The following is a 55842-nucleotide window of genomic DNA, read 5'->3' as shown; positions in this document are numbered from 1 at the left end:
CATCACCTTGTTCGAGGCGATCGAGAACCGCGACCCGACCGCCCTGATCGGGCTGCCGTTGATCGCGCTGAGCCAGCTGCTGCGCCAAGCCGGCTACACCCTGCCCTGAGCCTCAGCGCAGCTGCAGCGCCTGCAGGCAGCCCGCATCGAGGTCGCCGGTCGCCCAGCCGACCCAGCGCCCGGCCAAGGGCATCGCCAAGCCCACCGGCCGTCCCGCACACTGCAGGACCAGCCGCGGCGCCCTGCTCTGCGCAGCGAAGTCGATGCGCCACGCCGTGCCACCGAGCGTGTTGCGCACGGCCACCAGGGACACATCGCGGATCGGGACGGCCGTTGACGCCGTTCGCTGTCCCTGCAGATAGAGGGTTTCCGGCCAGGCGAACATCGCGCTGCCGTGCGCACGCAGGCTGGGCAGCGCGGCCTGCACTTCGGCGGGCACGCTCTCGCCATGGGTCTGGTCCGGATCGACCACGCCGGCCGCCGCGGCCGTGGCGGTCATGTTGGCCACGCGCTGCATGCTGGCGCCCAGGTAGGCCATCCATGCCGTACTCGGCAGGGCCGCCACGGCCAGCAGCAGCGCCGCCCAAGCCATCACGCGGGGACGGCGCGGGCCAACGCGCACGAGCGTCCACAACAGCAGGCCGGACCAGAACAGCCACGACCAGGGCACATAGCGCGGCGCGGCCAACTGGGCGGGGAAGTCGGCGAAATAGGACCAGCGGCTGAGGGCGACCAGGCCCCCCACGGCGAGGCCGAACCAGGCCATCGCCAGCGCGACGGATTCCCCTGCCCCGGCGCTGCGCCCGCGCTGCCCGCTGCGCCAGGTCATGCCGAGCAGGCCGACCACGCCGGCCGCGCCGATCAGCAGATGCGGCCAGCGCGAGGTCATCACCGGTCCGAACAGCGACTGGTATGCGCTGGCCACGGCATGCACCGCGCTGCGCACCGGCGCGAACGGCAGCTGCTGGGCGGCCGCCGGATCCAGTGCCGGCCACGCCAGATAGATGAAGGGCGTGGCTAGCCAGCGCAGCAGCACGTCCAGTTGTGCCAACGGCATCAGGCCCATCTGCGAGGGCATGCCCGTGCGGCCCATGCCCAGGTGCAGGCCGACCGCCACGAGCAGCCCGGCGATCAAGGGCAGCCAGTGCGACACCGGTGCACGACGCACCGCCAGCACCGCGGCCAGCCCGACGAACACCGCCACGCCACTGCCGAAGGAGAACGTCGCCGCCACGCCACACACGGCGGCCAGCACCGCACCGCGGCGATCCCCACGCAGCAGCAGGGCGACACCGGCCATCAGCGCGACGGTGATCAGGTAGGCATGCACGGACTCGTTGCCATGGGTCAGCACACGCTGGCTGCCCAGCCAGAAGATTGACAACACGCCGACCAGGGTGGCAGCCGCGCGCACCGACGGCGCCAGCGCATCGGCCTTGAGGATGCGGGCCAGCAGCCACACCGTCACCAGCGCCAACGCCATGCCGGTGCCGATCTGCAGCCATTGATTGCCGTGCAGCCAGCACAGCTCGGCGTAGCGCACCAGGTTCGGCAGGATTTCGCGGTGACCGTTGTCCGACACCAGCACGTTGGACGGCCATGGCATTTCCAGCAGCTTCTGGGTGAAGCGCCACGGATCGGCGTACAGCACGCGCGGCGAGAGCCAGGCCGTGGCCGCGAGGCCCACCCCGACGACGGCCGCGACCGCGCACCACAGCAGGCGCGTCAGCACGGGCGACACCTCCGCGGCAGGCGGGCGGACAGCAGACAAGGGGGCAGATTCCTGCGACGCAGTGCGCATGAGGGTGTCATCCATGGAAGAGCACGTGCGCTCAGCGCGCGGGGACGGTGAAGGCCTGTTCCTGCCATTGCTCCACGCTGCCGTCCTTGCCGTGCAGCGTCATGCCCAGCCAATGGCGGCCGGGCGCGAGGTGGTCGGTCTTCAGCGTGGCATCGAAGGCCACGTTGGGGTGCTGCGGATCCGTGGAAATCTTCCAGGCGCCGGTGATGTCATACGCGCGCCCATAGACCGCATCGCCAACCGGCGTGCCATCGATCAGCAGCTCGACCCGCTCGATGCCCACGCCATCCTTGAACGCCCAGCCCCGCACCTCGAGCGTATCGCCGACCGCGGCGCCGGGCTGCGGCGCATCCACCCAGGCCATCGCCGGGGTCACGCACGGCCCTTCGGCGCGCTCGGTCGGCAGCCTGAAAAGCAGGAAGCGCTGATAGCCGTGATCGTTGCTGACCACGCGCGGCGGCGGCAGCGGCCCCACCTGCTCGCAGACCGCGTGGTAACGCTCCAGCAGATCGCGATAGCGTTGATCGCTGGGCGAGAGCACCAGCAGCATCGGCGTATCGCGCTGGCCGTCGTGCAGCAACCCCCACAGGCCGAGCTGTGCGCTGCGGCCATGCTTGTCGTTCAACGGATGGCGCAGCACCTCGATCGAGGGATCGCGCAGCTGGAAGCCAAGTTCCGCGCCGACCTTGAAGTTGCCGGCCAGCACGCGCGTACCGGGCGGCATGCGTTTCAGTTCTTCGCGTACCGCGCCGGCCAGCGGTTCCCAGCCGGCGAAGTTGCGCGGGTAATACTTGTAGCCCGCCAGCTGCTCGCGCACGCTCGGAATGGAGACCATCAGGTAGTAGCCGAAGGCCAGGGCGAGCCCCGCACCGGCCAACCACCAGCCGGTGCGGCGCAGCCAGCGCGGCCAGCCGTTGAGCACCACCGGCACCGCGATCAGCAGCGCGAGGTAACCCGGCAGCGGCCAGTGGAAACTGATGCGCTCCACATCGGTGAAGAAGCCCAGGGCGAAGATGGACAGTGTCGATACCGCGCCGATCAGGCCGAAGTACCGCCACTGCGCACGCGCGCCACCGCCCGAGCGGGTACCGGCCAGGGCCACCTTCCACATCGCGATGCACAGGATCGGGGTGACCAGCATCGGCTGGATCACCAGAAACCACAGCCCGCTCCATTCGAACGCCCACGGGTGGCGCTCGACCACCTGGAATTTCAGGCCCGCATCATGGTTGTCGGCATTCCACGACAACAGCGGCAACCACGCCAGCACGCCCACCGCCAGTGCGACCCAGACGCGCGGATCGCGCAGTATGCGCCGGCCCTGCGGCAGCACCAGCAGCGCGATGAAGCCGACCACGATCACACCGATGAAGCGGTAATGGCTGAGCGCGCCGATCGCCAGGCCGGCGGCCAGCTTCACTGCCGCCGCCGCGTCGACACTGCGCAGCAGGCGCGCGCCGGCATCCAGGCACAGCACCGCGGCCAGCGCCATCGGCACATCCGGCACGGCCAGCATGCCCAGCGTCGCCGACAGCGGCATCAACAGCGTCAGGCTGCCGGCCTGCCAGCCGGCCACCGCACCAAACCAGCGCGTGGCGATGCGCGAGACCAGCCATGGCAGCCACGCACCGATCGCCAGGAACGGCAGGCGCAGCGCGAGCACATGGTTGCCGCCCACTTCCACGCCCAGGCGCGCCAGCCATGCGGTCAGCCCGGGCAGGTCCGAATAGGCCGCGGCCAGGTGCTGGCCTTCCTGCCAGTAGAAGGCTTCGTCCACGAACAAGGGCAGACGTGCGGCCACCACCAATTTGACGGCGGTGACCAGCGTCCACAACAACAGGAATATGGTGCGTGCGCGTTGTTCGCCCTGCATTGCTCTATAGAATCAGTGGAATCATCGAATCGAGACGGACATGGATCATTCGCCCCCCGTGCCAGCCATGCTAACCGATGTACTGCGACAGTCCCTTCGCGCCGCCCAGGATCAGGTCAACGGGCTGGTGCTGGGAAAGGCGCAGGAGGTGCGGCTGGCCTTCGTGGCGCTGCTCTCCGGCGGCCATCTGCTGATCGAGGACCTGCCCGGGCTGGGCAAGACCACCCTCGCCCATGCCATGGCCTCCAGCCTCGGGCTGGGCTTCCAGCGGGTGCAGTTCACCTCCGACCTGCTGCCTGCCGATGTGCTCGGCGTCTCGGTGTACGACGCCGGCAGCCGCCAGTTCCAGTTCCACCCCGGCCCGGTCTTCACCCATGTGCTGCTGGCCGACGAGATCAACCGCGCGCCACCGCGCACCCAGAGCGCGCTGCTGGAAGCGATGGCCGAGCAGCAGGTGACCCTGGATGGCGTCACCCATCCGCTGCCGGATCCGTTCTTCGTCATCGCCACCCAGAACCCGGTCGACCTGTCCGGCACCTTCCCGCTGCCGGACTCCCAGCTGGACCGCTTCCTGCTGCGGCTGGCGCTGGGCTACCCCAATCCGGAATCCGAGCGCGAGCTGCTGCGCGGCACCGATCGCCGCCATCTGATCGCGCAGGCCACCGCGCGCCTGAGCGAGATCGAGGTGCGCACGCTGCGCGAGGCGGTCGGCCAGGTCCATGCCAGCGAAGCCCTGATCACCTACGTGCAGGCCCTGCTCGCGCGCAGCCGCCAGCACGCCGGGGTGCGCGTCGGCCTGTCGCCACGCGCCGGCCTGGCGTTGCTGCGCGCGGCGAAGGCACATGCGCTGCTGCTGGGCCGCGCGCACGCGGTGCCCGAAGACGTGCAGACACTGTTCGTCGCGGTGGCCGGGCATCGCCTGGTGCCGGAGGCCGAAGCCGGCAACGGGCCCGCACTGGCCCGCGCCATCCTCCAGACCGTGCAGGTCGACTGAGATGCGCCGCGGCTGGGGAGCCCGCTGGCAGCAACTGCAACACCTGGCGCGGCCGCGCCGACCGGAGCACCTGCCGTGCCGGTTCGACCGGCGCCGCATCTACGTGCTGCCGACGCGCTTCGGCCTGTTCGTCGCCGCGCTGCTGTCGGCGATGCTGATCGGCGCACTGAACTACAACAACAACCCGGCCCTGCTGCTGGCGCTGCTGCTGGCCACCGTCAGCATCGCCAGTGCGATCAGCGCGCACCTGCAGCTGTCCGGCCTGCAGGTGGATGCGGTCTCGGCCGAACCGGTGACGGCGGGCGCGCCGTTGCGGCTGCGCATCAGCCTGTCCCGCGCCGATACCCGCGCCCGTCGCGGACTGCAGGTGGAGCACGCCGGCGTCAGCGCGTTCGGGCATCTGGTCGACAGCGATCAGATCGAAGTCGATCTCGACCTGCCCACCCACCAGCGCGGCTGGTTCGACCTGGCGCGGATCCGCCTCGCCACCACCCAACCGCTCGGCCTGGTGCGGGCGTGGTCGTGGGTGTGGCCGGAGACGCCGCTGCTGGTCTATGCCGCACCGGAATCGCACGCCCCCGCACTGCCGGAAAGCGGCGGCGATCCGCTGCATACCCGCGTGCACGCCAGCGGCGACGAGCTGCATCAGCTGCGCCCCTATCGCGCCGGCGACCCCACCCGCAGCATCGCGTGGAAGCACTCGGCGCGGCGCGACACCCTGCTGGTGCGCGAGTACGAAAAACCGGTCGGGGTGGAGATCGTGCTGGACTGGTGGCGCCTGGCGCCGCTGGGCACCGAAGCACGGATCGCGCGGATGGCGCGCTGGGTCGACCTGGCCGAACGCGAAGGCCGCCGCTACACGCTCAAGCTGCCTGGCCAACCGGTGCTCGGCCCCGGCAACGGCAGCGCCCATCACCATCTGTGCCAGCGCGCGTTGGCGCTGTTGCCCCATGACTGACACGCCGGCCGCCCTGCTGAGCCCCGGGGCGCGCGCCTGGACGCTGGCCAGCGCGGCGCTGGGCCTGCTGCCGCTGCTGCTGCAGCTGCCCACCGTGCTGGCCGCCGTCATCGCCGGCGTCGCCCTGCTCACCGCCGCCGCCTCACGCCAGCGCCTGCTGCCGGGCGCGCTGCGCCTGCTGCTGGTGCTGGGCATGCTCGCGGCCATCTACTGGCAGATGGGCCCGCGCCCCGGCCGCGACACCGGCTGCGCGCTGCTGGCCGCCATGCTCGCGCTGAAATCCAGCGAGCTGCGCAGCCTGCGCGATGCCCGCAGCCTTGTCGGCTTCGGCCTGTTCGGCCCGTTCGCCGCGTTCCTGCTCGACCAAGGGCCGCTGACCATGGCGCTGGCGGTACTGGCTGGCCTGGTCGCCCTGCTCGCGCTGCAGCGGCTGGCCCATGTGGAGGGCCAGGCACCGCCGGCGCCGCTCAAGCGCCAACTGCGCGGCATCGGCCGGCTGGTCCTGCTCGGCCTGCCGCTGGCGCTGGCCGGCTTCTGGCTGTTCCCGCGGTTGAGTGAACCGCTGTGGGGCATCCCGGACCGCGCGGTCGGCAAGCCCGGGCTGTCGGACACGATGGAGCCCGGACAGTGGCTGGACCTGATGGCCGACGACACCCCGGCGCTGCGCGTGCAGTTCTTCGGTGCGATCCCGGTGCCGCAGCAGCGGTACTGGCGCGGCCCGGTACTGACCCGTTTCGATGGCCAGCGCTGGGAACAGGACACGCGACAGAGCGAACGCGCCCCCGCCGCAGTAACCCATGCCGCCACGCAGTGGGAGTACCAGATCGATTACGAGCCGACCGACCGCCGCCAGCTGGTCGCGCTGGACCTGCCGCTGCAGGCGCCGCCCGGCAGCGAACTGGATGCCAACCACAGCCTGCGCAGTCGCGCGCCGCTGAACGCATTGACCCGCTGGCGGCTGACCTCCGCGCCGGCCGTGGCCTATACCGAAGCGTTGACGCCGTACGAGCGCCGGCTGGCGCTGCAGCTGCCCGCCGGCGTGAACCCGCGCACGGCCGTGCTGGCCCGCCAATGGCGACAGGAGGCCGGCAGCAACGATGCGGTGATCGTGCAGCGCGCGCTCGACTGGGTCCGGGCGAGCTTCGTCTACACCCTGGATACGGCCGAGCCGGGCCGCGATGGCGTGGACGAATTCCTGTTCGACCAGCAGGCCGGTTTCTGCCAGCACTTCAGCTCTTCCTTCGTCGTGTTGATGCGCAATGCCGGCATCCCCGCGCGGGTGGTGACCGGCTTCGCTGGCGGCATGCGCAATCCCTACGGCAACTACTGGGTGCTGCGCCGGATGGACGCGCACGCCTGGGCCGAAGTGTGGCTGCCCGGCCGTGGCTGGGTGCGAGTCGACCCGACCGCCGCCGTGGCGCCCGAGCGCGTCTACGACACGCTCGAAGACCGGCTGGCCGCCGGCGCGGCCGGCGCCGTGTTCGACAGCCGCTGGCTGCAGATCGGACAGATGGGCGATTGGCTGCGCCGGGGCTGGAACGACCTGGTCCTGTCCTTCGATGCCAACCGCCAGCAGCAGCTTCTTGAACCGTTTGGTTTCAAACGGCTGGATCCGGGCCAACTGGTCGGAATTTTCATCGTCTTCGCGCTGGCCGCGCTAGGCTGGATGGCATGGCTGCTGGCCCGCGGCGAACGCGAGCGCGACCCGCTGTTGCGGGCCTGGCATCGGCTGGGACGCCGTTACGCACGCTATGGGCTGTCCCGCGCCAGCGCCGAACCCGCTGGCGAGTGGGCGCGCCGGGTGGACCGGCAGCGACCCGATCCTGCGCTGTTGTCGCTCAGCGCGCGTTTCGTCCAGGCGCGCTACGCTGGCGCTGACGTCGACCTCACTTCATTATTGCGCGACCTGCGCAGGCATCGCCCGACCTCCGGAGCATCCCCATGAAGATTCAAATCCTGCTTCCCCTTGCTGCCTCTCTGGCACTGGCTGCCTGCGCCACCGCGCCGAAGCCGTTGCAGGGGCAGTTCAGTATGGTCAGCCCGCGCGACGCGGTTCCCACCCAGCAGGTGGGCACTCCGGTACGGTGGGGTGGTCGCATCATCGAAACCAATCCGGGCCAGGGCCAGACCTGCTTCCAGATGATCTCGCGCCCGCTCAACGGCAGCGGCCGCCCGAGCACCACCTCGGCCGACGCCAGTGACGGCCGCTTCATCGCCTGCCGCGCCGGCTTCTACGATCCGGCGGTGTTCGAGCCGGGCCGCGACGTGACCTTCATCGGCAAGATCGGCGGCTACGAGAACACCCGTATCGGCGAGTACGACTACCGCCTGCCGAAGCTGGACGCCGACGTGATCTATCTGTGGCCGGAACAGCGCCAGGTCGATGTGGTGCCCGCCTACCCGTACGGCCCGTGGGGCCCGGGCTGGGGTCCGGGCTGGGGCTACCGCGGCTGGGGCTGGTGGTAACACGCTGACGCAGAAACGCCGCCCTCGGGCGGCGTTTTTGTTTGCGCCTGGCCGGCTCAGCCGTTCGGCGTACCGAAGTGACCCAACTGCGCGCCGGCCAGCAGGTGCAGGTGGATATGGAACACGGTCTGCCCGGCATGCTCGCGGCAGTTCATGACGATGCGGTAGCCGTCCTGTGCGAAACCTTCGCGGCGCGCGTACTCGGCGGCGGCCATGGCCAGCTTGCCGATCAGGTGCGCCTGGTCCGGCCGCACATCATCCAGGGTCGGGATCGCCTCGTGCTTCGGAATGAACAACACGTGCACCGGCGCCTGCGGCGCGATGTCCTTGAAGCCGAGCACCTCCTCGTCTTCGTAGACGATGGTGGCCGGAATTTCGCGGCGGATGATCTTGCCGAACAGGGTGTCGTGGCTCATGAGGGCACCTCGTGGAACAGGGCCTTGGAGAGTAGCGCGGATGCGCGTCCGGTTTCGATCATTGCCGCGCGCTGCGCGGCGTCACTCCTGGACTTCGGTCCGCGTGCCGAACGCGTGCGACAGCGTGCCGCGATCCACGTATTCCAGCTCGCCGCCCAGCGGCAGGCCCTGCGCCAGGCGGCTCGGCCGCACCTTGTAGCCGCGCGCCATCTGCGCGAGGTAATGCGCGGTGGCTTCGCCTTCCACGGTGGCGCTCGTGGCGATGATCAACTCGTTGACCTCGCCCTGCTTCAGGCGCGCCTCCAGCTGATCCAGGCCCAGTTCGCGCGGGCCGATGCCGTCCAGCGGCGACAGCCGCCCCTGCAGCACGAAGTACACCCCGCGATAGCCGGTGGCCGTTTCGATAGCCAGGCGATCGGCTGGCGATTCCACCGCACACAGCTGCTGGCGCTCGCGGCTGCCGTTGGCGCAGACCGCACAGATGTCGGTCTCGCTGAAATCCCGGCACTGTTCGCAATGCCCGATCCGTTCGATCGCCTTGGCCAACACCTCGGCCAGCTTCTGGCCGCCCTCGCGCTCGCGTTCGAGCACGTGGTACGCCATGCGCTGGGCGGTCTTCTGGCCCACGCCCGGCAACACGCGGAAGGCCTCGATCAATTGTTCGAGCAGGGGCAGGCTCATGGCGGATCGCTCATCTCAGAAACAAGCGCGCGAAGCCCGAAGGCTTCGCGGCGCGGTCACCACGGTCGCGCCAGGCGGGCACCCGGCGCAGGCGGTGGGTCAGAACGGCAGCTTCATGCCCGGGGGCAGCTGCATGCCGGCGGTCGCCGAACCCATGCGGTTCTTCGACTCGGCATCGATCTTGTTGGAAGCATCGTTGAACGCCGCCGCCACCAGGTCTTCGGTCATTTCCGCATCGGCCAGCACCGACGGATCGATCCGCACCTTGCGGCATTCTTTGGTGCCGGTCAGGGTCACGCTGACCATGCCGCCGCCGGCACTGCCGGTCACTTCCAGCTTGGCGAGGTCTTCCTGGGCCTTCTGCAGGTTTTCCTGCATCTTCTGGGCCTGCTGCATCAGTTGGGCGATATTGCCGCGCATGGGTCTTTACTCTTCAAAAGGACGAATGGAATCGGCGACGACCCGGGCACCGTGTTGCTGGACCAGCAACTGCACCGACGGATCGGCCATGAAAGCGGCTTCCGCCGCCGTTTGGCGTTCGCCACGCTGGCGGTCAGCGCGCTGATGCAGGGTCTCGGCACCGGCCGCGCCGGTATCGATCACCAGGCGCGGGGCCTGCCCCAAGGGGCCGGTCAACGCCGCGATCAGCGCCGCCTGCGAGCGGTCCGAACTCAAGTACTCAAATCCGGGCGAAATCGCCAGTTTCAAGACGCCGTACTGGTAGCTGATGAACGCCGAGTGCGCGGCCAGCTGCTTGGACGGTCCATTGAGCTGGCTGCCGGCCACCAGTTCCAGCCACGCATCGGCGGTCAGGTCGCCCTGTGCCTCCGAGGGCGCGGTCTCCGGCGCCGAGGGTGCGATGGCGATGCCCTCCGGGCGGGCCACCGGGGCGGGGGCTTCCCGTACAGGCGCGGGAGCAGCAGGTGCCACGGTCCGCTCGGGCGGCGCTTCCCACGGGGCGACCATGGCCGCATCCGGGGTGGCCATTTCCGCGGCCAGCGCTTCGTCGCGATCAGCCGCGTCGCTTTCACGGTGCCACGGCGGCAGGTCGTCGTCGGCCGAGGGGGCCGAGACGGCAGGCTTGGCCGGTTTCACCGGTTCGGCGGCTGCCGGCGCCGGGGCAGGCTTCCTGGGTGCCGGCGCCATGGGCGCCTCGGGCGCCGCGGCAACGACGGGGGCCACCGCGGCCGCCTGAGCGACGGGGGCACTGGCCCTGGTCGACGCTGCGGCCGGAGCGGCGCTCGCTGACGCAGCGGCCATGCCGGTGCCCTGGCCGCTGGCCTGGCCACCACTGTTCACTTCGGTGCCGGTGCCCGGATCGCGGGGCACCGGCGGTACGGCGGCGGCCGGACGGAACGCCAGCATGCGCAGCACGGCCATCTCGAACCCGGCACGCGGGCTCGGGGCCAGGTGCAGGTCACGGCGACCGCCCAGGGCCATCTGATACCAGAGCTGGACCACTTCCGGGCGCAGGCGCTGGGCGAAGGCCTCGGCATCGATCCCCTCGCCCGCCGTCGCGGCGCCCGGCACCAGCTGCTGCACCTGGATCCGGTGCAGGGCTTCGGCCAGGGCGTCGAGCACCCCGCTCCAGTCCGGCGAGAACTCGGCCAGCAGGGCCACGGTCTGCAGCAGGCGCGGGCCATCACCATCGGCCAGCGCATCCAGCATCGCCGCGACCTGGGTGCGGTCGACCGTGCCCAGCATCGCGCGCACCACATCCTCGCGCAGCGCGCCGCCGGCATAGGCAATCGCCTGGTCCAGCAGCGACAGGCCGTCACGCAGGCTGCCATCGGCCGCCTTGGCCAGCTGCACGATCGCGGTCGGGTCGGACTCGATCTCCTCGGCGGCCAGGATCTTCGTCATCTGGCCCTGGATCTGGTCCTCGTCCAACCGCTTCAGGTTGAACTGCAGGCAGCGCGAAAGCACCGTCACCGGCAGCTTCTGCGGGTCGGTGGTGGCCAGCAGGAACTTCACATGCTCCGGCGGCTCTTCCAGCGTCTTCAGCAGCGCATTGAACGCCGCCTTGGACAGCATGTGCACTTCGTCGATCAGGTAGACCTTGTACTTGCCGCGGGAGGGCATGTACTGGGCGTTCTCGATCACCTCGCGGACATCGTCCACACCGGTATTGGACGCGGCATCGATCTCGAGCAGATCGATGTAGCGGCCGGAGTCGATATCCAGGCAGGCCGGACACTGACCGCACGGATCGGCGCTGGTGCCCTGCTCGCAGTTCAGCGACTTGGCGAAAATACGGGCAATGGTGGTCTTGCCGACCCCGCGGGTGCCGGTAAACAGGAACGCATGGTGCACCCGGCCGCTGTCCAGCGCATTGCTGAGCGCACGGACCACGTGTTCCTGGCCCACCAGCTCGGCAAAACGCTTCGGACGCCACTTGCGGGCAAGGACGAGATAGGACATCAGGCCACCGTCTTCATCGGGACGACCATTGTGCCACGCCTGTCCAGCCCCCCTGCCCTCTGTGACGAACCGCTTGTGCGATTCCAATTCCCCCGCTAGAATCTGCGCCCCTGCAGCGGGTTATCGCAGCAGGTCCGGAGAGGTGTCCGAGCGGTTGAAGGAGCACGCCTGGAAAGTGTGTAAGCGTCTAAACCGCGCTTCGGGGGTTCGAATCCCCCTCTCTCCGCCAGACAAACGTAAAAGGCCGCCCTTCGGGGCGGCCTTTTGCGTTTCTCACGTTCGTCATTCATCCGGCTCCGGTAGCAGCGCGCGAAACCATGGAGAGGGGGATGAGAACCCCCGACCGGGGGTTCGACGGATTCGCCGGGAGCGAATCCGGACAGCCGAACGGCTGGCCCTGGAGCGCGTCAGCGCGGAAGGGCTGGGTGCATGGATGCACCCAGCAATCCCAATGAAGTGGCCAGCCTGCATCCGAAGCCGACCACCCCAACGCGGAGCATGCCAAAGTCGTCCCCATGCCCACCCTCCGCCCCTACACCCCAACAGACGCCCCCGCCTGCCTCGCACTGTTCGACTCCAACGTGCCGCGTTACTTCGCCCCACACGAACGCCAGGACTTCGCCACCTACCTGCTCCACCCGGAGCGCACCCACGATTACCTCGTGATCGACCACAACGGCCAGCTCGTCGCCTGCGGTGGCCTCGCCCTCGACAACGAACACACCGCCGCCTTCTGCTGGGGCATGGTCGACCGCACCCGGCATCGCCAAGGCCTCGGCACGCAGCTCTCCCACGCACGCTTGGCCCACGCAGAAACGCTCGGCGCCCAGCGGGTAACGCTCAGCACCAGCCAGCACACGCAGGACTTCTACGCCGGCCTCGGCTTCGTCGTCACCCACATTACTCCCGATGGGCATGGCCCCGGGCTGGATGCGGTGGAGATGGTGCTCGAACTGGCGCCGCACTGAGCGGCGCCAGCGATTCGATCGGGTCAGCCGTGCGCCAGCCACGCATGGCGTGGCTCTACCCTTGAAGCCGCAGCCTGCGCTTCAACGCCTCAACTGCTCGACAGCTTCATCAACACCAGCCCGCTCACGATCAACACCGCCGCGGCAATCCGCATCGCGCTGACCTGCTCGCCGAGGAAGGTAATGCCGATCACGAACGCGCCGACCGCGCCGATGCCGGTCCAGATCGTGTACGCAGTGCCGAGCGGCAACGTGCGCATCGCCAGCGACAGCAGCCAGAAGCTGGCGATCATGGTAACGAGGGTGATGATCGAGGGGGTGAGCTTGCTGAACCCCTCGGACTGCTTCATCGAGAACGCCCAGACGATTTCCAGTACACCAGCTGCCAACAGATAGATCCAGGCCATGCGGCCCTCCTTGATGGGGGCCAGGCCGTCCTGGTCAGTGGGTCCCGAAATGGGGGAGGCCGTTCCTCCTGTGCCGCGTATTTTAGCAACCCGCCCGCGCAGTGGCCGCTGCCTGCGGCAACGGGCTACACGGGATTCAGGCTGGGCAGTCTGGCACTGCGTGCCGCGCATGCGCTAGAATACGCGACTGCACTGCCGGACCAGTTCCTGCGCTGCAGCTTCCGCCTGCGGTTGGCTGATCCTTGATCGCCCGGCAGCCGGAACGTCTCTATGGTGGCCCCGTCGGCCCCTCGCGACGCTAGGTCGAAAATCCCGCCAGGGCCGGAAGGCAGCAACGGTATCGATCGACGCGGGCGCCGAGGTCAGCCGGCGGGGCCGCCACCTTTTTGGCCCCCCCTGTTCTCCTTCGCGATGCTGCCGGTCAAGGCGCCGCGGGCGTGCCCTGGTGGAACACCATCCGCCACGCCTCGCCACGCAGCCGCCACAGCGAACTGCGCAGCACCTCGCGCTGGCGCTCGCCCTCGATCACATACCAGCTGCGGTAGCGCACCTGTGCCAAGGTCGGGGCCAGCAGGACGACGGCGTAATCGCTGGACACAATCTCCACCTGCGCGCGCTCACGCGGAATCTCGGCCAGCGCGGCAGCACGGTCGAAACAGGTGCCCGAGCTGCCGATCTCGCGGAAGTCGTCATCCAACAGCGCCGCCAGCTGCCCGACATCACCGCGAACCGCTGGCGCATGCAACGCGCGTTCGAGCGCCTGCAGATGGGCGGCCAGCGCGTCATCCATGCTCAGGGAGGATCCTGCGCCAGCACGTGCATGGCGGTTGGAGTCGCCAGCGCCACACGTTCACCGGGCAGCGCCACGCGGTGGCCACGCTGGCGCAATGCCTCGCCGTCGGCCTCGCTGGCGTAGTGATAGAGCATCATCCGCGCCTGCAGCTCGGCCGTGTACTCACGCTCCAGGTCATCCACGCCGGTGTGCGACGGGTTGCCGTGCAGGCCGCAGTCGTGCGCGATCAGCTCGTTGTCGTCGGCGTAGCGCGCCAGCATTTCCGGAATCGGACGGGTATCCCCGCTCCAGGTGACCGCCCCCTTCAGGCGCAGGCCATAGGCGGTTTCCGGCCAGTGATGGCGCACCGGGAACACCTCCAGGCGCACGCCGTCATGCCAGAACGCGTCGCCGACGACGATCAGCTGGAAGGCATCCCAGAAATTCGCACCGCCCTCGGCCAGCACGTTCGGGTAATCGGCCACGCGCTTGTGCAGCAACGGCACCACGCTCGCCGGCACGTAGACGCGGATGCGCCCACGGCGCTGCGGCGAGAAGTACGCATCCACGAACAGGCGCTCGAAACCGGCGACATGGTCCAGGTGCACATGGGTGACGAACACGGCCTGCGGCACATGGCCGTAGTGCGCCTGGAAGGCGGTCAGCCCTTCCCCGCCGCAGTCGATGGTGAGCCACGGGCGGCCATCGCGCTCGATCACCGCCATCGGTGAACCCAGCTGCACGGCCGACGCATTGCCGACCCCCATGAAACGCAATGCCCAGTCCATCAGTAACCCCGGTTCCAGGCCAGATCGTAGGCGCGGCGCAGCCGTGCGTAGTCCTTCTCGACGTCGTCATGGCTGCGCTCACCACGCAGTTTGATCAGCGAACGCAGCAGCCGCTTGAGATTGCGCTCGCGCCAGCGGGTGGCGGGGATGCGCAGCACGCCACGATCGAAATCGATCAACCAGCCGTGGCCGTTGGCATCGAACAGAATGTTGTGGGCGTTGAGATCGGCATGATCCAGCCCCACGCGATGAAAGCGCGCGATCAGCCGGCCGGTCTCTTCCCAGGGGGCCCCGCGCCCGGCGACCAGCGCGCGGTCGGCCAGCGAGCGCACGCCCTCCAGCCGCTCCATCAGGATCGCCGCTTTGTAGCGCAGACCTTCGCGCATGTAGAACGCGGCGATCGGTCGGGGCACCGGCAGCTTCTGCGCGTGCAGGGCACGCATCAGCCGGAATTCGGCAAAACTGCGGGTGCGGTTGGCGCCGCGCCAGATGTAGTGGTCCCGGCTCAGCTTGGCCGCCAGGCCGCCGCGCAGGTACTGGCGCAGCACGGCGTGGCCGAAGGGCGCATCGACGAACCAGGCGCCGCCCCGGCCGCCATCACCGACCGGCCGCGCCCGCTCGCCCCAGTGCGCCGGCGAGAACAGGCTCATCTCGGCTTGCCGCAGGGCTTCGCGGTCGAACAGAATGGCACCGATACCGCGTCCATCGCGGCAGGGCGTCAGCGCTTCAGTGGCGTCGAATGCGACCATTCCTTCGAGTCTAACAACACCATGGCACCAACGTCCTCTTCCTTGTGTCTTTTGCGTTTGTCCGCGCTGGGGGACGTGACCCATGTGGTGCCGCTGGTGCGCACGCTGCAGCAGGCCGATCCCGGGGTGTCGCTGCACTGGATCATCGACAAGGCCGGCCACAAGCTGCTCGACGGGCTGCCTGGCGTGACCTTCCACAGCTACGACAAGAAGACCGGCCTGCCGGGCATGCGGGCCCTGCGCGACAGCCTTCCCGCCGGGCGTTTCGATGCGCTGCTGCAGATGCAGGTCGCCTTCCGCGCCAACGTGCTCTCGGCCTTCGTACCCGCCAAACGCCGCATCGGCTACGACAGATCGCGCTCCAAGGACCTTCACGGGCTTTTCATCAATGAGCGCATTCCCGACCGCCCGGGCATCCACGTGCTCGACGCGATCGGCAGCTTCTGCGAGCCGCTGGGCCTGAAACAGACCGAGGTCAGCTGGGATCTGGCCGTGCCGCCGGCGGCGTTCGAGTGGGCCAACGCCCAGTGGGCCGACGACGGCCGCCCGGTGCTGATGATCTCGCCCTGCTCCAGCCACGTACGCCGCAACTGGTATGCCGACCGCTATGCGGCCGTGGCCAACCACGCCACCTCACGCGGCTGGCGCGTAGTGCTGTGCGGCGGGCGCAGCGACCTCGAACGCGGCATGGCCGATGCCATCCAGGCACAGCTCACCACGCCGGCGCTGGATCTGGTCGGCAAGGACACGCTCAAGCAATTGCCCGCCCTGTTGGCGCGCGCCGCGCTGGTGATGACGCCCGATTCGGGCCCGATGCATATCGCCAACGCGATGGGCACCAAGGTGCTCGGCCTGCATGCGGCCAGCAACCCGCACCGCAGCGGCCCCTACTCCGACCGCCGCTACTGCGTGGACCGCTACGACGATGCCGCGCGCCGATTCCTGGGCAAGCCGGCCAGCGAACTGAAGTGGGGCGCGAAGGTCGAGTTCGACGACGTGATGCAGCTGATCACGGTCGAGGACGGCATTGCCGCCTTCGAGCGGTATGTCGCCGATTACACGCCGCGCGGCGCGTAATCCTTGTACGACTTCTCTTCCACGTAGAGCGAGCCCAGCGCCAGGTTGATGTCCTTCTTGATGCGGGCGCGCTCATCGTTCTGCTGGTAGACGCTGCGGGCCAGTTCGACGAAGTGGTCGTCGAAGGCCTGCGCCTTGTCCTGCAGGCGGATGTTGTCTTCGATGTCCCACAGGCGCTCGTTGACGGCCTTGAGCTCGGCACGCAGGCGCGCGATGTCCTTGACCCCGGCCGGGTGCGCCATCCAGGTCTTTTCCAGCGCGCTCAGCTCGGTGCGGATGTTGGCCAGCTTGGCCTCGTCGCTGATGCGCTCGGACTTGATCTGCAGGATCGAGATCTTGTCGAGCAGTTCACCGAAGGACACGGGGACGAGGATTTCAGCGGTCATGGTGGGGATCCGTTACGTGAGGTGGGCAGTTTAGCGGAGCGCATGTTGGACGGGTGTGGGGCGGGGGTGTTGCCCTCCGGCAGAGCCACGCCATGCGTGGCTGCGCAGTGGTCGGCGGAAGGCAGCCACGCTGGGCGTGGCTCTACCGTGATGGCGTCGTGTGGCCTGCGGGGTGGCCGCTTCATTGCCGGGATTGCTGGGCCCATCCATGGGCCCAGCCCTTCCGCGCTGCGCGCTCCAGGGCCAGACGTTCGTCTGTCCGGATCTGCTCCTGCAGATCCGTCGAACCCCCGTCGGGGGTTCTCATCCGCCCATCAGGCAGATAAAAAGAAAAGGGCTGCCCGATGGGCAGCCCTTTTCTTTTTATCTGGCGGAGAGGGGGGGATTCGAACCCCCGAGGCGCTATAAACGCCTGCCTGATTTCGAGTCAGGTACATTCAACCGCTCTGCCACCTCTCCAGATGGTCCCGGCGAACCGGGACGCGAATGATACGGGCAGGAGGCGCTGGCGACAAGTCATTGCGGGCAAAGAAGTGAATTTCTTCTGTATGGATGCCTTGCCGGATGTCCGGCGGGCCGCGATCATGCCGTTATCCCTCGCAATCCTCACCGGCCCGCGCCTTCCCATGATCGAATTCGGACACCTGACCCACCCCGGCCTGCGCCGTGACCTCAATGAGGATACGTATTACGGCGATGGCGAACTGGCGCTGTGGCTGGTCGCCGATGGCATGGGCGGGCACGCCTGTGGTGAGGTGGCCAGTGCGCTGGCGCGCGAGACCATCGTGCGCGAGATCCGCCGCGGCGCGACGCTGGCGCATGCGATCCGGATCGCCGATGAGGAGATCATCCGCACCTCGCGCCGCCGCAACGACAGCCTGCCGATGGGGACCACCGTGGTGGCGGCCCGGGTACAGGGCAATCGGTACGAGGTGGCGTGGGTCGGTGACAGCCGCGCGTATCTGTGGCGCGACGGCACGCTGGCCCAGCTCAGCCAGGATCACAGCGTGGTCCAGGAACTGGTCGCACAGGGCAATCTGACCGCCGAGCAGGCCCGCGCGCATCCGCACCGCAATGTGGTGACCCAGGCGCTCGGCGTGACCGATCCGGCGCACCTGAATGTGGCGACCACCACCGGTGAGCTGCGCCCGGGCATGCAGCTGCTGCTGTGCAGCGACGGGCTGACCGAAGAGGTCGAGGACAAGGGCATCGCCCGCACCCTCGCCTTCGACGATGCCAGTGCACAGGAATGCGTGGATACCCTGGTCGCCGCCGCGCTGGATGGCGGCGGCTCGGACAACATCACGGTGATTCTGGTGCGGTGCCACTGATACAACCGTCCCGACCAACGGTCGGGACCTACCGCCGGGGTTGTTGCGTCAGGCGCTGACCGCTTCTACCGCTTCGGGTTCACCATCCCAGATCGCGCGGCCGGCCTTTTTGCGCAGCTTGGCCAGACGCGCTTCGTGCGCTTCCAGCTCCGAGGCCGTGGCGACCACGCGCGGGCGTGGCAGCAGACGCGAGGTGTCGAAGGTCTGCGCGTGGGCGCTGCCGGGCTTGTGGTCGTCGGCCGAGCCGAAGCCGATTTCTTCCTGGCCCGAGGTCAGCGCGATGTACACATCGCCCAGGATCTGGGCATCGAGCAGGCCGCCGTGCAGCTGGCGGTGCGCGTTGTCCACGCCCAGGCGCCGGCACAGCGCGTCCAGCGAGTTGCGCTGGCCGGGGAAGCGCTCGCGCGCCATCTTCAACGTATCGATCACCGTGCAGCGGTCGGTGATCTTGCCGTAGTGGTCGCCGAGCAGCGACAGCTCGTTGTCCAGGAAGCCCAGATCGAACGCCGCGTTGTGGATGATCAGCTCGGCGCCGTCGATGTAGGCGAGGAAGTCATCGACGACCTGGGCGAAGTCCGGCTTGTCGGCCAGGAACTCCAGGGTCAGGCCGGTGACTTCCTGCGCGCCCTGTTCGAACTCGCAGTCCGGCTTGAGGTACTGGTGGTAATTGTTGCCACTGGGGCGGCGCTCGAGCAGTTCCACACAGCCGATTTCGACGATGCGATTGCCCTTCCGCCATTCCAGGCCGGTGGTTTCGGTATCAAGGATGATCTGACGCATGGGCTCAGTGTACCGGGCCGGCGGCGCGGATCCGGATCGCGGCGTCGCGCGCCAGCTGGTCCACGCGCTCGTTGTCCGGGTCGCCGGAGTGGCCCTTCACCCAGCGCCAGTCGATGGTGTGCTTCAGCGTGGCCGCGTGCAGGCGCTCCCACAGCTCCCGGTTCTTGACCGGCGAGCCGCCGGCGGTCTTCCAGTTCTTGCGGATCCAACCGGGCATCCACTCGGTCAGGCCCTGGCGCACGTACTGCGAATCGGTGAACAGCACGATGTTGCACGGCTCGGTGAGCGCTTCCAGCCCCGAGATGGCCGCCATCAGTTCCATGCGGTTGTTGGTGGTATGCGCTTCACCACCGCTCAGCTCGCGTTCGTGCGCGTTGTAGCGCAGCAACGCCGCCCAGCCGCCGGGGCCGGGATTGCCGAGGCAGGAACCGTCGGTGTGGATTTCTATCGTCTTCATTCCATTCCAGATCAGGTGGCCACGGTCCCGTGCCAGCGTGGCACGGCCACGGGCGTCGGTCCCGGCAGGGCCAGAGTGCGTTTTTCAGCGGTGAACAGACAGGCGGCCCGCAACGGGGCGAGGTCGCGCCGGGCCGGCGAGCGGTCGCGCCACATCGGGCCGAGGTACTGCAGGTCCTCGCAGCTCAGGCCGGCCTGCGTGAGGGTGTGGCGCAGCCGCTGCGGGCTGCGCACGACCAGCCCGTGATGGCGCCACTGGCGGCGGTACGGGCTGAACGGGTTGAGGGTGGACAGCCACAGGCGGCCGCCCGGCATCAGCACGCGGGCGCAGTCGGCGATCAGCTGCTCGGCATCGCGCGCGGTGACGTGCTGCAGGACGATCGCATTGACGCTCTCGTCCGGCAGCGGCAGCGGCAGGCCGCAGTGCACATCTCCGGCGTAGGCCGCCCCGTCCCGGAACAGGCGCAGGCCGCGGCCGGGCAGGTCGACACGCTCCAGCCAGCCGGGCGTCGGTGCCACCCACAGCCAGGGGTTCACCGGGCGCTCGGCAAGCAGGCTGCGCAACCGCTCGGATTCCAGACGGCACAAGGCTTGTGCCGGTTCAGTATCAAACCAGGATGCGACTGTCGCTTGACGGGGGCTCGGCACGAGGGGCATGGTCCAATTCTATGCGACTGACCGCCCTACCCGCGTTTGCGGACAATTACATCTGGGCGCTGGTCGCCGACAACGGCCGCGCCATCGTCATCGACCCCGGCCAGGCCGACCCCGTTCTGGCCGCCGCAGCGCAGCAGGGATGGGTTCCCCACAGCATTCTGTTGACCCACCACCACGACGACCACATCGGCGGCGTGGCCGAGCTGCAGGCCCGTTTTCCCGCGGTGGAGGTGTACGCACCGGTGGAACCGCGCATCGCGATCCCTGCCCACCGGGTGGCTGAAGGTGAATGCGTTCAGGCATTGGGGCTGGGGTTCCACGTAGTATCCGTGCCCGGGCACACCCGGAGCCATATCGCGTTTCACACCGCTGAACACCTTTTCAGTGGCGATGCGTTGTTCAGCCTGGGCTGTGGGCGCATGTTCGAAGGTACGCCTCCCCAGCTTCTGGCATCCCTGCGGAAGCTGGCGTCCCTGCCAGCGCAACTGATGGTCTGTTGCGCCCACGAGTACACCCTGTCCAATGCCGTCTTCGCGCGGCATGTAGACCCCACCAACGCTGCGCTGTCGCAGCGCCATGAGGAGGCCTTGGCCATGCGCCGCGATGACCTGCCCACGCTGCCGGTTTCACTGGCAAGCGAGCTGGAATGCAACCCGTTCCTGCGTACGAACACCCCCGCCATCCAGGCGGCCGTCAGCGCCCATCTCGGGCGTCCCGTTACCGATGAAGTCGATGTTGTCGCAGGCCTGCGACACTGGAAAGACGGATTTCGAACATGAGTCGGCGATTGTTGCCGCTCGCGCTTGGCCTGGCGATCGCCGTGGCCGGCAGCGCGGGCGCCCAGTCGTTGACCGCCGGCATGTCGCAGAACGTGGCCGGCCTGTCCTCCCTTCCCCTGACCGCTGCGGCCCTGCCGCCGGCCTCGGTGCGCAACGGGCAGGACATCTTCGCCAGCTTCCGCGCTGGCCTGGCCGAACCCACCTGCGACGCCGAGGCGACCAGCCCGCGTTGGCAGAAGCAGTTCGCGCATGCCCCCTCGCGGTTGGCCAACCAGGACGATGACGCCCTGGTGCTGTTCGGCTACGTGGTCGAAGAGCTGCGCAAATCCGACCTGCCGACCGAATTCGCGCTGATTCCCTTCGTGGAAAGCGGCTACCGGCCCAACGCCCGCAATGGCGGCGGCCCGGCCGGTCTGTGGCAGTTCATCGCCACCACCGCCAAGAACCACCGCGTGCAGATGACCCCGGGCTATGACGGCCGGTTGTCGGCGGTGGATTCGACCCAGGCCGCGGTGCGCTACCTGAAGACCCTGCACGGCATGTTCGGCGGCGACTGGCGCTTGGCCACGATGGCCTACAACGCCGGCGAGTACCGGGTGCTGCAGTCGCTGCGCAAGGCCGGCATGAATGCGCAGAACGCGCGTCCGGCCGAACTGCCGGGGCTCTCGCCGGTGACCTATGCCTACGTCGAGAAGCTGCATGCGCTGGCCTGCGTGCTGGAAGACGCGGAAACCGAGCCGGCGGTGATGGCCTCGCTGGACCGCACCGTGCCGGTGCTGAAGGGTCATACCCTGCCGGCCGGCACCAGCGTCCAGCAGTGGGCCCAGCAGCGCGACCTGGATCCGGCACGGATCGCCCGCCTCAATCCGGCCCTGGCCAGTGGCAAGGGCCGTCCGGCCGGCCAGGTGACGGTTCTGGCCCCTATCGCGCACGCGCCGGTGGATGCCAGCGCCAGCGTGGCCGCCATCGCGGTGGCGCCGAGCGCGCCGACGGACACCACGGCCGCGCGTACCGCGCCCGGTCCGGTGGCCACCCGCGCCGTGGCGAGCGCGGATCGCCCGCGCAGCCGCCGCCACACCGTGCGGGATGGCGAGTCGGCCTGGGCGATCGCCCGCCGCTACGGGATGCCGCTGAAGGCCCTGCTGTCGCTCAATGGGCTCAGCGGCAGCAGCGTGCTGAAGCCGGGTGCGGTGCTGCGCGTCGAAGACTGACCCCGCGGTCCGCATTGCAGGTGACGACAATGCCCGGTTCTGCCGGGCATTGTCGTTTCCGGGCGTTGTCCGCCGGTTCCGGCGGGGCCCGGATGGCGGACGAGGCACGCACAACAAAAAGCCCGGCAGTGCCGGGCTGTTTGTTGTCCTGCAGAAGCCGACCCCGTTAGAGGTTGGCTTCTTCGGTCTGCACCTTGAAGTGCTTGCGCATCGCGTCGACGTAGGCCTTGGCGGCGGCCATGCCGTCGATCTGGCTCAGCTGTTCCTTGAGCTGCTGCTGCTGGGCGGCGTCCACTTCGGCGACGTTGCCCGGGCTGACCTTGGTGACCGCATAGATCACGTAGCGGCCCTGCACGGCGACCTTGCCGTAGCTGGGCTTGCCTTCGGCCGGCAGCGGCGCGCTGAACACGGCGCGGTTGATCTCCGGGGTCGGCACCGGCTGGGTGCGCGGCAGGCCCGGCAGCGGGCTGATCTGCAGCTTCTCGCTGGCGGCCAGCGCCTGCAGGGTCTGACCGGCCTTCAGCTTGGCCAGCACGGCGTCCACGGCCTTCTCGGACGCCTGGCGGGTGCGGTCGGCATGGATCGCAGCGATGACCTGCTCACGGGCCTTGGCCAGCGGCAGCGCCTGCTCCGGGCTGTGTTCGGTCACGCGGATCATCACGGAGTGGTTCGGGCCCAGCTCGATCGGGTCGCTCACCGTGCCGTCCTGGGTCAGGACGTCGGAGAACGCCGCGCGCAGCACGGCCGGGTTGGCGGCGATGCCACTGGCGGTGGTGCGGGTGAACGGGCCGAGGGTCTGCACCGGCAGGCTCATGTCCTTGGCCGGACCTTCCAGCGAGGTCGGGTTCTTGTAGACCAGGTCGACCAGGCGACCGCTCAGCTCGGTGAACACGCGATCTGCATCGGCCTTGGCCTGCTCGGCCGCCAGCTGGTCACGCACGTCTTCGAACGAACGGCCTTCACCGCCCTTGGTCTCGCGCAGCTTGAGCACGTGGAAACCGAAGTCGGTCTTGACCGGACCGGTGATCTCGCCCGCCTTCATGGCGAACAGCGCGTCTTCGAACGGCTTCACCATCGCGCCGCGCTCGACCCAGCCCAGGTCACCGCCGGTGTCCTTGGAACCCGGATCTTCGGAGTTGGCTTTGGCGAGTGCAGCGAAATCGGCACCCGGTGCCTTGGCTTCGGCGGCGATGCGCGTGGCCTTCTCTTCGGCTGCCTTGAGCTTGGCCGGATCGCTGCCGTCGACGGCGATCAGGATGTGCGAGGCCAGACGCTGTTCCGGCGTGGCAAAGCGCGCCTTCTCGTCCGCATAGCGCTTGCGCAGCGTGGCTTCGTCGGCCGCGGCGGCAGCCGGCAGGTTCGCGCCGTTGATCTCGACGTATTCCAGCGACACGGTTTCCGGCTGGCGGAAATCCTTGGTGTGGCCGTCATACCACTGCTTGATCTGCGCGTCGGTCACTTCGGCGGTATCGGCCGGGATTTCCGGCAGCGCGGCCAGCTCGACGTCGCGGGTTTCACCCAGCAGCTTCATCAGGCGCTCGGCTTCGCTCTGGGTGGTGAACCCGGAACGCTGCAGGGCCGACGGAATGATCGACTGCTGGATGCTCTCGCGCACCAGCGCTTCGAACTGCGTCGGCGTGCGCGGCGGATTGCCGCTGGCCAGCGCGATGCGGTAGTTGTCCTGGTTGAACGTGCCGTTCGCATCCAGGAAGGCCGGGATCGAGGCGATGTACTCGCGCACGGCACCATCGCCGATCACGATGCCGGACTGCTCGCCGGCCAGGCGCACGACCTGCTCGTCGATCATCTGGTCCAGCACGGCCAGCTTGCTTTCCGTGCTTTCGAACTGGCGCGGATCGAAGTCCTCGCCCTGTTCCTGGCGTGCCTGCTGGCGCGCCTGCTCGAAGCGCACGCGGAAATCATTGGAGCTGATCTCATGGTGCTGCCACAGGAACGAGACCGGCCACCACGACGGGGCGGACTTCCACCAGGTCGGCGGTGCGGCAACTTTGGCCACGTTCTGCGAGCCGACGCCACCGAGGTAGCTGGAGTCGATCACGAACAGGAACGGAATCATCAGCAGCCCCAGGATCACGGTAACGATCCAGCCCGAGGTCTTGTCGCGAAGTTTCTGCAGCATGGGAAAAATCAAGGCCTGATTGGCGAGCCCGGCAGTGTAACCCGCTTCGCGGCAGGCTCCAAAAGTCCGCGCGCCGCGCCCCGGCGCACGATCCGCCCGGTGCCACGCCAGCGGATCGGCGGCTGGCGGACGACCGGCAGTGCGAAGTTGATCGACCTGCTGGATCGGAGGCAAAAAAAAAGCCCTTGGCTTTCACCAAGGGCTCTTCAAAGATTGGCGGAGCGGACGGGACTTGAACCCGCGACCTCCGGCGTGACAGGCCAGCATTCTAACCAGCTGAACTACCGCTCCGCACTTGAAACTTTGCAGGCGCTCATTCTATCCGAAGATATTCAGATTGCCCACCCCGAAATACTGCTTTTTTCGAGGTTTTTGTAAAACTGGCGGAGCGGACGGGACTTGAACCCGCGACCTCCGGCGTGACAGGCCAGCATTCTAACCAGCTGAACTACCGCTCCGCACTAAACCGCTTTTGTTTCCGCCGCGACCTGCGTCGCTGGAGAAAACAAGGCCCCCGATCGCTCAGGGGCCCTATTGAAACTGGCGGAGCGGACGGGACTTGAACCCGCGACCTCCGGCGTGACAGGCCAGCATTCTAACCAGCTGAACTACCGCTCCACATTTCAAAACTTTTTACTGGCAGTGCCTGGTGGGTGCTGAGGGTTTCGAACCCCCGACCCTCTCCGTGTAAAGGAGACGCTCTACCGCTGAGCTAAGCACCCCAGCAAGCCGCTTAGTTTACGGCATCCTTCAGGGCTTTGCCAGCCTTGAACGACGGATTCTTCGACGCAGCGATCTTGATGGTGTCGCCGGTCTTCGGGTTGCGGCCGGTACGGGCAGCGCGGTCGCGGACCTGGAACGTGCCGAAGCCCACCAGCGTCACCGCATCACCGCCCTTCAGGGCCTTGGTGACGGAAGCGATGACGGCATCAACGGCGCGGCTGGACTCGGCCTTGGTCAGGTCGGCGGCTTCAGCAACGGCGTCGATCAATTCGGTCTTGTTCATTCTCTACAGCTCCTTTGGCGGGGATTCCGCGGATTCAACATTGAGACACCCGACGACGATACGCCGCCGGATGCCAGTGAAGTTCTCTGTTCGCCGAATTCAGATTTACGCTGACTCGCGAGTGGTGCTTTTATACCAGTGCCCCCCTACCCGCGCAAGCTGAAAAGCCAATAACGACGCGGGTTTCGGGCAGTTGGACAGCGCGCGTCAATGCTTGACGCGCGTGGTGGAAGCTGTCTTGGACTTGCCGCGTACCGTGACACGTTGCCCATCTTTCTTGGGCTTCGGCGCGGTCAGCGGCGTCTCCAGCGCCAGGTCGAGCACTTCCTCGATCCACTTCACCGGCACGATCTTCAGATCACGGGTGACATTGGCGGGGATATCGGCCAGATCCTTGCGGTTCTCCTCGGGGATGATGACCGTGGTGATCCCGCCACGCAGCGCCGCCAGCAGCTTCTCCTTGAGGCCGCCGATGGCCGTGACGCGGCCCCGCAGGGTGATCTCGCCGGTCATCGCGACTTCGGCCCGGATCGGCACCTTGGTCAGCGTGGAGACCAGCGAGGTCACCATCGCGATGCCCGCGCTGGGACCGTCCTTCGGGGTGGCGCCATCGGGCACGTGGACGTGCACGTCGTGCTTCTGCAGGAACTCGTTGTCGATGCCCAGCCGCTCGGCACGCGAACGCACCACCGACAGGGCCGCCGAGGCGGACTCCTTCATCACGTTGCCGAGCTGGCCGGTCAGGATCAGCTGGCCCTTGCCCGGCACCAGCGTGGATTCGATCTGCAGCAGGTCGCCGCCGACTTCGGTCCAGGCCAGGCCGGTGACCAGGCCCACTTCGTTCTGTTCTTCCGCACGGCCGAAATCGACACGGCGCACACCCAGGTACTTGTCCAGGTTCTTGCCGTTGACCACCACCAGCGCCTTCTTCTTCGCGCTGGCCTTCTTGCCGGCCTTGGGCGGCTTCGCAGCCTTGGCCGGCGCAACCGGACCGGCGAGCGCGATCTCCTTGACCACCTTGCGGCAGATCTTGGCGACTTCGCGCTCGAGGTTGCGCACGCCCGACTCGCGCGTGTAATAGCGCACGATGTCCTGGATGGCGTCTGCCTCGATCTCCAGCTCTTCCGGCTTCAGGCCGTTGGCCTTGATCTGCTTGGGCACCAGGTAGCGCATGGCGATGTTGAGCTTCTCATCCTCGGTGTAGCCGGGGATGCGGATCACTTCCATGCGGTCCAGCAGCGGGCCGGGGATGTTGAGCGAGTTGGAGGTCGCCACGAACATCACTTCGGACAGGTCCAGGTCCACTTCCAGGTAGTGATCGTTGAACGCGTTGTTCTGCTCGGGGTCGAGCACTTCCAGCAGCGCCGAGGACGGATCGCCACGGAAGTCCATCGACATCTTGTCGATCTCATCGAGCACGAACAGCGGGTTCTTGCTGCCGACCTTGTTGAGGTTCTGCACGATGCGGCCCGGCATCGAGCCGACGTAGGTACGACGGTGCCCGCGGATCTCGGCCTCGTCGCGCACGCCACCCAGGCTCATGCGCACGAACTTGCGGTTGGTCGCCTTGGCGATGGACTGGCCGAGCGAGGTCTTGCCCACGCCGGGCGGGCCGACCAGGCACAGGATCGGGCCCTTCATCTGCTTCACGCGCGACTGCACCGCCAGGTATTCCAGGATGCGGTCCTTGACCTTGTCCAGGCCGAAATGATCGGCGTCCAGCGTGTCCTGCGCGGCCTTGAGATCCTTGCGGACCTTGCTGCGCTTCTTCCACGGCACGCCCAGCAGCCAATCCAGGTAATTGCGCACGACCGCGGCTTCGGCGGACATCGGCGACATCTGCTTGAGCTTGTTGAGCTCGGCCTTGGCCTTGGTCTCCACCGGCTTGGGCATGCCCGCCTCGGCGATCTTGCGGGCCAGCTCGTCCATCTCGCCCGGCGCATCGTCCAGGTCACCCAGTTCTTTCTGGATGGCCTTCATCTGCTCGTTGAGGTAGTACTCGCGCTGGCTCTTTTCCATCTGCGACTTCACGCGGCCGCGGATGCGCTTTTCCATCTGCTGGACGTCGATCTCGCCATCGACCAGGCCGACCAGCATTTCCAGGCGGTCGCCGATCTGCAGCGTTTCCAGCAGCCGCTGCTTGTCGGCCAGGCGCACGCTGATGTGCGCGGCGATGGTGTCGGCCAGGCGCGCGGGCTCGTCGATGCCGGCCAGGGTCTGCAGCAGCTCAGGCGGCAGCTTGCGGTTGGTTTTGACGTACTGCTCGAACAGCGACATCAGCGAACGGGCGATCGCCTCGATCTCGCGCGGCTCGCGCGACTCGTCCGATTCGATTTCCATGCCCACGCCGTGCAGCGAGCCATCGCGCTCGGTCACTTCGGTGACGTTGACGCGCGACAGGCCTTCGACCAGCACCTTGATCGTGCCATCGGGCAGCTTCAGCAGCTGCAGCACCTGGGCGAGCGTACCGACCTGGTACAGATCGGCGGCGGACGGATCATCCGTCTCGGCGGACTTCTGCGCGAGCAGCAGGATGCGCTTGTCCGCCTCCATCGCCTGCTCCAGCGCATGCATGGACTTGTCACGGCCGACGAACAGCGGAATGACCATGTGCGGGAACACCACCACGTCACGCAGCGGCAGTACCGGCAGGTCGAGAGTCTCAGTTGGGGAACGGGCCATGTGGGCTCCAGTGGAACAGTGGGGATGGCCTCCGGGCGCCTCGCCCGGATACAAAAAAAGCCGATGGCCTCGTTATGGGGCCATCGGCTTCTAGATGCAAGCTGTTCTGAAAAAATTCTTTCAATTCAATTACTTGAACTGATTATTCAGCACCAGCCGCCTTCTGTTCAGGCGCCGGTGGCGTCTGGTAGATCAGGTACGGTTCGGACTTGTGTTCGATCACCGATTCGTCCACTACCACCTTGCTGACGTTCTCTGCCGAGGGCAGGTCATACATGGTGTCCAGCAGGACCGATTCGACGATCGTACGCAGGCCACGGGCACCGGTCTTGCGCTTGAGCGCCTTGCGGGCGATGGCGGCCAGGGCGTCCGGACGGAACTCCAGCTCGACGTGCTCCATCTCGAACAGCTTCTTGAACTGCTTGGTGATGGCGTTCTTCGGCTCGGTCAGGATCCGCACCAGGGCGGCCTCGTCCAGCTCTTCCAGGGTCGCCACGACCGGCAGGCGGCCGACGAACTCCGGGATGAGGCCGAACTTGATCAGATCTTCCGGCTCGACTTCCGCCAGGATCTTGCCCACTTCCTGCTTGCGCTCGGAACTCTTCACCTTGGCACCGAACCCGATGCCGCCCGAATCGTTGGAGCGCTGCTGGATCACCTTGTCCAGGCCGGCAAACGCGCCGCCACAGATGAACAGGATGTTCTTGGTGTCCACCTGCAGGAATTCCTGCTGCGGGTGCTTGCGACCGCCCTGCGGCGGCACGCTGGCCACGGTGCCTTCGATCAGCTTCAGCAGGGCCTGCTGGACGCCTTCGCCGGACACATCGCGGGTGATCGACGGGTTCTCGCTCTTGCGCGAGATCTTGTCGATTTCATCGATGTAGACGATGCCCTGCTGTGCCTTCTCGACGTCGTAGTCGCACTTCTGCAGCAGCTTCTGGATGATGTTCTCCACGTCCTCGCCCACGTAACCGGCTTCGGTCAGCGTGGTGGCGTCGGCCATGGTGAACGGCACGTTGAGCAGGCGGGCCAGGGTCTCGGCCAGCAGCGTCTTGCCCGAACCGGTCGGACCGACCAGCAGGATGTTCGACTTCGCCAGTTCGACTTCGTCGTTCTTCTGACGGCTCTCGATGCGCTTGTAGTGGTTGTATACGGCCACGGCCAGGGTCCGCTTGGCGCGGTTCTGCCCGATCACGTACTGGTCCAGGACCTCGAGGATCTCGCGCGGCTTGGGCAGCGAACTGCGGGCCGACTGCGCCTTCTCCTCCAGCTCCTCACGGATGATGTCGTTGCACAGCTCGACGCATTCATCGCAGATGAATACGCTCGGACCCGCAATCAGCTTGCGCACCTCATGCTGGCTCTTTCCGCAGAAGGAGCAGTAGAGGATCTTGCCGGTGTCCGTGGAACGACCTTGGCGGTCTTCGCTCATGCTTCGCTTACCCAGTTACCCCACCCGACTGAACGGGGGTTCGATTCGAGAATAGCACAGGGTCAGGAGGACGCCAGTCCTGCCCGACCCGGTGGAAACAAGCCGGTTTCCCGGCCTGGTGCAACCTTACGCCGGCTGGATCGACTCTTCCGGACGACGCTCCAGGACCTGGTCGACCAGGCCGTAGGCCACCGCATCGGCCGCGCTCTTGAAGTTGTCGCGCTCGGTATCCCGGGCGATGGTCTCCAGCGACTGGCCGGTGTGCTTGGCCAGCACTTCGTTCAGGCGCGAACGCAGGGTCAGGATTTCCCGGGCATGGATGTCGATGTCCGAGGCCTGGCCCTGGTAGCCGCCCAGCGGCTGGTGGATCATCACGCGCGAATTCGGCAGCGCATAGCGCTTGCCGGCCGCGCCCGATGCCAGCAGCAGCGCGCCCATCGAGGCCGCCTGGCCGACGCAGATGGTGCTCACGTCCGGCTTGATGTACTGCATGGTGTCGTAGATCGCCATGCCGGCGGTGACCACGCCACCGGGCGAGTTGATGTAGATGCTGATGTCCTTTTCCGGGTTGTCCGCTTCCAGGAACAGCAGCTGCGCCACCACCACGTTGGCCATGTGATCGTCGATCGGGCCCACGAGGAAGATCAGACGCTCTTTCAACAGGCGCGAATAGATGTCATAGGCGCGCTCGCCGCGGCTGGTCTGTTCGACCACCATCGGAACCATGTTCAGGGCTGTGGTTCGGTTGTCCATTAGTGAGGCACCTATTTTGGGGGGAACGACCCCGCGCCGGGGCGCGGGGCGTAAAACGCGGGCCGCTTACTGGCGGATCGCGTCCTGGAACGACAGCTTCTCTTCGGTGTGCTGGGCGCGCTCGGCGATCCAATCGATCACCTGCTCTTCCATCACGCGATTCTGCAGCCCAGTCATCAGCTGGGGGTCATTGCGGTACATCTCAATGACCTGCTCCGGCTCTTCGTAGGTCGAGGCGATCAGGCGCATGGTTTCATTCAGGCGCTTCGGGTCCAGGCGCAGGTCGTTCTTGCGGGCCACTTCACCGACCAGCAGGCCGACCAGCACGCGCTTGGCGGCGGCGTCCTTGAAGCCTTCATGGGCGTCGGCCGGGACGTCGCCCGGGTTGCGGCCGCTGCGGCGGATCTGCTCGATCTGCTGGGCCAGCATGGCGCGGGCTTCGTTCTCGACCAGGCGCGGCGGCATTTCCACCGAGGCGTAGGCGGCGATCAGCTGCTCACCGACTTCGCGGCGCAGGCGGTTCATCAGGGCACCCTTGAGCTCACGCTCCAGGTTGGCGCGGATGTCCTTGCGGAACTGCTCCACGTCGCCGCCCTTCACGCCGAAGCTCTTGATGAACTCGGCATCGACGTCCGGCAGCACCGGCGCGGACACGTCCACCGCCTTGACGGTGACCTTGACCTGCTTGCCCGCCAGCGCGGGAACGCGCCAATCGGCCGGGAACTCGACGTCCAGGGTCTTTTCTTCACCGGCGGCCAGACCGACCAGACCCTGCTCGATCTGCTCGAACATCATGCCCTGGCCCACGATCACGCTGCCCTTTTCGGTGCCTTCGGCCGGCAGGCGCTCATCGCCGGCCTGCGACCAGGTTTCCAGGGCGACCAGATCGCCGTCCTGGGCGCCACGGGTGACCGGGCTCCAGCTGCGGCGCTGCTCGCGCAGGTTGGTGATCATCTGGTCGATGTCGGCGTCGTTGATCTCGGCGGTGTGGCGGACCACGGTCAGCTTGCTGACGTCCACGTCGCCGAAGTCCGGCACCAGCTCGACGGTGGCCACGAAGGACAACTCGCCCTCGCCCTTGTCGATGCGCGGGGTACCGGCGATGCGCAGTTCGTGCTCGCGCAGGGCGGCATCGAAGGTTTCACGCAGCAGGCCGTCGACGGCTTCGCTGCGGACCTGCTGGCCGAAACGCTGCTCGATCACCTTGGCCGGCACCTTGCCCGGGCGGAAGCCCTTGATGCGCGTGGTGCGGGCGATCTCGCCCAGACGGCCGCTGATGTGCGTCTGCAGACGGTCTTCCGGCAGCGAGAAGGTCAGGCGGCGTTCCAGATTGCCAGTGGATTCGATCGAAGCTTGCATGTTGACTCCTGCCACCGGCGGCATGGGCCCCGGCACGATGTGATGGATGAAACGGGTTTTGGACGCGGGGTCGTGGACGCGCATGCCCGCCGCAGCCCTGTAGTTTCGCCGATAAACGCCAGCGCCGCCAGCGCGGGCCGAGAACGTCCGGGGCCACCACGGGCCCAGCATGTGGCCGTCTCCCCGATCCGGGACGTGCCCATGGTCATGGTGCCGGCGAAAACGCCCTGCACTGGTGCGAAAGGGGGGACTCGAACCCCCACGCCTTGCGGCACTGGAACCTAAATCCAGGGCGTCTACCAATTCCGCCACTTTCGCGAGTTTTTCCACTCAGGCGCGCATTGTTGCAGGCCCGGGCCGAAAGCAGAAGCGCCGGGCAAGAAAAAAGCCGCCTGGCGGACCAGGCGGCTTCTGTCTTGGTGGGCTGTCAAGGATTCGAACCTTGGACCTATTGATTAAGAGTCAACTGCTCTACCAACTGAGCTAACAGCCCGAAAATCGGGAGGCGAATTATGCAGGGTTTCCTGCACGCGACGCAAGCGTTTTGTTTGAATGGAGGGCGAATGGCGTCTGAAGACCCACAGCGACCAGCCTGGTCAACACGATGTCTCGAACAAGAAAAAAGCCACCGGGCGGACCCGATGGCTTCTGTCTTGGTGGGCTGTCAAGGATTCGAACCTTGGACCTATTGATTAAGAGTCAACTGCTCTACCAACTGAGCTAACAGCCCTGAAAACTCAGGCGCACATTGTAGCGTGTGTGCTGCCTTTTGCAACCCTGATTCACTTTCGGTGAACCAGTTTGAATCAGTGGGGTGGCTGAGGGGACTCGAACCCCCGACCACCGGAATCACAATCCGGAACTCTAACCAACTGAGCTACAGCCACCACTGAAAACCTTTGTCTCCTACCGCTTGCACCGGATGGTGCGCCCGACAGGAATCGAACCTGTAACCGCCGGCTTAGAAGGCCGGTGCTCTATCCAGTTGAGCTACGGGCGCTCGGTCCGGATTGCCGCACTCCAATCCCGATTTGAGCAGCGGGCTTGGTCGGGGTAGAGGGATTCGAACCCCCGACATCCTGCTCCCAAAGCAGGCGCGCTACCAGACTGCGCTATACCCCGGCGGTTTGTTTCCCTCCGGGGTTCCCCCCGAAAGAGCCGCCTATTGTGGGAATCGGTGTGGCATCTGTCAACGGTTTTCACACATCAATTCACATCCCGTCATCGCCGATGGCGGCTTGGGCTATGCTCGGGTCAGCGGCCGGATGGCCGAACCCCTACCCCTTCAAGGAGATTGGCAATGCGCAGCGGCAATCCCGCACTTTCCGAGTCGACCTTCCTCGACCTGGCCAGCGGCTCGGTCGTGGCCCGCCCCGACCAGGCGATGACCATCAACGGCACCGTCAACAAGACCGGCCTGCTGTTGTTGCTCACCGTGCTGACGGCCGCCTTCGCGTGGAGCCAGTCGGTCGATGCGGACGGCCTGCCCACCTCCAGCGCCATGCTGTACACGCTGGTCGGTGCGATCGGCGGCCTGGTGCTGGCCCTGGTGACGGTGTTCAAGAAGGAATGGTCGCCGGTCACCGCGCCGATGTACGCGCTGGTGGAAGGCCTGTTCCTCGGCGCGATCTCGGCGATGTTCAATGCCAAGTTCCCCGGCATCGTGATGCAGGCGGTGATGCTGACCTTCGGCACCCTGTTCGTGATGCTGGCGGTCTACCGCAGCGGCCTGATCAAGGTCACCGAGAACTTCAAGCTGGGCGTGGTGGCAGCGACCGGCGGCATCGCGCTGCTGTACCTGGCCTCGTTCGTGCTGAGCTTCTTCAACATCAACGTGCCGATGATCCACGAAGGTGGCTGGCTGGGCATCGCCTTCAGCCTGTTCGTGGTGGTGGTGGCGGCCTTGAACCTGGTACTGGATTTCGACTTCATCGAAACCGGTGCCGAGGCGCGCGCGCCGAAGTTCATGGAGTGGTACGGCGCGTTCGGCCTGATGGTTACGCTGGTGTGGCTGTACGTGGAATTCCTGCGCCTGCTGTCCAAGATCCAGCAGCGCTGATCCACGCACCCGCAGTGACATGACGAAGGCGCCGCAAGGCGCCTTTTTCATGCCTCCGCCGCCTGTCGCGACACACACAACAGGCAACAAAAAAGCGGGACGCCGAAGCGCCCCGCTTTCTGGACAACCAACCACCCGCGCGCTTACAGGCGGCTGGCGATGGCCTGGGCGAAGCCCATGGTGTTGCCGGTGCCGCCCAGGTCGCCGGTCAGCGAATCCTTGGCTTCCAGCGTGGCCACGATGGCCTTGCGCAGGCGCTCGGCGTTCTCGACCTGGCCGACATGATCCAGCATCTGCGCGGCGGCCAGCAGCAGCGCGCACGGATTGGCCTTGCCCTGGCCGGCGATGTCCGGTGCGGTGCCGTGCACGGCTTCGAAGATCGCCGCGTTCTCACCGATGTTGGCACCCGGGGCCAGGCCCAGGCCGCCGACCAGACCGGCGCACAGGTCGGAGATGATGTCGCCGAACAGGTTGGTGGTCACGATGATGTCGAACTGTTCCGGACGCATCACCAGCTGCATGCAGCAGTTGTCGACGATCATTTCCTGGAACTCGATCTCCGGGTACTTCGCCGCCACTTCGCGGGCCACGGCCAGGAACAGGCCCGAGGTCGACTTGATGATGTTGGCCTTGTGCACGGCGGTGACCTTCTTGCGGCCGGTGCTGCGGGCCAGCTCGAAGGCGTAGCGCACGATGCGCTCGGAGCCCTTGCGGGTGATGCGGGTGCCGGAGAAGGCGGTCTCGCCATCGGCCGAGACTTCCTGGCCTTCGGCGAGGTACGCGCCTTCGGTGTTCTCACGGACAGTGATCAGGTCCACGCCGTCGCCGAAACGCGACTTGGTGTTCGGGAACGAGACGGCCGGACGCACGTTGGCGTACAGGTCGAAGTGGCGACGCAGGCTGACGTTGATCGAGGTGAAGCCACCACCGACCGGCGTGGTCAGCGGGCTCTTCAGCGCGATCTTGTTGCGTGCGATCGACTCCAGCGTGGAGGCCGGCATCAGATCGCCGTGCTTTTCCAGCGCGACCAGGCCCGCGTCGGCGTCTTCGTATTCAAAGCCGGTGTCCAGCTTGCCGAGCACGAACAGGGTAGCGTCCATGATCTCCGGGCCGATGCCGTCACCGCGGATGACCGTGATTTTCTGCGTCATTGATGTGTATTCCGAACCGAGGGGGGAGCGCCGTCCGTGAGGTGCGCGAAGCGCGGGCGCAAGGGAAGTTTCATCGGCAATTATGCCTTACCCGCCCAATGGACCCCAAATGGGCCATTGGTCCAAGGCGGGTAAGGCAGAATTGCCCGCGCATGCCTCCTCTACCCCGCGCCGTTGGCGCGCCCCCTTCAACAGAAGGGGGCTCTTCTCCAGACACGGCATCGGTCGTGCCGGCCGCTGGCTGGCAACCAGGGCAGCTGAACGATGGGTAGCCACCGACCGTTGGTCGGTGGGAACGGGCTGGCGAACATGAACGGCGCACTGCTGGGGCGCCGACATCGCTGGGGCGCCCAAGCAGCCGACCAACGTTCGGCTTCTACCGGGGTGGGGCCATCACGGCCCCGACCTCAATGCTCGTGAACGGCCGGCGCTTCGGCGCCGCCTTCGAGCTGGTCCAGGAAATCCACGGCGCGGCGCAGGTGCGGGATCACGATCGAGCCGCCGACCACCAGGCCCACGGAGAAGGTCTCGAAGAACTCCTCGCGGGTCACGCCGGCGTCCTTGCACTGGGCCACGTGGTAGCTGATGCAGTCATCGCAGCGCAGCACCATCGAGGCGACCAGGCCCAGCAGCTCCTTGGTCTTCACGTCCAGCGCGCCGGCCTGGTAGGTCTGGGTGTCGAGCGCGAAGAAGCGGCGCACGACCTGGTTGGGTTCGCCCAGGATGCGCTGGTTCATGCGCTGGCGGAACTCGGTGAATTCGGCGATGCGGTCCTTGCTGCCGTCGTCGGCCGCACTCATGCCGGGTCCTGCCCGGCCAGCAACGGCTCCAGCTTGCCGGCGCGGTGCAGGGCCATCATGTCGTCGTAGCCGCCCACATGGACCTCGCCGACGAAGATCTGCGGGACGCTGGTGCGGCGGGTCTTGGCCATCATCTTCTCGCGCTCGACCGGGTCCAGGTCGATCCGGACCTCGGTCCAGTCGCGGCCCTTGCTCTTCAGGAAGTTCTTGGCGGCCACGCAGTACGGGCACACCGCGGTCGAGTAGATGGTGATGGCGGGTGCACCACCGGGGGTGGAAACAGCATCTTGGCTCACGGGAAACTCCACAGCGGAACGTTGGTCTGTATATGGTAGCGGTCCGCTGGATTTTCCACGTCACCGTCGCAACACTGTGGTTTAACTGCAGGTTGCCGTCGCTCTGTCACGCTGTCGCCCGCCTTCCCCCCAGGAGCTTCGTTTGCGCCCCTTGCTGCTCTCTGCCGCGTTGACCCTGGCCCTGGCCGTGCCGCTGGCCGGGGCGCAGGAAAACAAGCTGCCGGACATCGGCTCCTCGGCCGGCGAGCTGCTGACCCCGGCCCGGCAGGCCGAGTACGGCGGGATGATGCTGCGCGAACTGCGCAACTACGGCTATCTGCTCGACGATCCCCTGGTCGATGACTGGCTGCAGACCATGGGCGCCCGGCTGGGCTCCAACAGCGCCCAGCCGCGCCAGTCCTACACCTTCTTCATGCTCAAGGACCGGCAGATCAACGCCTTCGCGACCCTGGGCGGCTATATCGGCGTGAACGCAGGCCTGGTGCTGACCGCCGAACGCGAAGACGAGGTGGCCGCGGTGCTGTCCCACGAAATCGCCCACGTCACCCAGCAGCACGTGCTGCGCGGGGTCGAGCGGGCCCAGCGCGACCAGATCCCGATCCTGCTGGGCATGCTCGCCGCGATCGTGGCCGCGCAGCAGGCCGGCGGCAATTCCTCCGGCGACGCCACCATGGCCGCGATCACCTCCGGCATGGGGCTGATGCAGCAGCGCCAGATCAACTACACCCGGTCCAACGAATCCGAGGCCGACCGCCTGGGCATCCGCACCCTGGCCCGCAGCGGCTACGACGTGGATGCCATGGCCGGCTTCTTCGAGCGGATGTCGGCCTCGATGCGCGGCAACCAGGGCGGCTACAGCGTCCCCGACTTCCTGCAGACCCACCCGGTCACGACCACCCGCATCAGCGAGGCCAAGGCCCGCGCCGAGCAGATGAAGAAGGACACGGTGCTGCTCACCACGGAAGTGCCCGGCGGGGTCCGCCAGGAGCGGGTCAACCCGGCCGATCCGGCGCTGTCGGACCCGCTGGTGCGGCGGAGCAACCCGTTGCTGCCCGCCTCCATGCAGATTTCGGTCAATTCCCTCAGCCGCGGCAGCACCGGCCAGTTCGAATGGGCGCGCGAGCGCCTGCGCGTGCTCAGTGCCGACACGCCTGGCGATGTGATCCGTGAGTACGAGAGCCTGCAGCGCGCGCAGAAAAACGGGCTGACCGAGCCCCAGCGCTACGGCCTGGCCCTGGGCCGGCTGCGCAACAGCGCGGCCGCCCAGGCCAGCCGCGACCTGGGCGAGCTGCTGCGCGACCACCCGGACAATGTCTGGGTGGCGCTGGCGCTGGGTGAGGCGGAGTCGCGCAGCGGCCAGCCGGCGCAGGCCAACGCCCGGTTCGAAACCCTGATGCGCCAGCACCCGGGCAGCCGGCCGGTGGCGCTGACCTATGCGGCCATCCTCAATGAACAGGGCGGACGCGAGGCCGGCCAGCGCGCGCAGGCGATGCTGCGCCCGATGCTGTCGCAAAGCGGCAATGATCCGGTCTTCCAGCAGCGGTTCGCCCGCGCCAGCGAGCTGGCCGGCGACACCACCCGGGCCAGCGAGGCCTACGCCGAGGCCGCCTTCCTGAGCGGCCGCCCGGAACAGGCCCTGATCCAGCTGCAGGCGCTGAAGCGGCAGCCGAACCTGGATTATGTCGGCCGCGCCCGTGTGGACGCCCGGATCGAGAGCATTACTCCGACCGTGCTGGAGATGCGCCGCCAGGGCATCGACGACCCGGAGCTGGACCGCCGCTGAGGGCCGTCCGGCACCCCGTCACAAACCTGTCATGAAACCGTAGTCTACTGGGCTCAATCCCGATCTGATGAGTAATACGGTGGGCATGTGCAGAAACGCATCCTGATCGTCGATGACGAACCCGCGATCCGCGAAATGGTCGCCTTTGCCCTGCGCAAGGGCGATTACGACCCGATCCATGCCGGCGACGCCCGCGAGGCGCAGACCGCGATCGCCGATCGCGTCCCGGACCTGATCCTGCTGGACTGGATGCTCCCGGGCACCAGCGGCCTGGACCTGGCCCGGCGCTGGCGCAAAGAAGCCCTCACCCGCGAGGTGCCGATCATCATGCTGACCGCGCGCGGCGAAGAGAACGACCGCGTCGGTGGCCTGGAGGCCGGTGTCGACGACTACGTGGTCAAGCCGTTCTCGGCGCGCGAACTGCTGGCCCGCATCCGTGCGGTGATGCGCCGTGCCCGCGACGATGACGAAGACGGCAGCGTGGCCGTCGGTACGATCCGCATCGATGGCGCCGCTCACCGCGTCTTCGCCGGCGACCAGCCGGTCCCGATCGGTCCGACCGAATACCGCCTGCTGCACTTCTTCATGACCCATCCCGAGCGTGTCTACACCCGTGCCCAGCTGCTGGACCACGTGTGGGGCGGCAGCGTGTACGTGGAGGAGCGCACCATCGACGTGCACATCCGCCGCCTGCGCAAGACGCTGGAGCCGTTCGCCGCGGAGAACATGGTGCAGACCGTGCGTGGCGCCGGCTACCGGTTCTCCACCTCGACCTGAGTCTCGCCGGGCCGGAACCGGGCGCGCATGCCCGGTTCCGGCCACTCCTGCTATAACCTTGGATCGATTCCGAGGCCCGCACTTTCTGCGAGACCGCAATGCCCCGCCACATCCGTTCTGCCTGGTTGAAAACGCTGGCCACCCTCGCCGCCCTGCTGCTCGCGGCCGGCTTGCTGGGCCTGGCGGTCGGACATGTCTGGATGTGCATCGCACTGGCCTCGATCGGTGCGCTCGCCTGGCATTACTGGCGGTTGCGCCGGGTGCTGCGCGGGCTCACCGCGCGCCATCGCTGGGACATGGGTGACGGCACCGGTGTGTGGAACGAACTGGACCGCCTGCTCTACCGCAACCAGTGGGAAATGCGCACGCGCAAACGGCGCCTGCTGGACATGCTGCGCAGTTATCGCGCCGCCGCCGCGGCCCTGCCCGACGCGGTGGTGGTGGTCGACCGCAACAGCCAGCGCGTGCAGTGGTTCAACGAATCGGCCACCTCGCTGCTCGGCCTGCACCATCCGGGCGATCTCGGTGAAGCGCTGGTCGAACGCCTGCAGCCGATGCCGCTGGCGCACTGGCTGGCCGGTGGCCGCAACGCCGAACCGATCCTGGATGTGCCCTCGCCGGTCGACCCGGCGATCCGCCTCAACCTGCGCCTGATTCCCTACTCGCCCGACTACTGGCTGCTGATCGCACGCGACGTCAGCAAGCTGCTGCGGCTGGAACAGGTGCGCCGCGACTTCGTCGCCAACGTTTCGCATGAACTGCGCACGCCGCTGACCGTGGTGCACGGTTACCTGGACATGATGGATCCGGAGGACTTCCCCGGCACCGGCCCGATGCTGGAGGAGATGCGCAAGCAATCCCAGCGCATGGCGCAGCTGGTCGAAGACCTGCTCACCCTGTCGCGGCTCGAATCGCAGGAACACACCGAAGCCGAAGCCGTGGCGATGACCCCGATGCTGGCCACGCTGCGCCGCGAAGCCGAAGCGCACAGCCAGGGCCGCCACCAGATCAGCATCATCGACACCGCCGGCGTGGACCTGCAGGGCTCCAACAAGGAACTGCACAGCGCCTTCTCCAACCTGGTCACCAACGCGGTGCGCTATACGCCCGCCGGGGGCCGCGTGGAAGTCGAGTTCGCGCGCGAAGGCGATGGCGTGGTGCTGTCGGTGCGCGACACCGGCTACGGCATCCCGGCCAACCATCTGCCGCGCCTGACCGAACGCTTCTACCGCGTCTCCAGCAGCCGCTCGCGCGAGAGCGGCGGCACCGGGCTGGGGCTGTCGATCGTCAAGCACATCCTCGGCCTGCACCATGCCCGCCTGGAGATCCAGAGCGAGGTGGGTAAAGGCAGCACGTTCTCCTGCCATTTCGATGCCGACCAGGTGCGTGCGCGCGCCGAGGCCGTCTCCCTTCCTTCTTCTGAAGACTTTTCCGCATGAGCACTCCTGTTCCCGTCGCCGTGCCTGTGGACGGCGATCCGCTGCGCGATCCCGCGCTGTACATCAACCGTGAACTGTCCCAGCTGGATTTCAATTTCCGCGTGCTGGCCCAGGCCATGGACCCGCAGGTGCCGCTGCTGGAGCGCCTGCGCTTCATGTGCATTTCCTGCACCAACCTGGATGAGTTCTTCGAAATCCGCGCGGCCGCGGTGCGCCATGCGCAGGAGTTCGGCCTGCCGCCCGCACCGGATGGCATGACGCCGCAGGCGATCCTCAACGCGATCCACGACCGCGCCGCGCAGCTGGTCGACCAGCAGTACCGCTGCTGGAACGAGACCCTGCGCCCGGCGCTGCACGAGGCCGGCATCGACGTGCTCGGCCGGCACTCCTGGAACCACCGCCAGAAGCGTTGGCTGCGTGCGTACTTCCGCAACGAGATCATGCCGGTGCTGTCGCCGCTTGGCCTGGATCCGTCGCATCCGTTCCCGAAGATCCTCAACAAGTCGCTGAACATCGTGGTGGTGCTCAAGGGCACCGACGCGTTCGGTCGCGCCGGGCATCTGGCGATCGTGCGGGCGCCGCGGTCGCTGCCGCGCATCATCCAGCTGCCGGAGAAACTCGGCGGCCCGCAGACCTTCGTGTTCCTGTCCTCGGTGCTGTCGACCTTCGTCGATGAGATGTTCCCGGGCATGGAAGTCCAGGGCGCGTACCAGTTCCGCGTGACCCGCAATTCCGAGCTGGTGGTGGACGAGGAAGAAGTCGAAAACCTGGCCCTGGCGCTGCGCGACGAACTGGTCGACCGCGGCTACCGCCCGGCGGTCCGGCTGGAGATCGCACAGGACTGCCCGCGCGACATCGTGCGCACCCTGCTGCAGAACTTCGGCCTGACCGAGAACGCGGTCTATCGCATCGATGGCCCGGTCAACCTCAACCGCGTGATCCAGCTGTACGACGTGATCCAGCGGCCGGAACTGAAGTATCCCTCGCTGAGCCCGCGTGTCCTGCGCGACAGCGATGGCATCTTCGAGATCGTCGCGCGCCGGGACGTGCTGCTGCACCATCCCTTCGATGCGTTCACCGCCGTGCTGGATGTGATCAAGCAGGCCGCGGTCGACCCGAACGTGCTGGCGATCAAGCAGACCCTGTACCGCACCGGCAAGGATTCGCTGATCGTCGATGCGCTGATCCAGGCCGCACGCAATGGCAAGGACGTCACCGTCGTCGTCGAGCTGCGCGCGCGCTTCGATGAGGAAGCCAACCTCGGCCTGGCCGACCGCCTGCAGGAAGCCGGTGTGCAGGTCGTCTACGGCGTGGTCGGGTTCAAGACCCACGCCAAGATGCTGCTGATCGTGCGCCGCGAAGGCCGCAAGCTGCGCCGTTACGTGCATCTGGGCACCGGCAATTATCACAGTGGTACCGCACGGGCCTACACCGACCTGAGCCTGATCACCGCCGATCCGGACATCGGCAACGATGTGCACCTGCTGTTCCAGCAGCTCTCCGGCCTGGCCCCGCGGATGAAGCTCAAGCGCCTGCTGCAGTCGCCCTTCACCCTGCACCCGGGCCTGCTGCAGCGGATCGAACGCGAAACCCGCCTGGCCGCCAGTGGCCGTCCGGGGCGGATCATCGCCAAGATGAACGCGCTCAACGAACCGCAGATGATCCGCGCCCTGTATGCGGCCTCGCAGGCCGGCGTGCAGATCGACCTGATCGTGCGCGGCGCGTGCACGCTGCGACCGGGCGTCCCCGGCGTGTCGGACACCATCCGGGTGCGCTCGATCGTCGGCCGCTTCCTGGAGCACAGCCGGGTCTACTGGTTCGGCAACGACGGCGCCTCGGAGCTGTTCTGCGCCAGCGCGGACTGGCTGGAGCGCAACCTGCTGCGCCGGGTCGAGACCTGTTTCCCGATCCTGGACCCGGAGCTGGCGCGCAAGGTCTACCGCGACGTGCTGCAGAACTACCTGGACGACAACCTCAACGCCTGGGAACTGCAGGCCGACGGCAGCTACATCAAGTGCACGCCGGGCCATGACGAGCCGCCGCATGCGGCACAGATGGCCCTGCTGCAGGGCCTGTAGGTACCGACCGTTGGTCGGTACGCGTTGATTGCCCTGGTCGGTACGCGTTGATTGCCCTGGCCGGTACGTTTTTGCGTGCCGACCAACGGTCGGCACCTACCGGTTCTGCCGTTTGCCGGGCAGCCGCCTGCCCCTTCGATGCGACCGGTCGTCGCAGCCGGCCCATGTGAAGGGCGCGCGGTGACTTCGCGACCCACCCTTCGGCTAACATTCGCAAATGCCGCATACCTCCACGACTCCGCCCGCTTTGCAGGATGGCGACCTGCTCGCCGCCATCGACCTGGGATCCAACAGTTTCCACATGGTCATCGCGCGATACACCCTCGGGCAGTTGCGGGTGGTCGACCGCCTGCGCGAGACCGTGCGCATGGCCGATGGCCTGGATGGCAAAGGCGGCCTGTCCGCCGAAGCCCGCCAGCGCGCGCTGGAATGCCTGGCCCGGTTCGGCCAGCGCATCCGCGCGATCCCCTCGGTGCGGGTGCGCGCCCTGGCCACCAATACGGTCCGCCAGCTGCGCTCGCCGCAGGCCTTCCTGATGCCGGCCGAAACCGCGCTCGGACATGCGATCGAAGTGGTCAGCGGCCGCGAAGAGGCGCGCCTGATCTACCTGGGCGTGGCCCATGCGCAGCCGCCCAAGCCGGACCAGCGTCGGCTGGTGATCGACATCGGCGGCGGCTCAACCGAATTCATCATCGGCCAGGGCATGCAGACCCTGGAGCGCGAAAGCCTGCAGGCCGGCTGCATCGCCAGCACGCGCCGCTTCTTCCCCGGCGGCAAGCTGAGCAAGAAGCGCTGGAAGGATGCGCTGACCGAAATCGGCGCGGAGTTCCAGCAGTTCGCCAACAAATACCGCGCCCTGGGCTGGCACGAAGCGCTGGGCTCGTCGGGCACGCACAAGGCGATCAGTGAAATCTGCGCCACCATGAAGCTGAGCAAGGGCGCGATCACCGCCGAAGCCCTGCCACAGCTGCGCGATGAACTGCTCAAGGCCAAGCGCATCGAGGACATCGACCTGCCCGGCCTGTCCGCCGATCGCCGCCCGATCATCGCCGGCGGCATCCTGGTGCTCGAAGCGGCCTTCCAGGCGCTGGGGCTGCAGAAGCTGCTGGTCAGCAAGGCGGCCATGCGCGAAGGCATCCTGTACGACATCCTCGGCCGCGCCAGCGAGAACGACCTGCGCGACGAGTCGGTCGCCGCGCTGACCCAGCGCTACGGCATTGATACGGTCCAGGCCGACCGCGTGGAAAACACCGCGATGAACCTGCTCGCCCAGGTCGAGGAAAGCTGGCAGCTGGACCCGGACGATGCGCGCATGCTCGGTTGGTCCGCGCGCCTGCACGAGCTCGGCCTGATGATCGCGCACAGCGGGTATCACGTGCACGGCAGCTACGTACTGGAGAACTCGGACATCGCCGGGTTCTCGCGGCAGGAACAGCAGCTGCTCGCCGCACTGGTGCGCAGCCATCGCCGCAATATCTCCAAGTCCGCCTTCGACGCGCTGCCCGAGCGCCTGCTGCAGCCGGCACGGCGCATGACCGCGCTGCTGCGCCTGGCGGTCCTGCTCAACCGTGCGCACGAAGACACGCCGATGCCCGCGCTGGAACTGACCGCGGATGACGCTCGGCTGTCGCTGATCCTGCCGCAGGCGTACATCGATGCGCGCCCGCTGCTGCGCGCGGATCTGATCGGCGAAACCGAGGGCATGGCGGGGCTCGGCGTACAGTTCCGCCCCTTCGTCGCCTGACCGCCTGACCGCCTGACCGCGTGACTGACACGGCCCTGCGGGGCCGTGAGGCTGCCGGCCAGGGAGCGGCGTCATGCCGGCGTCATACGGCGGTCATGTCGGCTACATCGCCCGGCCCCAGCATGCATGGCATACCGGAGGCCCGCCATGCGCTATGCCATCGTCACCGAAACCTATCCCCCTGAAGTCAACGGCGTTGCGTTGACCGTGCAGGGCCTGGAACTGGGGTTGCGCGCCGCCGGCCACCAGGTCGATCTGGTCCGCCCGCGGCAGTCATCGGATGTCGATGCGGCCGAGGGCACCGTCCTGGTCACCGGTGCCAACCTGCCGCGCTATCCCGGCCTGCGCTTCGGCCTGCCCGCGCCGTCCCGCCTGACCCGCCAATGGCAGCAGCAGCGCCCGGATGCGATCTACATCGCGACCGAAGGCCCGCTGGGCTGGTCGGCCCTGCGCACCGCACGCCGGTTGGGAATTCCGGTCGCCACCGGCTTCCATACCCGCTTCGACGAATACCTCCCCGACTACGGCGTGGCCTGGCTGCAGGCCGCCGCGCTGCGCTGGATGCGGCGCTTCCACAACCAGGCCGATGCGACCCTGGTGCCAACCCAGGAACTCCAGCAGTTCCTCGGCGAACAGGGTTTCGACCGGGTCCGCCTGCTGGCACGCGCGGTGGACAGCAGCCAGTTCGAGCCCGAGCGCCGCGACCCGGCCCTGCGCGAGGAATGGGGCATCGATGGCAACGGCTTCGCCGCGATCTACGTCGGCCGCATCGCGCCGGAGAAGAACCTCGGGCTGGCGGTCAAAGCGTTCCGCCGGCTGCAGCAGGTGCGGCCCAAGGCGCGCTTCGTGTTCGTCGGCGATGGCCCGGCGCGGGCCAAGCTTGCCCACGACAACCCGGACTTCATTTTCTGCGGCGTGCAGCGCGGCGATGCGCTGGCGCGCCACTTCGCCAGCGGCGATCTGTTCCTGTTCCCCAGCCGCAGCGAGACCTTCGGCAACGTCACCCTGGAAGCGATGGCCAGCGGCGTGGCCACGGTCGCCTTCGACTACGGCGCCGCCCGCGAGTACCTGCGCACCGATGACAACGGCATCGCCGTGAACGACGACACCGAATTCGTGACCGCCGCCGTGCAGCTGGCCGGCGATGACGCCCTGCGCCACCGGCTCGGCCGCAACGCCGCCACCGCGATGAAGCGGCTGCATCCACAGCAGGTGGTGGCCGAGTTCGATGCCCTGCTCGCCGAACTGGCCCAGGCCCGGAGGCCGCATGCCGACCACGCCGCTTGATGCCCTGCGCGGGCACGAAACGCGCTGGTGCCGACGCGCCAACCACTACTGCCGGCGCCGCCGTGTCCGGCATGCCTTTGCGGTGATCAGCCGCCTGGGCGATGGCGTGTTCTGGTACGCACTGATGGCCGGGCTGGTGCTGCTGGACGGCTTCGATGGTCTGCGCGCCTCGCTGCACATGGCCGCCACCGGCCTGATGGCCCTGCTGCTGTACAAGGGGCTCAAGCGCTGGACGCGACGCCCGCGGCCGTTCGCCGCAGATCTGCGCATCCGTGCCTGGGTGGCGCCGCTGGACGAGTTCAGCTTCCCGTCCGGGCACACCCTGCATGCGGTGTCCTTCACGATCGTGGCGCTCGCCTACTACCCGTGGCTGGCACCGCTGCTGGTGCCGTTCACCGCGCTGATCGGGCTGTCGCGGGTGGTGCTGGGCCTGCACTATCCCAGCGATGTGCTGGCCGCGACCGGGATCGCCGCGTTGCTTGCCGCCGCCAGCCTCCAGTGGCTGCCGTTGTAGCGGCTGTCGCCGCGCCCCCTTGAATCACGCGGGCTCTTCACCCTGCAGCGATGCCTCGTCCCGTGATCCCGTTTTACAATGTGGGCATGACCACGCTGTTCATCTCCGATCTGCACCTGGACCCGAGTCGTCCAGCCATCACCGACCTGTTCCTGGCCTTCCTGCGCGATGAAGCGATGCAGGCCGATGCCCTGTACATCCTGGGCGATCTGTTCGAAGCCTGGATCGGCGATGACACGCCCTCCCCGGCCGCCGATGCGGTGGCGATCGCGCTGCATGCCGTGGCCGATGCCGGCGTGCCGGTGTATTTCATCCGCGGCAACCGCGATTTCCTGGTCGGCGAGGACTATGCGCGGCGCGCGGGGTTCACGATCCTGCCCGACCCGAGCGTGATCGATCTGTATGGCCGTCCGGTGCTGCTGCAGCACGGCGACCTGCTGTGCACGGACGATGTCGCCTACCAGCAGTTCCGCGCGCAGACCCGCGACCCGGTGTTCCAGGCGCAGTTCCTGTCGCAGCCGCTGGCCGCGCGCATCGCGTTCGCACAGAAGGCGCGCGACGCCAGCCAGGCGCGGCAGTCGGAAATGAAGCAGGGCGACCGCGCCCAGTTCGAAACCGTCACCGACGTTGCCCCCGCGGAAGTCGATGCCACCTTCGGCCGCTATGGCGTGGACACGATGATCCACGGCCACACCCATCGCCCGGCCATCCATCCACTGCAGGCCGGCGGCCGCGACTGCACCCGCATCGTGCTGGGCGACTGGTACGAGCAGGGCTCGGTACTGCGCGTCACGCCGGAAGGCTGGACGCTGGACGCGCTGGCCGGCTGATACCCGCGACGGCCTACGGCCGCCGCGGGGAGGCGCAGATCAGCGGAACGCGGCCACCGCCGCCTTGGTGTTGACCAGGACGCGCTGGTTGTCGGCGCTGCTGGCAATGCCCGTCGGGATCCCGTTGTACGTGATGTTCGGGTTGGACCAGTAGTTCAGGCGCGGGCAGCTGCGGGTGCAGTTGTAGGCCATGATCGTGCGCCAGCCGGTGCCGGTCGCCGGCTCGTAGCGGTACCCGTGGCCGTAGGCATACGGCGACGTGCTGGAGTCGGTGGCGATGTCATGCCGTGCGCTCTGCAGATGGCCGATCTCGTGCGCGAAGGAGTAGTAGCCGGTGGCGCAGTCCCAATGCACCGCCGCGAACGCGGTGGCCGCGGTGGAGCCGATGCCCGAGGCCAGCCCGCACGAGCTGGCGTTGTTGATCACCAGCACGGCGACATCGGCGCGGGTGGTGTTGCGGCTGGCGTGGATGCTGTCCATCACGCCATCGCTGGTGTTGCGGAAGCGCGCCAGATCGGTGGAGAAACTGCTGGACTCGGCATAGCTGGTGGTCTCGTACCCGGCCAGCTGCAGGGTGATGCCGACATTGCTGTTGCTGTAGCCCTGGTTGGACTCCGCGACGGCCAGCTGCACCAGCGACTGCATGTTGCCGCCGTAGGCCGCGACCGCACCGTTGGTGGCCACCACCAGCACACGGATGGTGGCCGGGGTGCCTGAGGAAGCCGCGGCGATACCGGCCCGGTCGCTGGCCGGCATCGCGATGGTGGGCAGGCTGTTGTAGTCGGCCGGATGGTCGGCCGGCATGCGCGCCTCATCCACTTCCACCAGCACATGCCGCCCATCACTGACCGGACGCAGCCGGTACAGCTGGCCGTCCCTGCGGATCGAGCCGGTCACCGTGTCGCCGTTGCGCACCAGGATCACCGCGTTCATCGGATCCGGGGCGCCGGCCTTGAGCAGCCGTGCGCCGGCGCGCGTGCCGATCTGGCCGTACCAGATGCTGCCGCCGTCGGCGAGCGTCTCCACCCGGCTCTGCAGGGCCTGCACCGGCTGCCCCAGCAGTTCGAACTCCAGTTGCTTCTGCGCCGACGCCACCGCCGCCGCATCCACGCGCACCTCCTGCACCGCGCTGGTCGACGGCGCGCCCATCAGCGCCTGCAGGGCGGGTTGCTGGGCAGTGCCGGCCCGGGTCAGCACCGTGACCGGCTCGAACAACGGGGCGGCGGCGGCGCCACCGGCGCCCAACAGACACAACGCGATCACACCTGCGGCCTTGCTCATCGAACTGGACATCATGTCGCCTCTCTTTGAGTGAAAAACGGAGTGGAGTCGGTTTGCTGCAATCCGCCGGGCGAGCCGGCCTGCCCATCTGGCGCGACGCGGTCGTGTGAATTCAATAGCAATTGCAGATGGGATTCCGGAACTGTGATCGACCGCATCTTGGTTCAGGGAGGTCAGCACGGCCCACCGGTGCTGTCGCGGCGTGTGGATTCCGCGCTACCTTAGCCAGGCATCCTCGGGGAACAGGGACGACATCGCGGTGGCACCTACCCAACCCGCAACCGCGACCACGGTGTCGCTGCATATCGGCCTGTTCTTCGACGGCACCCGCAACAACGCCGACAACCTGCAGCGCGCGTCGCGCCCGGCCGGCGCCACCACGCCCGCACCGCGGCCGCCCGCCGTGATCGCCGATGATGCATCGCCCTACCAGAGCCGGTTGACCAGCAGCTACAGCAATGGCCTGACCAACATCGCGCGGCTGCAGGCGCTGTACCCCGATCACCGGCAGATGCCGCCGGTGGGCGACACGCTGGCGCTGTCGCTCTACATCGAAGGGGTGGGCACGCGCACCGGTGAGGAAGACGACCTCATGGGGCTGGCATTCGGGATCGGCCGCACGGGCGTGCGCGCCAAACGCCGCCAGGCGCTGGAGCAGCTGCTGCCCGGGGCGCTGCGCGAGCTCGCCCGCGCCCAGCCCGGGCGCACGCTGGGCAGCGTGCGGGTGGATCTGTTCGGCTACTCGCGCGGCGCGGCCAGCGCGCGCGATGCGGTGAACGTGCTCAACGCGCCGGCGGCCGCCGCATGGCTGCGCGAACAGCTGGTGCGGTCGGGCTGGGCGCTGGCACCGGCATTTCCCGGCACCGCCCGCCCGGTGCGCTTCGTGGGGCTGCTCGATACGGTGGTGGCGATCGGCCGCCAGCATCGCGATGAGATGCCCGCGGTCGCGCTTCCCGCAGGGTGCGCGGACAAGGTCGTGCAGCTGGTGGCGCGCGACGAACACCGTGAGCACTTCGCGCTCACCAGCGTCGCACCCGAACATGAAGAGATCGCGCTGCCGGGCGTGCACGCCAACATCGGCGGTGGCTACGACCAGCGCATCGAAGGCCCCAAGCTGCTCAGCCGTCCGCAGGGGCAGCTGCTGCGTGGCAACGGATTGGCGCCCGGCGCGGTGCCGCCGCTGGACCTGCTGCGCGCGACCACGGTGTACCGCAACGCACAGGCCACGTGCCGTCGCTGGCAGCGTGCACTCGGCCTGGGCGATGACGCGATCTGGGTGGACGTGTGGCATCAGTGGCAGCCGCAACGCCGCGTCGAGAGCCGCAGCGTCCTGCCACAGCCCACCCTGCGTGCGTATGCGGCGGTGGTACTGCGCCGCGAGATCGATGCGCGCTACCAGTTCATCGCGCTGCGGCTGCTGCACCAGCGTGCCGCGGCCGCCGGCGTGGCGTGGACAACCTCTCCGGACGCATTGCCTGCCTTGGCGCTGCCGGCGGAACTGCAGCCCATCGCCGCCCGGCTGCTGGCCGGCACGCCGCTCGATCCCGCGCAGGAACGCCTGCTGCGCCAGCGCTACCTGATGCAGTCGGCGCATTGGAACTTCGATGCGCTGGGCGACACCGCCCTGCTCTATGCCGCCGATGCGGGCACCCGGGAACTGCCTTATCGGCCGGGTCCCGGGTTGTTCTACATCAACCGGCCGACCGCAAGCGGTCAGCGCGTGGTGCTGGCCAACACCTGACCGCGCAGTTCGGTCTGTTCGATCATCTCGGCGAGTTCTTCCTCGTCGAAGCCGGCCAGCAGGCGCGCTTCCAGGTTGAACGGGCCATACAGGAAGCCGCCGGCGTACTCCTTCAGCAGCGCCATGAAGCGCGGGCGCGGCTCGACCCCTTCGCGCGTGCAGTACCAGCGGTACCAGCGCGAGCCGGCGGCGACGTGCGCCACTTCTTCGCGCAGGATGATCTCCAGCACATCGGCGGTGGCGTGGTCGCCCCCGGCGCGCAGTTTCACGATCATGCCCGGTGTGACATCCAGCCCGCGCGCTTCGAGCACGCGCGGCACCAGCGCCATGCGGGCCAGTCCGTCGTGCGCCGTCTTCTCGCACATTTCCCAGAGGCCGTTGTGCGCGTCGAAATCGCCGTAGGCGTAGCCGTTGGCCTGCAGCCGATCGTGCAGCAGCATGAAGTGGCGCGATTCGTCATCGGCCACGCTGACCCAGTCGGCGTGGAAGGACGTCGGCAGGCCACGGAAGCGGTAGACCGCATCCCAGGCCAGGTCGATCGCGTTGAGTTCGATATGCGCGATGGCGTGCACGAACGCCGCACGCCCTTCCACGCTGCCCAGGCCACGCCGCGGCAGATCGCGCGGGTGGACCAGGATCGGCTTGGCGGGGCGCCCCGGCATCCGGATCGGGTCCGGTGCCGGCGCATCGGCCGGTGCCTTGAGGCGACCGGCGCGGAACTGCACGGCGTAGTGCTGGGTCAACGCAACCTTGCGCAGCGGATCCGGCTCGGCCAGGCAGTGCTGCGCGGCCTGCAGCAGATCGCCGGCCGCGGTATCCAACACATCACTCATGCCCTGCCCTCAGGCGCGACGCTTGTGCTTGGCATCGTCCGAACGCAGCTGCTGGATGCGCTCGAAATAGCCCGGCTCGATGCCGGTCGGATAGACGCCGTTGAAGCACGAGGAATCGAACGATTTCAGCTCCGGATTGCCTTCGCTCACCGCCGCTTCCATGTCCTCGATGTCCTGGTAGATCAGCCAGTCGCAGCCCAGGTGCTTCTCGATTTCCTCGATGCTGCGGTTGTGCGCGACCAGTTCTTCGGCGGCCGGCATGTCGATGCCGTAGATGTTCGGGTAGCGCACCGGCGGCGCCGCGCTGGCCAGGTAGACCTTGCGGGCACCGGCGTCGCGCGCCATCTGCACGATCTGCTGGCTGGTGGTGCCACGCACGATCGAGTCGTCCACCAGCAGCACCACGCGGTTGCGGAACTCCAGGTGGATCGGATTGAGCTTGCGGCGCACCGACTTCACCCGCTCGCCTTGGCCCGGCATGATGAAGGTGCGGCCGATGTAGCGGTTCTTGATGAAGCCTTCGCGGTACTTCACTCCGAGCGTGTTGGAAATCTCCAGCGCGGCATCGCGCGAGGTATCCGGGATCGGGATGATGGTGTCGATGTCGTGGTCCGGGCGCAGGCGCAGGATCTTCTCGCCGAGCTTGATGCCCATGCGCATGCGCGCCTTGTGCACCGAGACGTTGTCGATCATCGAGTCCGGGCGCGCGAAGTACACGTACTCGAAGATGCACGGGCTGTGCTCGACCGGCTCGGCGCAGACTTCGGAGAACAGCTCGCCGCGCGCGGTGATGACCAGCGCTTCGCCCGGGCGCACGTCGCGCACGCGCTGGAAACCGAGCACGTCGAGTGCGGCCGATTCGGAGGCCACGATGTATTCGTCGCCTTCGGCGTGGGCGCGCTTGCCCAGCACCAGCGGACGGATGCCGTGCGGATCGCGGAAGGCGACCAGGCCCAGGCCCAGCACCACGCTGATCACCGCATAGCCGCCCTTGACGCGACGGTGCACGGCGGCCACGGCGCGGATCGCCGCTTCCGGGGTCAGCTGGCGCTGCGCATCCAGTTCGAAGGCGAACACGTTCAGCAGCACTTCGCTGTCCGAATCGGTGTTGACGTTGCGGCGGTCCTGCTCGAACACCTGCTGGCGCAGGGCTTCGGTATTGATCAGGTTGCCGTTGTGGGCCAGCGCGATGCCGTACGGCGAGTTCACGTAGAACGGCTGCGCCTCGTCCATGCCTTCCGAACCGGCGGTGGGATAGCGCACGTGCGCGATGCCGACGCGGCCTTCCAGCGTGGACATCCGCTTGGCATCGAACACATCGCGTACCAGGCCATTGGCCTTCTGCACGCGCAGGCGGGTGCCGTCGGCGGTGGCGATGCCGGCCGCGTCCTGGCCACGATGCTGGAGGACGGTCAGGCCGTCATACAACTGCCCGGCGACGTTCTGGTTGCCGACGATTCCGACGATGCCACACATGGTGCGAATCTCCGCTGGGCTGCGCCCATTTACTGTGAAGGTGGCCGTGCCTGGCCGGGGGAACCGCTCCGTGCCGGATCGGTGGGATCCGGGCGCACGAGCGCCGGATCGATGTTGTCGGGGGTACCTGGGTGAGACCCACGCGCCGATACGTCGGCGGGGTCTCCCCCCTGCTCTGGCGTCTCGTCCAGCGGTCGCGGCCATCCGCGCCCGGCCAGCAGGCCGTCAAGCACACCATTATCGCCTGTCAGCAGCGGCTTGCCCAACTCCGAGCCGGGAAGTTGCGCCATGTTCACGTCAGGCAGCGCCATCGGCATGCCCTGCAGGTCGGGCAGCTTCGGCATGTCGGGCATCTGCGGCATCCTGGCCTGCATCCAGCCCACGCCGGGGCTGAGCATCGCGCGCAGGTTGGAATCGTGCCAGGCCGCCTCGCGCGGCAACGGCGTATACGAGGCGATCAGCAGCAGCACACAACCGATCAGGCCGCCCCGGGCCAGGCCCAGCACGCCGCCCAGCATCCGATCGGCGCCGTTGAGGCTCGTCGATCGCACGGCCTGCCGGATCACCAGGCCGATGGCCCACACCGCCACCATCACCAGCAGGAACACGCTCAGATAGCCCGCGAAGAGGTGCCCGGTACCGGGCGCCGCCGGCGCCGACCACCAGCCTGCGGCCGCCGTGCCGAACATCAGCGCCGCCCAGCTGCCGAGCAGCCAGGACAGGGTGCTGATGAGGATGCTGACGAAGCCGCGCATCACCCCGAGCAGGGTCGAGATGCCGATCACCGCCAACAGTACGAAATCGATCACGCGCCTCCTCCGGGGAGGAACGTTCGGGCCTCAAGGCACGGGCGCATGGCCGGCATCAGGGATGCGGCCGGACCATGCCGGCGACGCCGACCTTGGCAGCCACCTGGGCCTTGAGGTTCTCCGCATCGCCGCGGTTGGCGACCGGCCCGACGCGGACCCGGTTGAGGGTGCCCTTTTCGGTGCGGACCTGCTCGACGAAGGCGCTGAAGCCGGCGGCACGGACCTTGTCGCGCAGTGCGTTGGCCTCGGCCGCCTGGCCGAAGGCACCCAGCTGCACGGCGAAGCCGACGCTGCTGGCGGCCGGCGCAGCCGGGGCCGCGACCGGTGGCGCGGCAGCGGTTTCGGGCTTGGGTGCCGGGGTCGGCTTGGGCTCGGGCTTCGGCGCGGCCGGCTTCGGTTCCGGCTTCGGGGCAGCCGCGACCGGCTCAGCCGGCAGGGATTCGGTTTTCACGGTGTTGCCGGACGGCGCAGCGGCGGCGCTGGAGGCGGTCGGCGCCGTTGCAGCGGGTGCAGCGGGTGCCGGGGTGGCGGCGACAGCGGTATCGGCGCGCGCATCCAGGGTGATGACTTCGGCCTTGACGTCGTTGCGCACCTTTACCGCCTGCAGGCGGCCGGCTTCGGCCAGCGCGCGGTCGGCATAGGGACCCACGCGGACACGCCAGGCCTGGCGCCCATTGATCGTGGCCGGCTCGCGGAAGCCCGCCAGCTGGGCGCTCTTCAGCGTGGCGATGACGCGGTCGGCATCGGCTTCGCTGGCATAGGCGCCAAAGCTCACGGCGTAATTGCCCGCGGCCACGGCCGGCGAGGTATCGGCCGGCGCCGGATCGGCGGCGGCGGCGCTGTCGGCCAGTGGCTGGGTGGTCGATCCCCCGCTCTGCAGGCCGGTGGCGCCACCGGTCGGTGCGACCAGCGGCAGCTCACGGGTTTCGAACTGGCCATCGGATGGCGCGGCCGGTGCGCTGATCGGCACGTTGGCAACGCCACTGTCAGGCGCGGGACCCTTGACGAGCATGGGCAGGAAAATCACGGCCAACGCCACCAGGACGATGGCACCAATCAGTCGCTGTTTCAGAGGAGTATCCACGTGAAGGCAGGCAGGCGGCGCGGCGGAATGCCACGGGGATTATACGGGTGCGCGCGTGTGCGGCGGCTGATGCGGCTGAACGGCGCTGCAAAGACCCCTCAGGCGCCGGGATCCAGGGTCTGCAGTGCCTCGGCGGCGGTATGGAAGGAGCCGAACACCAGCACCCGATCACCGGCCTTGGCCTGCTGCAGGGCGTGCTGCAGGGCCTCGGCGACGGTGGCGTGGAGCGTGGCGCCGGCCGCTGCCGTGCCGTCCAGGCGGGCCTGCAGTTCCCCCGCGCTCTGCGCACGGGCACCGGCCAGCCCGGCCAGATGCCACTGCTGGACCTGGTCGGCCAGGGCATCGACGACGCCGGCCGCGTCCTTGTCCTGCAGCGCGGCGAACACGGCGAGGGTACTGCCGGTGACGCGGGCGGCCTTGAGTGCGCCCGCCAGTTCGCGGGCGGCCTGCGGGTTGTGGCCGACATCGACCAGGACCTCGACGCCGTCACGATCGAAGGCCTGCAGACGGCCGCGGATACGCGCGGCGGCAACGCCTTCGATGAAGGCAGTGCGCGGCAGCGGACGATCGAGCGCGCGCAGGGCGGCGATCGCGGTGGCGGCATTGGCGCGCTGGATGGGACCGCGCAGTGTCGGGTACGGCAGTTCGAGACGGAAGCCGACATCGCGCCAGCGCCAGCGTTCGCCATCGATGTCGTCGGCGAAGAAGTCGCTGCCACCCCGGATGGCGTTGGCCCCCACCAGATAGGCACGCGCGAGCACACTCGAGGGCGGGTCGATTTCGCCGAGGATGACCGGCTTCCAGCCGCGGATGATGCCGGCCTTCTCGGTGCCGATCGCTTCACGGTCCTCGCCCAGCCAGTCGCTGTGGTCGATGTCCACGGTGGTGATCACCGCGACGTCGCTATCGACGATGTTGACGGCATCCAGGCGGCCGCCGAGGCCGACTTCCAGCACGGCCAGGTCGAGCCCGGCCTGCGCGAACAGGTGCAGCGCGGCCAGCGTGCCGTATTCGAAGTAGGTCAACGTGGTGTCGCCACGGGCATCTTCGATGGCATTGAACGCCGCCATCAGGGCCTCATCGCTGGCATCCTCGCCATCGATGCGCACGCGCTCGTTGTAGCGCAGCAAGTGCGGCGAGGTGTACGCGCCGACCTTCCAGCCGGCGGCACGGGCGATCGCTTCGATGAAGGCGACGGTGGAGCCCTTGCCGTTGGTGCCACCGACCACGATGCTGCGCTCGGCCGGTGCACCCAGCCCCATCGCCTCCGCCACGGTACGCACCCGGTCCAGCCCCATGTCGATGGTGGCGGGGTGCTGCTGCTCGATGTAGCCGAGCCAATCGGAGAGGGTCTGCGGGCGGGCGATGGTGGTCATGGTCGCTGGATCGGAATCGTTGGGGCGGACGGCAGGATGGGACGCAGTGCGTTACAGCGCGCGGTGCTTGGCTTCACCGAAGAACGGGGTGTGGTGGGCGCAGTCGTTGAGGCGGACCACTTCAAGCTGGTCGAGGTCGGGGCCTTCGAGCAGGTTGAGGGTGGTCGGTGCCTGGCGGAAGGTCCACAGGCGCGAGATCGGCAGGCCGAGGATGCGGCACAGGATCACGCGGTTGACGGCGTCATGGGCGACGACCAGCAGGGTGTCATGCTCACCCAGGCCTTCGGCGGCACGCGCCAGGCCACGCCAGCTGCGCTCGAGCACCAGGCGCAGCGATTCGCCGCCGGGCATCAGCACGGTGTCCGGCTCTTCGCGCCAGGCACGCAGGCGGGAGGGATCCTTGTCATGGATTTCGCTGGCGAGCAGGCCTTCCCATTCACCGTGGGCGATTTCCTGCAGGTCCGGTTCGGTCAGCAGCATCGGGGCCCGCTCGGCGCCAAGGGCGAGCTGGGCGGTGAGCTGGGCGCGCACCAGCGGCGAGGCGACGGCGCGGGTGATGTCCACGGACTTCAGCCGTTCGCCCAGCGCCTTGGCCTGGGCTTCGCCGATCGGCGACAACGGGATATCGATCTGGCCTTGGTAGCGGCCTTCGGCATTCCACGGCGTTTCGCCGTGACGGGCAAGCAGGATGCGCATGCGGACAAGGGTTCCTTGGGGGGAGGAGGTTTCGGCGTTTCGTTCACATCCTGTGAAACCACACCGAACGGGGATCATACCCGGTCGCGGCTGTGAAGCTGCGCGGCTCGTTGGTCCTGGTTGTTTGGGTGCCTGCTGACTTGCTGACGGATGGCTCGTAGAGCGTGGCGCCTTATTGGCCCGCACAGGCTGAGGCCGGGCAGCCTCTGGCAGGACGCGCCGTGAACCCATCCCTGGGGGCTCGTACGACGGCATCCATGCCGTCGAACGGTCCTGCCAGAGGCTACCCGGCCTCATCCACCAAGATTTCCGTCGCTGGCGCGGATACAAAGAGCAAGTGCAGTGCCGCTTCGCCTTTCTGTCCGCATGCGGATATGTGTCCAGAGCGCGTCGGGCAGGGCTGGGCGAGACACGCCGTGAACCCATCCATGGGGGCTCGTACGAC

The 55842-nt window shown here is 67.7% G+C and carries 50 protein-coding genes, 12 tRNA genes and 1 other RNA gene (1 of these 63 only partly in view); 22 read left to right on the top strand and 41 right to left on the bottom strand.

The features are described 5' to 3' along the window. Positions 1 to 109, top strand: partial view of a Maf family nucleotide pyrophosphatase gene (locus ABE434_RS14350; protein ID WP_346479295.1) — the 3' portion only. 464 nt of this gene lie to the left of the window's left edge; the window shows 109 of its 573 coding nt (coding positions 465–573); the start codon falls outside the window, past its left edge; it ends in the stop codon at positions 107 to 109. Between the two features lie 3 nt (positions 110 to 112). Here ABE434_RS14350 and ABE434_RS14345 read toward each other — a convergent pair whose 3' ends face one another. Together ABE434_RS14345 and ABE434_RS14340 are read right to left on the bottom strand one after the other, a co-directional pair. Further along, positions 113 to 1771, bottom strand: a complete 1659-nt coding sequence (locus ABE434_RS14345) for a hypothetical protein (protein ID WP_346479294.1) — start codon at positions 1769 to 1771, stop codon at positions 113 to 115. Between the two features lie 61 nt (positions 1772 to 1832). Further along, positions 1833 to 3674 carry a glycosyltransferase family 39 protein gene (locus ABE434_RS14340; protein WP_346479293.1) on the bottom strand — a complete coding sequence of 614 codons (1842 nt, stop codon included), beginning with the start codon at positions 3672 to 3674 and terminating at the stop codon, positions 1833 to 1835. A gap of 40 nt (positions 3675 to 3714) precedes the next feature. On the opposite strand from ABE434_RS14340, the gene ABE434_RS14335 reads away from it, so the two are divergent. The 4 genes from ABE434_RS14335 to ABE434_RS14320 are packed head-to-tail and all read left to right on the top strand — an operon-like array spanning position 3715 to position 8092. After that, positions 3715 to 4668, top strand: a complete 954-nt coding sequence (locus tag ABE434_RS14335; RefSeq protein WP_346479292.1) for a MoxR family ATPase — start codon at positions 3715 to 3717, stop codon at positions 4666 to 4668. A gap of 1 nt (position 4669) precedes the next feature. Beyond that, the gene (locus ABE434_RS14330) at positions 4670 to 5626 is read left to right on the top strand and encodes a DUF58 domain-containing protein (protein ID WP_346479291.1); all 957 of its coding nucleotides are present in this window, start codon (positions 4670 to 4672) and stop codon (positions 5624 to 5626) included. Further along, positions 5619 to 7571, top strand: a complete 1953-nt coding sequence (locus ABE434_RS14325) for a DUF3488 and transglutaminase-like domain-containing protein (protein ID WP_346479290.1) — start codon at positions 5619 to 5621, stop codon at positions 7569 to 7571. The genes ABE434_RS14330 and ABE434_RS14325 overlap by 8 nt, the downstream gene beginning before the upstream one ends. After that, entirely contained in the window at positions 7568 to 8092 is a 525-nt protein-coding gene (locus ABE434_RS14320; protein WP_019185338.1) for a Slp family lipoprotein, read from the top strand. The genes ABE434_RS14325 and ABE434_RS14320 overlap by 4 nt, the downstream gene beginning before the upstream one ends. Positions 8093 to 8148: 56 nt before the next feature. On the opposite strand, the gene ABE434_RS14315 is transcribed toward ABE434_RS14320, so the two are convergent. The 4 genes from ABE434_RS14315 to dnaX all read right to left on the bottom strand — a co-directional run bounded on the left by ABE434_RS14315 (position 8149) and on the right by dnaX (position 11610). After that, positions 8149 to 8508 carry a histidine triad nucleotide-binding protein gene (locus tag ABE434_RS14315; protein ID WP_019185337.1) on the bottom strand — a complete coding sequence of 120 codons (360 nt, stop codon included), beginning with the start codon at positions 8506 to 8508 and terminating at the stop codon, positions 8149 to 8151. Positions 8509 to 8589: 81 nt separating this feature from the next. Next, complete coding sequence (recR, locus tag ABE434_RS14310) at positions 8590 to 9189, bottom strand: recombination mediator RecR (RefSeq protein WP_346479289.1); 600 nt, start codon at positions 9187 to 9189, stop codon at positions 8590 to 8592. A gap of 99 nt (positions 9190 to 9288) precedes the next feature. Further along, positions 9289 to 9609, bottom strand: coding sequence for a YbaB/EbfC family nucleoid-associated protein (locus ABE434_RS14305; protein ID WP_179460902.1), 321 nt, complete (start codon positions 9607 to 9609; stop codon positions 9289 to 9291). 6 nt (positions 9610 to 9615) lie between these two features. Continuing rightward, complete coding sequence (dnaX, locus tag ABE434_RS14300) at positions 9616 to 11610, bottom strand: DNA polymerase III subunit gamma/tau (protein ID WP_346479288.1); 1995 nt, start codon at positions 11608 to 11610, stop codon at positions 9616 to 9618. Between the two features lie 136 nt (positions 11611 to 11746). Between dnaX and ABE434_RS14295 the strand changes: the two genes are divergently transcribed. Both ABE434_RS14295 and ABE434_RS14290 read left to right on the top strand, forming a co-directional pair. Then, positions 11747 to 11839 (top strand) — tRNA-Ser (locus tag ABE434_RS14295). Positions 11840 to 12125: 286 nt separating this feature from the next. Beyond that, complete coding sequence (locus tag ABE434_RS14290) at positions 12126 to 12578, top strand: GNAT family N-acetyltransferase (RefSeq protein ID WP_346479287.1); 453 nt, start codon at positions 12126 to 12128, stop codon at positions 12576 to 12578. Positions 12579 to 12667: 89 nt separating this feature from the next. On the opposite strand, the gene ABE434_RS14285 is transcribed toward ABE434_RS14290, so the two are convergent. Next, positions 12668 to 12985 carry a multidrug efflux SMR transporter gene (locus ABE434_RS14285; RefSeq protein ID WP_123728503.1) on the bottom strand — a complete coding sequence of 106 codons (318 nt, stop codon included), beginning with the start codon at positions 12983 to 12985 and terminating at the stop codon, positions 12668 to 12670. 279 nt (positions 12986 to 13264) lie between these two features. Here ABE434_RS14285 and ffs point away from each other — a divergent pair. Next, an RNA gene (ffs, locus tag ABE434_RS14280) (signal recognition particle sRNA small type) lies at positions 13265 to 13361 on the top strand. 45 nt (positions 13362 to 13406) lie between these two features. On the opposite strand, the gene ABE434_RS14275 is transcribed toward ffs, so the two are convergent. The 3 genes from ABE434_RS14275 to ABE434_RS14265 are packed head-to-tail and all read right to left on the bottom strand — an operon-like array spanning position 13407 to position 15294. After that, positions 13407 to 13775 carry a nuclear transport factor 2 family protein gene (locus ABE434_RS14275; RefSeq protein WP_346479286.1) on the bottom strand — a complete coding sequence of 123 codons (369 nt, stop codon included), beginning with the start codon at positions 13773 to 13775 and terminating at the stop codon, positions 13407 to 13409. 2 nt (positions 13776 to 13777) lie between these two features. Then, positions 13778 to 14545, bottom strand: a complete 768-nt coding sequence (locus ABE434_RS14270; RefSeq protein ID WP_346479285.1) for an MBL fold metallo-hydrolase — start codon at positions 14543 to 14545, stop codon at positions 13778 to 13780. Continuing rightward, positions 14545 to 15294 (bottom strand): 3-deoxy-D-manno-octulosonic acid kinase, encoded by a 750-nt coding sequence (locus ABE434_RS14265; RefSeq protein ID WP_176990962.1) that lies wholly within the window; start codon positions 15292 to 15294, stop codon positions 14545 to 14547. Before ABE434_RS14265 ends, ABE434_RS14270 begins: the two co-directional genes overlap by 1 nt. A 21-nt stretch (positions 15295 to 15315) precedes the next feature. On the opposite strand from ABE434_RS14265, the gene ABE434_RS14260 reads away from it, so the two are divergent. Then, positions 15316 to 16371, top strand: coding sequence for a glycosyltransferase family 9 protein (locus ABE434_RS14260; RefSeq protein ID WP_346479284.1), 1056 nt, complete (start codon positions 15316 to 15318; stop codon positions 16369 to 16371). Here ABE434_RS14260 and ABE434_RS14255 read toward each other — a convergent pair. Both ABE434_RS14255 and ABE434_RS14250 read right to left on the bottom strand, forming a co-directional pair. Then, positions 16350 to 16757: a DUF6165 family protein gene (locus tag ABE434_RS14255; protein WP_179460893.1), complete on the bottom strand. Its 408-nt coding sequence runs from the start codon at positions 16755 to 16757 to the stop codon at positions 16350 to 16352. The two genes, ABE434_RS14260 and ABE434_RS14255, sit on opposite strands and share 22 nt — an antisense overlap. A gap of 368 nt (positions 16758 to 17125) precedes the next feature. Continuing rightward, a tRNA-Ser gene (locus ABE434_RS14250) sits at positions 17126 to 17216 on the bottom strand. A 167-nt stretch (positions 17217 to 17383) separates the two neighbouring features. Between ABE434_RS14250 and ABE434_RS14245 the strand changes: the two genes are divergently transcribed. Continuing rightward, entirely contained in the window at positions 17384 to 18088 is a 705-nt protein-coding gene (locus tag ABE434_RS14245) for a protein phosphatase 2C domain-containing protein (protein ID WP_176990741.1), read from the top strand. 48 nt (positions 18089 to 18136) lie between these two features. On the opposite strand, the gene dnaQ is transcribed toward ABE434_RS14245, so the two are convergent. From dnaQ to ABE434_RS14230, 3 genes are read right to left on the bottom strand one after another with little or no spacing between them, the layout of a single operon-like run. Continuing rightward, positions 18137 to 18868, bottom strand: a complete 732-nt coding sequence (gene dnaQ / locus ABE434_RS14240; RefSeq protein WP_176990740.1) for a DNA polymerase III subunit epsilon — start codon at positions 18866 to 18868, stop codon at positions 18137 to 18139. A 4-nt stretch (positions 18869 to 18872) separates the two neighbouring features. Further along, entirely contained in the window at positions 18873 to 19325 is a 453-nt protein-coding gene (gene rnhA / locus ABE434_RS14235; RefSeq protein ID WP_121042991.1) for a ribonuclease HI, read from the bottom strand. 11 nt (positions 19326 to 19336) lie between these two features. Next, complete coding sequence (locus ABE434_RS14230; protein WP_346479283.1) at positions 19337 to 19981, bottom strand: methyltransferase domain-containing protein; 645 nt, start codon at positions 19979 to 19981, stop codon at positions 19337 to 19339. An 11-nt stretch (positions 19982 to 19992) separates the two neighbouring features. Here ABE434_RS14230 and gloB point away from each other — a divergent pair, with 11 nt between their 5' ends. After that, entirely contained in the window at positions 19993 to 20760 is a 768-nt protein-coding gene (gene gloB / locus ABE434_RS14225; protein WP_346479282.1) for a hydroxyacylglutathione hydrolase, read from the top strand. Then, positions 20757 to 21971: a transglycosylase SLT domain-containing protein gene (locus tag ABE434_RS14220; RefSeq protein ID WP_346479281.1), complete on the top strand. Its 1215-nt coding sequence runs from the start codon at positions 20757 to 20759 to the stop codon at positions 21969 to 21971. Before gloB ends, ABE434_RS14220 begins: the two co-directional genes overlap by 4 nt. A gap of 166 nt (positions 21972 to 22137) precedes the next feature. Here the strand turns inward: ABE434_RS14220 and ABE434_RS14215 are convergent, their stop codons facing one another. The 16 genes from ABE434_RS14215 to ABE434_RS14140 form a co-directional block, all read right to left on the bottom strand. Further along, positions 22138 to 24111, bottom strand: a complete 1974-nt coding sequence (locus ABE434_RS14215) for a peptidyl-prolyl cis-trans isomerase (protein ID WP_346479280.1) — start codon at positions 24109 to 24111, stop codon at positions 22138 to 22140. Between the two features lie 214 nt (positions 24112 to 24325). Next, positions 24326 to 24402, bottom strand: a tRNA-Asp gene (locus ABE434_RS14210). 90 nt (positions 24403 to 24492) lie between these two features. Further along, positions 24493 to 24569, bottom strand: a tRNA-Asp gene (locus ABE434_RS14205). Between the two features lie 83 nt (positions 24570 to 24652). Then, positions 24653 to 24729, bottom strand: a tRNA-Asp gene (locus ABE434_RS14200). A 29-nt stretch (positions 24730 to 24758) separates the two neighbouring features. Beyond that, positions 24759 to 24833 (bottom strand) — tRNA-Val (locus ABE434_RS14195). An 11-nt stretch (positions 24834 to 24844) separates the two neighbouring features. Beyond that, positions 24845 to 25117, bottom strand: coding sequence for an HU family DNA-binding protein (locus ABE434_RS14190; RefSeq protein WP_019185801.1), 273 nt, complete (start codon positions 25115 to 25117; stop codon positions 24845 to 24847). 207 nt (positions 25118 to 25324) lie between these two features. After that, on the bottom strand, positions 25325 to 27799 hold the full coding sequence (gene lon, locus ABE434_RS14185) for an endopeptidase La (protein WP_346479279.1): 2475 nt from the start codon (positions 27797 to 27799) through the stop codon (positions 25325 to 25327). A 142-nt stretch (positions 27800 to 27941) separates the two neighbouring features. Further along, entirely contained in the window at positions 27942 to 29231 is a 1290-nt protein-coding gene (clpX, locus tag ABE434_RS14180; RefSeq protein ID WP_019185803.1) for an ATP-dependent Clp protease ATP-binding subunit ClpX, read from the bottom strand. Positions 29232 to 29357: 126 nt separating this feature from the next. Continuing rightward, complete coding sequence (gene clpP / locus ABE434_RS14175) at positions 29358 to 29984, bottom strand: ATP-dependent Clp endopeptidase proteolytic subunit ClpP (protein ID WP_176990734.1); 627 nt, start codon at positions 29982 to 29984, stop codon at positions 29358 to 29360. 66 nt (positions 29985 to 30050) lie between these two features. Continuing rightward, complete coding sequence (tig, locus tag ABE434_RS14170) at positions 30051 to 31343, bottom strand: trigger factor (protein ID WP_346479278.1); 1293 nt, start codon at positions 31341 to 31343, stop codon at positions 30051 to 30053. 233 nt (positions 31344 to 31576) lie between these two features. Next, positions 31577 to 31661, bottom strand: a tRNA-Leu gene (locus ABE434_RS14165). A 99-nt stretch (positions 31662 to 31760) separates the two neighbouring features. After that, a tRNA-Lys gene (locus tag ABE434_RS14160) sits at positions 31761 to 31836 on the bottom strand. Positions 31837 to 31997: 161 nt separating this feature from the next. After that, positions 31998 to 32073, bottom strand: a tRNA-Lys gene (locus ABE434_RS14155). An 80-nt stretch (positions 32074 to 32153) separates the two neighbouring features. Continuing rightward, positions 32154 to 32230 (bottom strand) — tRNA-His (locus ABE434_RS14150). A gap of 36 nt (positions 32231 to 32266) precedes the next feature. Next, positions 32267 to 32343, bottom strand: a tRNA-Arg gene (locus ABE434_RS14145). A gap of 45 nt (positions 32344 to 32388) precedes the next feature. Further along, a tRNA-Pro gene (locus ABE434_RS14140) sits at positions 32389 to 32465 on the bottom strand. Positions 32466 to 32643: 178 nt separating this feature from the next. Between ABE434_RS14140 and ABE434_RS14135 the strand changes: the two genes are divergently transcribed. Beyond that, positions 32644 to 33402 carry a Bax inhibitor-1/YccA family protein gene (locus ABE434_RS14135; RefSeq protein ID WP_346479277.1) on the top strand — a complete coding sequence of 253 codons (759 nt, stop codon included), beginning with the start codon at positions 32644 to 32646 and terminating at the stop codon, positions 33400 to 33402. 143 nt (positions 33403 to 33545) lie between these two features. Here ABE434_RS14135 and ABE434_RS14130 read toward each other — a convergent pair whose 3' ends face one another. The 3 genes from ABE434_RS14130 to grxC all read right to left on the bottom strand — a co-directional run bounded on the left by ABE434_RS14130 (position 33546) and on the right by grxC (position 35649). Beyond that, positions 33546 to 34553: an isocitrate dehydrogenase gene (locus ABE434_RS14130; RefSeq protein ID WP_176990731.1), complete on the bottom strand. Its 1008-nt coding sequence runs from the start codon at positions 34551 to 34553 to the stop codon at positions 33546 to 33548. 407 nt (positions 34554 to 34960) lie between these two features. Further along, positions 34961 to 35353, bottom strand: coding sequence for a carboxymuconolactone decarboxylase family protein (locus ABE434_RS14125; protein ID WP_019185812.1), 393 nt, complete (start codon positions 35351 to 35353; stop codon positions 34961 to 34963). After that, positions 35350 to 35649 (bottom strand): glutaredoxin 3, encoded by a 300-nt coding sequence (grxC, locus tag ABE434_RS14120; protein ID WP_019185813.1) that lies wholly within the window; start codon positions 35647 to 35649, stop codon positions 35350 to 35352. The genes ABE434_RS14125 and grxC overlap by 4 nt, the downstream gene beginning before the upstream one ends. Positions 35650 to 35791: 142 nt before the next feature. Here grxC and ABE434_RS14115 point away from each other — a divergent pair, with 142 nt between their 5' ends. The 8 genes from ABE434_RS14115 (at position 35792) to lpxH (ending at position 46101) form a co-directional block, all read left to right on the top strand. Continuing rightward, the gene (locus ABE434_RS14115) at positions 35792 to 37432 is read left to right on the top strand and encodes a M48 family metalloprotease (RefSeq protein ID WP_346479276.1); all 1641 of its coding nucleotides are present in this window, start codon (positions 35792 to 35794) and stop codon (positions 37430 to 37432) included. Between the two features lie 87 nt (positions 37433 to 37519). Further along, complete coding sequence (gene phoB, locus ABE434_RS14110; protein ID WP_123728486.1) at positions 37520 to 38209, top strand: phosphate regulon transcriptional regulator PhoB; 690 nt, start codon at positions 37520 to 37522, stop codon at positions 38207 to 38209. Between the two features lie 98 nt (positions 38210 to 38307). After that, positions 38308 to 39648: a phosphate regulon sensor histidine kinase PhoR gene (gene phoR / locus ABE434_RS14105; protein ID WP_346479275.1), complete on the top strand. Its 1341-nt coding sequence runs from the start codon at positions 38308 to 38310 to the stop codon at positions 39646 to 39648. After that, a complete protein-coding gene (gene ppk1, locus ABE434_RS14100) occupies positions 39645 to 41726 on the top strand; it encodes a polyphosphate kinase 1 (protein WP_176990728.1) in 2082 nt (693 codons plus the stop codon). Before phoR ends, ppk1 begins: the two co-directional genes overlap by 4 nt. 217 nt (positions 41727 to 41943) lie before the next feature. After that, positions 41944 to 43470, top strand: a complete 1527-nt coding sequence (gene ppx, locus ABE434_RS14095) for an exopolyphosphatase (RefSeq protein WP_179460880.1) — start codon at positions 41944 to 41946, stop codon at positions 43468 to 43470. 147 nt (positions 43471 to 43617) lie between these two features. Further along, a complete protein-coding gene (locus ABE434_RS14090; RefSeq protein WP_176990726.1) occupies positions 43618 to 44757 on the top strand; it encodes a glycosyltransferase family 1 protein in 1140 nt (379 codons plus the stop codon). Beyond that, positions 44738 to 45271, top strand: a complete 534-nt coding sequence (locus ABE434_RS14085) for a phosphatase PAP2 family protein (RefSeq protein ID WP_176990725.1) — start codon at positions 44738 to 44740, stop codon at positions 45269 to 45271. The genes ABE434_RS14090 and ABE434_RS14085 overlap by 20 nt, the downstream gene beginning before the upstream one ends. An 86-nt stretch (positions 45272 to 45357) precedes the next feature. Continuing rightward, on the top strand, positions 45358 to 46101 hold the full coding sequence (lpxH, locus tag ABE434_RS14080) for a UDP-2,3-diacylglucosamine diphosphatase (RefSeq protein ID WP_176990724.1): 744 nt from the start codon (positions 45358 to 45360) through the stop codon (positions 46099 to 46101). A gap of 39 nt (positions 46102 to 46140) precedes the next feature. On the opposite strand, the gene ABE434_RS14075 is transcribed toward lpxH, so the two are convergent. Next, positions 46141 to 47397 (bottom strand): zinc-dependent metalloprotease, encoded by a 1257-nt coding sequence (locus ABE434_RS14075; protein WP_346479274.1) that lies wholly within the window; start codon positions 47395 to 47397, stop codon positions 46141 to 46143. Positions 47398 to 47641: 244 nt separating this feature from the next. Here ABE434_RS14075 and ABE434_RS14070 point away from each other — a divergent pair, with 244 nt between their 5' ends. After that, on the top strand, positions 47642 to 49123 hold the full coding sequence (locus tag ABE434_RS14070; RefSeq protein WP_346479273.1) for a DUF2235 domain-containing protein: 1482 nt from the start codon (positions 47642 to 47644) through the stop codon (positions 49121 to 49123). On the opposite strand, the gene ABE434_RS14065 is transcribed toward ABE434_RS14070, so the two are convergent. From ABE434_RS14065 to ABE434_RS14040, 6 genes are all read right to left on the bottom strand, one after another. Continuing rightward, positions 49096 to 49956: a ferritin-like domain-containing protein gene (locus tag ABE434_RS14065; RefSeq protein WP_176990721.1), complete on the bottom strand. Its 861-nt coding sequence runs from the start codon at positions 49954 to 49956 to the stop codon at positions 49096 to 49098. The two genes, ABE434_RS14070 and ABE434_RS14065, sit on opposite strands and share 28 nt — an antisense overlap. A gap of 9 nt (positions 49957 to 49965) precedes the next feature. Further along, positions 49966 to 51432, bottom strand: coding sequence for an amidophosphoribosyltransferase (purF, locus tag ABE434_RS14060; RefSeq protein WP_019185825.1), 1467 nt, complete (start codon positions 51430 to 51432; stop codon positions 49966 to 49968). 29 nt (positions 51433 to 51461) lie between these two features. After that, positions 51462 to 52241, bottom strand: a complete 780-nt coding sequence (locus tag ABE434_RS14055; protein ID WP_346479272.1) for a CvpA family protein — start codon at positions 52239 to 52241, stop codon at positions 51462 to 51464. 55 nt (positions 52242 to 52296) lie between these two features. Continuing rightward, a complete protein-coding gene (locus ABE434_RS14050) occupies positions 52297 to 53325 on the bottom strand; it encodes an SPOR domain-containing protein (RefSeq protein ID WP_346479271.1) in 1029 nt (342 codons plus the stop codon). Positions 53326 to 53423: 98 nt separating this feature from the next. Continuing rightward, positions 53424 to 54701 carry a bifunctional tetrahydrofolate synthase/dihydrofolate synthase gene (gene folC / locus ABE434_RS14045; RefSeq protein ID WP_346479270.1) on the bottom strand — a complete coding sequence of 426 codons (1278 nt, stop codon included), beginning with the start codon at positions 54699 to 54701 and terminating at the stop codon, positions 53424 to 53426. Positions 54702 to 54752: 51 nt separating this feature from the next. Beyond that, complete coding sequence (locus tag ABE434_RS14040; protein ID WP_176990717.1) at positions 54753 to 55397, bottom strand: histidine phosphatase family protein; 645 nt, start codon at positions 55395 to 55397, stop codon at positions 54753 to 54755. Positions 55398 to 55842: the final 445 nt, after the last annotated feature.

The sequence above is a fragment of the Stenotrophomonas sp. TWI1183 genome (assembly GCF_039673115.1).
Classification (GTDB): Bacteria; Pseudomonadota; Gammaproteobacteria; order Xanthomonadales; family Xanthomonadaceae; genus Stenotrophomonas; species Stenotrophomonas maltophilia_AA.
The sequence above is the reverse complement of the archived record's forward strand: the minus strand, read 5'-3'. Positions and strand labels throughout refer to the sequence as shown.

Coding starts and splice junctions, on each gene's coding strand:
- ABE434_RS14340 (WP_346479293.1), bottom strand. CDS start 3,674: ATGCAGGGCGAACAACGCGCACGCACCATATTCCTGTTGTTGTGGACG.
- ABE434_RS14335 (WP_346479292.1), top strand. CDS start 3,715: ATGGATCATTCGCCCCCCGTGCCAGCCATGCTAACCGATGTACTGCGA.
- ABE434_RS14330 (WP_346479291.1), top strand. CDS start 4,670: ATGCGCCGCGGCTGGGGAGCCCGCTGGCAGCAACTGCAACACCTGGCG.
- ABE434_RS14325 (WP_346479290.1), top strand. CDS start 5,619: ATGACTGACACGCCGGCCGCCCTGCTGAGCCCCGGGGCGCGCGCCTGG.
- ABE434_RS14320 (WP_019185338.1), top strand. CDS start 7,568: ATGAAGATTCAAATCCTGCTTCCCCTTGCTGCCTCTCTGGCACTGGCT.
- ABE434_RS14315 (WP_019185337.1), bottom strand. CDS start 8,508: ATGAGCCACGACACCCTGTTCGGCAAGATCATCCGCCGCGAAATTCCG.
- recR (WP_346479289.1), bottom strand. CDS start 9,189: ATGAGCCTGCCCCTGCTCGAACAATTGATCGAGGCCTTCCGCGTGTTG.
- ABE434_RS14305 (WP_179460902.1), bottom strand. CDS start 9,609: ATGCGCGGCAATATCGCCCAACTGATGCAGCAGGCCCAGAAGATGCAG.
- dnaX (WP_346479288.1), bottom strand. CDS start 11,610: ATGTCCTATCTCGTCCTTGCCCGCAAGTGGCGTCCGAAGCGTTTTGCC.
- ABE434_RS14290 (WP_346479287.1), top strand. CDS start 12,126: ATGCCCACCCTCCGCCCCTACACCCCAACAGACGCCCCCGCCTGCCTC.
- ABE434_RS14285 (WP_123728503.1), bottom strand. CDS start 12,985: ATGGCCTGGATCTATCTGTTGGCAGCTGGTGTACTGGAAATCGTCTGG.
- ABE434_RS14275 (WP_346479286.1), bottom strand. CDS start 13,775: ATGGATGACGCGCTGGCCGCCCATCTGCAGGCGCTCGAACGCGCGTTG.
- ABE434_RS14270 (WP_346479285.1), bottom strand. CDS start 14,545: ATGGACTGGGCATTGCGTTTCATGGGGGTCGGCAATGCGTCGGCCGTG.
- ABE434_RS14265 (WP_176990962.1), bottom strand. CDS start 15,294: ATGGTCGCATTCGACGCCACTGAAGCGCTGACGCCCTGCCGCGATGGA.
- ABE434_RS14260 (WP_346479284.1), top strand. CDS start 15,316: ATGGCACCAACGTCCTCTTCCTTGTGTCTTTTGCGTTTGTCCGCGCTG.
- ABE434_RS14255 (WP_179460893.1), bottom strand. CDS start 16,757: ATGACCGCTGAAATCCTCGTCCCCGTGTCCTTCGGTGAACTGCTCGAC.
- ABE434_RS14245 (WP_176990741.1), top strand. CDS start 17,384: ATGATCGAATTCGGACACCTGACCCACCCCGGCCTGCGCCGTGACCTC.
- dnaQ (WP_176990740.1), bottom strand. CDS start 18,868: ATGCGTCAGATCATCCTTGATACCGAAACCACCGGCCTGGAATGGCGG.
- rnhA (WP_121042991.1), bottom strand. CDS start 19,325: ATGAAGACGATAGAAATCCACACCGACGGTTCCTGCCTCGGCAATCCC.
- ABE434_RS14230 (WP_346479283.1), bottom strand. CDS start 19,981: ATGCCCCTCGTGCCGAGCCCCCGTCAAGCGACAGTCGCATCCTGGTTT.
- gloB (WP_346479282.1), top strand. CDS start 19,993: ATGCGACTGACCGCCCTACCCGCGTTTGCGGACAATTACATCTGGGCG.
- ABE434_RS14220 (WP_346479281.1), top strand. CDS start 20,757: ATGAGTCGGCGATTGTTGCCGCTCGCGCTTGGCCTGGCGATCGCCGTG.
- ABE434_RS14215 (WP_346479280.1), bottom strand. CDS start 24,111: ATGCTGCAGAAACTTCGCGACAAGACCTCGGGCTGGATCGTTACCGTG.
- ABE434_RS14190 (WP_019185801.1), bottom strand. CDS start 25,117: ATGAACAAGACCGAATTGATCGACGCCGTTGCTGAAGCCGCCGACCTG.
- lon (WP_346479279.1), bottom strand. CDS start 27,799: ATGGCCCGTTCCCCAACTGAGACTCTCGACCTGCCGGTACTGCCGCTG.
- clpX (WP_019185803.1), bottom strand. CDS start 29,231: ATGAGCGAAGACCGCCAAGGTCGTTCCACGGACACCGGCAAGATCCTC.
- clpP (WP_176990734.1), bottom strand. CDS start 29,984: ATGGACAACCGAACCACAGCCCTGAACATGGTTCCGATGGTGGTCGAA.
- tig (WP_346479278.1), bottom strand. CDS start 31,343: ATGCAAGCTTCGATCGAATCCACTGGCAATCTGGAACGCCGCCTGACC.
- ABE434_RS14135 (WP_346479277.1), top strand. CDS start 32,644: ATGCGCAGCGGCAATCCCGCACTTTCCGAGTCGACCTTCCTCGACCTG.
- ABE434_RS14130 (WP_176990731.1), bottom strand. CDS start 34,553: ATGACGCAGAAAATCACGGTCATCCGCGGTGACGGCATCGGCCCGGAG.
- ABE434_RS14125 (WP_019185812.1), bottom strand. CDS start 35,353: ATGAGTGCGGCCGACGACGGCAGCAAGGACCGCATCGCCGAATTCACC.
- phoR (WP_346479275.1), top strand. CDS start 38,308: ATGCCCCGCCACATCCGTTCTGCCTGGTTGAAAACGCTGGCCACCCTC.
- ppk1 (WP_176990728.1), top strand. CDS start 39,645: ATGAGCACTCCTGTTCCCGTCGCCGTGCCTGTGGACGGCGATCCGCTG.
- ppx (WP_179460880.1), top strand. CDS start 41,944: ATGCCGCATACCTCCACGACTCCGCCCGCTTTGCAGGATGGCGACCTG.
- ABE434_RS14090 (WP_176990726.1), top strand. CDS start 43,618: ATGCGCTATGCCATCGTCACCGAAACCTATCCCCCTGAAGTCAACGGC.
- ABE434_RS14085 (WP_176990725.1), top strand. CDS start 44,738: ATGCCGACCACGCCGCTTGATGCCCTGCGCGGGCACGAAACGCGCTGG.
- lpxH (WP_176990724.1), top strand. CDS start 45,358: ATGACCACGCTGTTCATCTCCGATCTGCACCTGGACCCGAGTCGTCCA.
- ABE434_RS14075 (WP_346479274.1), bottom strand. CDS start 47,397: ATGATGTCCAGTTCGATGAGCAAGGCCGCAGGTGTGATCGCGTTGTGT.
- ABE434_RS14065 (WP_176990721.1), bottom strand. CDS start 49,956: ATGAGTGATGTGTTGGATACCGCGGCCGGCGATCTGCTGCAGGCCGCG.
- purF (WP_019185825.1), bottom strand. CDS start 51,432: ATGTGTGGCATCGTCGGAATCGTCGGCAACCAGAACGTCGCCGGGCAG.
- folC (WP_346479270.1), bottom strand. CDS start 54,701: ATGACCACCATCGCCCGCCCGCAGACCCTCTCCGATTGGCTCGGCTAC.
- ABE434_RS14040 (WP_176990717.1), bottom strand. CDS start 55,397: ATGCGCATCCTGCTTGCCCGTCACGGCGAAACGCCGTGGAATGCCGAA.